The following is a 57,671-nucleotide window of genomic DNA, read 5'->3' as shown; positions in this document are numbered from 1 at the left end:
TATTAGGAACGTTGATTCGATCCAAGGCCTCGGAAGTGAATTCCTGGAATTCCTTAAGGGCGTCCATAATACTTTTACCTTCCAATTCTGTGGCTCTTTCAAACCTAGGATTAAAACGAATTGTATCTTCCAGATTCATAATCACACCTCCTACTTCCTTTGCTTCTTTGGTGACCTTGTTTAAAAATTCGTTGAATTTTTGAAACATCTCGTAGGCTTCTGCGATGAAAATTCTGGTTTGTTTGTTCTTCATTCTGCTCAACTGTTCTCTAAATTCCTGTTTTTCCGCTGCGTGAAATTCTTCTATGGTTTCGGTGAGAACCTTAACATTCCTCCGAATGTTTTCCATATACTTGACAACTCCGTCTTTTTCATTCGTATGAGAAAAATCAAAACGAACATGAGTTTCGTTTAATACAGGCAGATATTCCCGGTCCATCACGTTGATCCAAGTTCCAATCTGATTGACTTCAGGATCGTTTGAGTTCGGAGAAATTTTCATGATCGGATATTTAGCAAGTACTCTACCGGCTTCATTTGGATTTTCCTTATAACGTTTGATTTGTTCCGCAGTCACGTCCAGATTATCTGGAATCCCCTCCGGAGAAATATCCTTCATCTTCGTTTTATATTTTTCTAGATCTCTAGAAACACGATAACGTTGTTCGTCGTTTTTCGATTCCCTCGAGATTTTTTCCAGTTGATGAATCATCTTCTGGTATTTCTGTAATTCAAGAATTTGTTCGTGACTGATTGCCATTGAGTTTTACATAGTCTCGCACAAATTGAAAACTTTTGTCAAGGAGTTCTAAAGAAGAAATCGAATGGAACCAACTTTGCAAATCCCTCCCTATAGAGTGATCATTAAAAGTTTACGTTTGCTCATTCTAAAAATAAGCGGGAATTATAGAAACATCTGGAGAATGGAAAGTGGCTTCGGAACTACTATCTAAGATTTTGATTTATTGATTGGTTCTACCACTATATACCTCAATGATACATTGGTTACTAAAAGCCATTTCAAAAATACTTTCTCTTTGTTTAAAATGCCAATTTCGATTATACTTAAATATTTTTGAGATAGCTTGTAATAATAACATAACACTTTTATAAAATTCCGAATTTAAAAAATCGAACTTTAGATAAAATGATTCGAAAACCGAAAACATACTTGTTGAAAAATTCTATAATAGAGTTTAATAAAACTGCTTCAATTATTCATTTCAATACAACGGAAACAAATGAAGAATTCATTTTTCAACAACTCTAATAACGCTTTCATAAAGTCCCGGATTTAAAAATCGGAAATTGGATAAAATGATTCAGCCAAAGTCATTACAAAGTTTAGCAACCGCCACATTGGCAATTTTTTTCTAATGGAGAAGTATCATCGATTTTATATTTTTTTAACATACGATTTAGTTTTTCTTCATATCCAGTCCAAGGTCCGCATTCTTCTTCTCCCACTACCAAATCGTTCGCTTTACAATGTACTTTATAATATAAGTATTTTGTATATTCTGTATAGAAATATTTTTCATACACCGTTTTCTGAGATACAATTAGAATTTTCGTTGGGTCCAAGTTACTCATCTCTTCCAATCGATCCCATTGATATATTGTTTTTAAGTATTTAAGAACCTCGTTTTTTTTTGCTCCCCTTCGAATCAGGTTTAGATTTGCGTTCAATGGTGTATATATATAACTTACGGAAGGATCATAATAAACATAGTCTGTTGTATTTTCTTTTTTATAATTATTTGCCCTTTTCTCTTCTTTAAATTGAAGAGCTACTTTCAATCGATCCAAATATCCGATTTGAATTTCATTTAGTTTATGAAGTTTTTTTTCCATCGATCGGATTTGTCTCAAAACCTGGGGGGTTGGTAAATTCGCGATCTGTTTTTCGGTTAAGATTTTTATATTTAAATCGTCTGCATTTAAAAAAGAAATCGATATAAAACAAAATAGTAGAACCATTTTTTTCATTAGATTTGTTGGAAATTTCATATTTAACATGGCTGATCTCTATAAATTTAAGTACCGTTAATTCTATCACAAAACACTGATCCCATGTAAAATATTTTTTAGGTACTTTATTATATAGTTATAAGTAGTAAAAATAGCAATATCCCGTTCACTTTAATTATAAAGAAATAAAAAAATTAATTTTTCAAAAGTTCTATTATAGATGACTGTTTTTTTGTAAAAATATATTCATTATTTTTAAAGTTTGTACGTCATTACGTTTCTCCTGGTTCCAGCCTTTTTGAAAGGGCATCAGATTCTAAGTTTTTAAATAACCGCTACGTAGTATTTCTTTCGTGCGTACGAGTAGTGTTTTTTTACTTTGAGACAGACCTTTAACTTACGTGAATTAACGCGAACGGGATCGATGCGAGGTTAATAAATTGAGACTAAAGAAGATTATTATATAACGTTTCCTGTATACAATTTATTAACCAGAGCGGAGAGCCCGGTCCGGCTGCTTATGGCAGCCGGATTCGCCCAAATTTTTCTTACGTCGAATTCAAGTTAAACGTCTTTTCGGGATTTTGTTTTTTTTCTAATTTTTTTTCTATTAACCGTTCCGTTGTGAATATTCAAAGAACCGCTTCAAGTATGGATATTCTCATATTGCATGAAGATCAGAAAATTGAGTCTGCTCTCGTAGAAAGTTCGGTGGGAACGGATTCTCTTTTGGTTCCAAGTGATTACTGGAATCGTTTGAATCCCCAAGAAAGAAAAGACCTTCGCAAGAAACTTCCCATTTTATTGAGAAAGTATTCTAAGCGTATCGCTGCAATGGAACGCCTTCATCATAAGGCAGGGAAAATCAAATACAATCGGGGAGTTGTAAAGATGAAGAAGTTTAGCATTCGTGTAAATACTGGGGTTTGGGCTAACTTGAGTGTGTTGGCTGCCGCTCATGGTGTTTCGAGATGTTATCTTTTTAATTACATGCTTTGGTTGGAGGACCTGAGTGGAGAAGAGGATTTTTTTGTGAAACGTTTGAACCAAGGAGTTCCTAGCTTTCATTGGACTTACAAAATGATTTGGAAGATAAACAGGAAACAAAATCTAATTTCGAGAGAATTACAGTTCGAACCCAACCCAATGACAAACCAATACCCATACTATCTTAACAAAAGTTAGCCGTTAGAACTATTTATTTTTCAAGCCTCAAAAAATAAATCCTAACAAACTAGCAAACCAAGAATCTGTTCCAAAACTTGGAGAGATTCTTGCGTCTTGAAATTCATGATAAGTAAATTCAATTTTTCTTATATCTTTCTAAAACCAAACGAAGATAATCCGCGTCAGGAAATTTAATCAAAAGGCTTTCTAAAAGTTTAATCCCTTCCTGAGTTCTACCGATTTCAACTAAAGCCGAACCTTGTAAGTAAAGCATCTCGGGAGAAAAACGAAAACGACCACAACGTTCCAATGACTTTAAAAACTCTTCGAATTTTTTTTCAAAAAAATAAACCACCGATTTAGCTCTTCTAGTCAGATAAGAATCTGGAAGTTTTTTTTCCACTCCACCGATCTCCTTTTGAACATTAGAAGATTCGGTGGAATTGAGTAGAATTAGAAGTTCAAAAGGACTCAAAGTATAAACGAGATGATTTTTTTGCAATAACGCATAACGTTTTTCCAATGATTCGTCCTGACTTTGCAAAATTTTATCCTGCAAAGAACCCAATAAAACAGACCTCCCGTTTTTTTGTTTTTCTCCTTCAAGCCAAGCCTTTCTATATTCCTGAGGATAAATTCTTCTAAGAACGAAATAAGTTTCCAAATAACCGTGTCGAGTAGAATACGTTTTAAAAAAAGATTCTTTTTCCTCGGAACTCAAAGATTCGATCAAAGTAAGAATCCTTCTTTCAATCGGAAACACGGTTCTAAACCCGGTTGTTTCGTGTTTAAAAAGTATCCAAGCAAGTCCAAGTAGTCCTGGCTCTTCGCCCGTTACAACCAGATCGTAAATCATTTCCCTATCTTCTAAACTAAGACTTCCCGATTTCCAAAGAACTCCGTACTTTTGAAAAAGAGAGGAACTTTCTTCCTTTAGGAAATTTGAATATTCAATTTTTCCCATAAGAGCTAAAAAACGTTTTGCTTCCACGATAAAAGGAAGATCCTGATCGTAAACTTGTGTCAGTTCCAAATATTCTTCTAAATTCTGCTCATGTAAAAGAAAAGATTGTAATACCTGAAACACTTCTGGGTCTGCCTGGTGTTCCTCAAGTGCTCTTTCCAAAAGTTCTTCAAAGAATATCTTAAGAAGATTTTTCTCTCTTTCCGAAAGACCTTCCTCTTCAAAAGGAGAGGTCGCATCGGTTTGAAAACGAAACTCACCAAATAAGTCGATTCTCAAACTGGAAAATGGAGAATGTACTTTGTTGAGTGCTCCTGAAAAATATTCTAAAATTTTAGATTTGAGTCGGATGATTTCCGGATTTCGTGGAACGGGTCCTTCCGGTTTTCTTTTTTTGATTAAAATCGTAGGAGTTTTTTCCACGTAAGATGAAAGCGTAATTTCAGGCCAAAGATCGTTCGTTTTTTCTTTTTCCAGGATTTGCATGAGAATTTCCTTTTTGCGATTGAATCCTTAGGCCGAAAAGGTAACTAAAGAATACGAATGAAAAAATTCGCCCTGACCAGCCTACTCGTCTTTATTTTCGGCAATATTTACGCAAACGATGATCTCAAATATCTGATCAAATCTTATAGTCTTCAAAAAATACATCGTATTTTTCGGGAACGACATCCCAGCACAGAATCCGAAGTTTATGCGTTAGTTAGATACCACGAAGAACATCCAGACGGACATCAAGATAAAAAATTCTACTATCTAGTTTCTATTCTCAAAGGTAAATTAGTTCTTTCTCCCGGAAGACAGGATCTTTTGGAAATTCTAAATTCTCCCTTACCGTCTAATTCGATTATTACGAAACTTTCCCTCTGGAAGCTTTATGAAGAAACCTCCCGCAGAAAACTTCTAAACAAAATAGAACTGATCGATCTTTTAAAAAAAATGCCGAGAGAAAACGATCCTCTCAGTCAAAACGCAATTTCAGAAATTTTTAAGATCTACTACGAAGCCGGAATGATCCGAGAATGTTTAGACTTTGCTAAAAGTTTTTCCGATCGGGAAAAATCCGAAAATTTTTCCCCTATGATTTGGTACCGTTATGCGAAATCTCTCTACAAATCAGGAAACATCGAAAACGCAGAATCCATTTTTTATTCCATCTTGGAAGACCCTTCCGTTCTTTCTTCGGTTAAAAAATTCATCTTGGAAGATCTTCAAATCTGGAAAGGGAATTCTTTTTATTCCTCTCTTACTCCGGAAAGGGCAGCCTTGTTTCTTCCTTTTCTAAATTCTTCTGAAAAAAAATATCTGATCGGATCCAAAAATCTTGAAAAAGTTTCTTTTTCTAAAGGAGAAGCATTTCGTAATACTGCAAGAGTGATCCTTTCCTATGAACCAGAATTACTTTTAGATTTTTTTAGAAGAAATTCAAATCTCGCAAAATACAATCCGGACTTTACCGCGGTTATGTCGAGAGAACTTACCAACCAGAACTTTTCAGGCAAGGCTCTAGATTTATTAAACGAATCCGGAGTTGAAAAAAACGACGAGGTTCTTTATAGTTACGCCAGGGCTTTTAAAAAACAAGGAAACAAAGATCTATATTTTAGAAATCTAATAGACTCTTTAGAAAAAAGTCCCACAAATTTAATCCGACAAGACGAATTGATCGATCTTCTGACTGGTAATCACGAAAATTTTTTAGGTGACGCTTATTGGAAAGACGCTCTTAGAAAAATTCCAGATCTTCCAGTCAAAGGAAGGCTCGTGTATTGGTATCTTCGTTTTCTGAAAAAAAACGGCAGGACAGAAGAACTTAATTCTTGGCTTAAATCCTATTATAAATTCATTCCTGGTTCTTATTATACAAGAGTCATTCGAGAAGAATTCCAAGAGGAAATTTCAGCACTCCCACTTCCTTCTAATCCTACTTCAAACAAGGAAAGTCTATTTGAATATCTTTCTTTAACTGCGGGGATTCCAGAACTGTCTGGAAAAATTTTAGGAAAGGATTTAGACTTTGCCGTTCAGTCCGTAGCATTTCAGTTAGACGGTAAAATCGATTCTGCTCATTCTAAAATTAGAGGAAATAAAATTTTACAATCTGCAAAAGAATATTTAGAAGTAGGAGAAATGAGTTATGCACTTTCCCTAGTTCAAAAATACAAACTACAACAAGGAATTGGTGACAACGAAAAGGATGAAATTTTAGCCGCACTTGGAGAACAAACCGGAACTCCTTATCTTACTGTCTTTCATACTCGATCTCTGATGAAAAAAGAAAAAATCAGCGACGATGTAATTCTACTTCCTTCTAAGCTTGCAGCCAGAATTTATCCCAGACCACATAGAGGTCTTGTAACTTCCATTTCCCAAAACATTGGAATCGAGGAAGACATTATCTACGCGATCATGCGACAAGAATCTTTTTTTAAAGAGAATGCGGTTTCGGTTTCGAACGCAAGAGGTTTGATGCAGATCATGGGTCCTACCGGTAAAGAAATAGCCAAAGGAATGAATCTAAATTCTTATTCACTTTTTGATCCGGAAGTTTCTATCGAAATGGGTGCAAGATTTTTACGCTATCTAGTTGCTTCTCATGGAAATCTTCAATGGGCTTCGATCGCCTATAACGGAGGTCCTGGAAATCTTCGTAAATGGAAACGAAATCATTATCGTGGAGACTTCAATCATTTCTTAGAAGAACTTCCTCTCAAAGAACCTCGTGATTATTGTAGAATCGTTAGTTCCAATTATTACAACTATCAGAATTTACGAAAGTATAAGAGACTTTAAATTTTTTAGATTGTCTCTCTGATAGAAAGAATAGGATAGGAATCTGAAACCACTGAAGCGCAATTTTTGAACGCCGCCGCAAAAACGACAAACATTTATTAGGAGAAATCACATGACAGAGGTAGCAATTCTGAAAATCGACGGGAAAGAATACGAACTCCCGATCGTAATAGGCACTGAAAAAGAAAAAGCAATCGATATTTCTAAACTTCGTCAACAGACCGGATACGTAACCTTAGACAATGGGTATTTAAACACCGGAGCCTGCACAAGCGCGGTAACTTTTTTAGACGGAGAACTAGGAATTTTAAGATATAGAGGAATTCCAATCGAACAACTGGCCGAAAATTCCACATTCACCGAAGTCGCCTATTTACTGATATACGGAAAACTTCCTTCAGACTCAGAATTGAAAAAGTGGAACGACGAACTTACAATGCATACCTTGATCCACGAAGATCTGAAACGTCTTTACAATGGATTTCCAAAAGATGGTCACCCAATGGCGATCATGTCTTCTATGATTGGATCTCTTTCCACTTACTATCAGGATTCTTACGATCCAGAAAACGCGGAACATAGACATATTTCTATGATCCGTCTTCTTGCTAAGTTTCCTACAATCGCCGCGTTTGCTTATAAAAAATCCATTGGACAACCTACAATTCATCCTTTGAACAGTTTAGACTATTGCGCTAACTTTATGAACATGATGTTCTCCGTTCCGAGCGAGGATTATAAAATCGATCCGGAAATCGTAAAAGCGTTGAACTTATTATTAATTCTTCATGCGGATCACGAACAAAACTGTTCTACGTCTACGGTGCGTTTGGTGGGATCTTCACTCGCAAACTTATACGGCGCTATCTCCGCTGGAATTTGTGCACTTTGGGGACCTAGACACGGAGGAGCCAATCAAGAAGTATTAGAAATGTTGCAAGAGATTCAGGCAAGCGGATTACCCGTAAAGAAAATCGTAGAAAAAGCAAAAGATAAAAACGACTCTTTCCGTCTGTCCGGTTTTGGTCACAGGGTTTATAAAAATTTTGATCCACGCGCAAAGATTATTAAAAAGGCATGTGACTCCGTATTAAAAAGGTTAGGTGTTCAAGATTCTTTATTAGATATTGCTAAAGAACTGGAAGAGACCGCTCTGCATGATCCATATTTTGTGGAAAGAAAACTCTATCCAAACGTAGACTTTTATTCTGGAATTATCTATCGAGCATTGGGAATTCCGGTAAACATGTTCACTGTAATGTTTGCGATGGGACGCCTTCCGGGTTGGATCGCTCAATGGAAAGAAATGATAGAATCTCCGGATATGAAAATCGGTCGTCCAAGACAGATATACACCGGATCTACTGAAACTTCTTACAAAGACACTAAGAAAAAAGCCTGAACTCTAACTTTGCAAACTTCCGGTTCCGAAGATATCAACTGAACCGGAAGAGTGAAATTTCCATCCGACGCGGACATCCCTGGATTTTCAGCGGCAATCTTTCTTCCGCAACGTCTTCCTTTGTCAATGGACAGTGGTTGAATTTAGTATCAACAACTAACACCCCTTTGGCGATTGGAATTTATTCTACGACAGGCCTCGTGGCAATTCGGGTCATTCAATTTTTACCTTCTTTTTCAAAAGAAAAAATCAGAGAAAATTTGATCTCCGCCTTACAAAAAAGAAACGAACTTAGAAAAATCACAAACGCATATAGAATTTTACACGGAGAAAACGATTTTTTTCCGGGAGTTACAATTGACCGATTGAATACTACTTGGGTGGTTCAAATTTATTCCTCTTCTTTACTTGTATATGGAAGATGGTTAGTTTGGAATTTATACGATATATGCAAAAATCCTAAATTAGGAGAACCACAACCAAAACGAATTTTATTTGACCCTCCCGAAAAAACTGGCGAAGACAAAATTGGTTTCAAAAAAAAAGATTCGGCAACCCATTCTCAAACTTTGATTCCTTCCAAATTGGACAAATCCGATATTAACCAAAATTCAATTTCTCAAAAGCTAAATTTTAAAAAAGTATCGTCTTTGGAAACATTAGAAAAAAAAATTTTAGACAATTTTAATTTAGAAAGCGATCCTTCAACTTTTTTACAAAACACTAACCTATCAAATAACAATTCCAAAAAAAAATTAAAATATACTAAGCAAAACTCTAACTTATCGAATTCAGACCCTCTCAAAACATCACAAGGTAATACATTCCATAATTCTATTTTACAAAAACAGAATTTAGAATTTGACCGAGAAAGGCTGTGGAGAGGTAAAAAACAACAATCAACTAGAAACAAAATTAATTTTACAAAAGAAAAAACAAAACATTCCGTACACAAAGAAACTTCTTACGTAGAAAAATATAAAATCAGAGAAACGATACAACTGTATAACATAAATTTTCCGATCGAACTTCCAGGTCAAAAAGGAGGAATTTTTTTAGATCTCAGAAACCTGCGCAGATTTCTTCTCGAAAAAAAAGAATTGAGCAAAGATAAAAATTGTATTCATTTGTTTTCTCATACCGGACTCACTTCAATTTGTTTAGAAATTGCCGGAGCAGCTTCCGTTCTTTCTGTGGACGGTTCCAAAGAAGCCTTGGATTCTTTTCAAAGAGTTTTGAGTTTAAACAAAAATAAAGGGAATTGTAAACATAGATTTATACGGAAAAATATTTTTAAAGAATTAGAAGAAATTCTACAAAACAAAACGTTCGGAATGATCGTAATTGATCCTCCCAATCTCACTCCAGATGCAAAATCTAAAACAAACGCCCTCAAGTCCTATTCCTATCTTTTTGCAAATAGTCTTTCTTCTTTGGAAGAATCTGGAACGATCATACTTTGTTCTTGTTCAGGAAGAATTAGATCGGAAGAATTAGAATCACTGGCAAAGAAAATTCTTCAATTAAAAGGATGGAAGTTCGAACGTTTTACGAGTTTAAAACCGGAAGTGGATCATCCGATCAGAAAAAATTTTCCGGAAGGAAATTACTTTAAAGTACACATCTATGAAAACTGCAAAAAAAATTGAACCATCAAAAACAATTTCGCAAAAAAAACCGGCTTCAGTAGAAAAATTTTCAAAAACAAATCAAGAAGTAATTGAATCCGGTTCTTACAAATTAATCGACTCGGGAGATTTCCGAAAATTAGAACAAATCGGGCCTTATACGATCATCCGTCCTTCTCCCGTTTCTGCTTGGCCACCTACAAAACCAAACCTATGGAAAAACGTTCATGGAGAATACGTCCGTTCAGATAAAGGAGGAGGCTCCTGGCACTGGCACAAAAAAACGGAAGAAGAATTTTATATTCATATTTTAGAATATTCTATTAAAATAAAGTTTACTCCGTTCGGTCATCTTGGAATTTTTGCCGAACAGCTAGAAAACTGGAAAAAAATCCGCAAACTTGCTTCTCAACTTAAAAAAGAAGATGAGGTTCTAAATCTATTCGCATATTCTGGAATTTCCACCTTGGCTGTGTTAAACGGAGGAGCGTCCGTCTGTCACCTGGATTCTTCCAAAGGAATGGTGGACTGGGCGCGAGATAATGCAAACGCCTCCGATCTTGCACAAAAAAAAGTTCGTTGGATGGTAGAAGACGTATTGAAATTTTTGAAACGCGAAATCAAACGAGGTAAAGACTATCGAGGTTTTATTTTAGATCCCCCTACGTTTGGAAGAGGTGCAAGCGGAGAAGTATTTAAGATAGAAAAAGATCTTCCAGAACTAATGGATCTTCTAATGGAACTCTCCGGAAACAAACCAGACTTTATAGTACTTACTTGTCACTCTACTGGATTTAGTCCTCTGGCTCTGCAAAGAATTTTAGACGGTAGAATCGGTAACAAAGGAAATTTTTATTTAGGAGAACTTTCCATTCCGGAAATAAGCGGAAGACTTTACCCAGCGGGTTCTAATTGTATTTATGTATCGGAGAGACTTTCGCTTTGAATGATATTCCATTTTTAGAAATTACCAGTTTTTCAAACGAAAAGCTGAAAGCGATTTCTAATCTCAAAGAAAAAAAACACAGAGAAACTTCGGGGCTTTTTTTTATAGAAGGGTATCGTGAAATTTTGAGGGCGCAAAAATCTGGAAAGATAAAATTTCAGAACGTACTCTTTTCCCCAGAATGTTTTTTAGGAGAAAATGAATTCTCACTCATTCGTTTGATCGAAGCAAAAAACATCAAAGTTCCTAAAAAAGTTTTTGAAAAAATTTCTTATAGAGATCGACCGGACGGATTGATCGCAACCGCTCTTTTTTTTGAAACAGGATTAGACACCTTTCAAAACAAATCTAATACATTCAAAAATTTGAAACCGATTTTAGTAATCGAAGGTGTGGAAAAACCTGGGAACCTAGGAACGATCCTACGAACCGCAGAAGGAGCTGGATTTCATACCGTACTTGTGGCCGATCCTAAGTTGGATCTTTTCAATCCGAATGTAATCCGTGCTTCTACAGGAGCTCTTTTTACTTTAGAAGTTTATCTGGGAGAAACAAAACTAATCTATGAAATTTTAAAAAAGAATCAATATAAAACGTTAGCCGTAACACCAGAAGCCACAAAATATTATTATAACGCAGATCTAAAAGGGAAAATAGCGCTCGTTTTCGGATCGGAACAATACGGCCTTTCTACTTATGCAAGAGATAATTCCGACGAATACGTTTCACTTCCTATGTTCGGAGAAGCAGACTCCCTCAATTTGGCCATGTCCGCAGGAATCGTTATGTATGAAGTGATTCGACAGGTTTCCGTTTTATGAAAATTACTTATTACGTTAGCGGTCACGGATTCGGCCATATCAGCCGGTCTATGGAAATTATTCTTCATTTACTTAAAAGTTTTCCTGATTTAAATATCGATCTTGTAACCGTCAGAGAAAAATTTCTAGATACTCTTGCCCTTTCGGAAGAAGATTCTAAAAATCTAAAACGTCTAAATATACGCAAAAAAGACTTGGACGTCGGCATGGTCCAAAAAGATTCTCTTTCCATAGACATCGCCGCCACGGAAGCCGCTATCGAAGAATTTAATTTACAAAAGTCATATATTCAAATTTCTGAAATTGAGTCCTGTTTGGATTTTGGAACAAAACTGATTATTTCAGACTCGGCGTCTCTCCCTTTTATGATTGCGACCAAACTCAAGGTTCCTTCCTTATTTATTGGAAACTTTACTTGGGATTTTATCTACTCCGGTTACTCTAACGAATCAACAATTTTCAAACAAGCTACCAAGACAATCTACGAAGAATATTATCACGCTACGTTTGGCCTACTTCTTCCTTTTAATTGCCCCGCAAACTCTTTAGCGGAACAAAAACAAATCGGGCTTGTGGGACGAAAACCGTTCTTAACCAAAAATGAGGCAAAAGAATTTTTCAAACTTCCAAAAGATAAAATTCATCTTTTATTCTCGTTTGGAGCTTATGGAGTAGAAACACACAGATTTAATTGGGAAAAATTTGATCCCGAAAAATATACTATCGTACTTTCGGGGACAGACTTTAATTTATCAAAAATTCCTAATAAACAAAAAACTGGGATTATACAACTTTCTAATCTTCATTATCCTGATCTTTTGACTGCCTGTGATTTTGTAATTACTAAACCAGGTTATGGAATTTTAAGCGAAGCAGTATATGCAAAAACTCCAGTTCTTTATACGGATCGAGGAAATTTTCCCGAAGTTCAGTATCTTCACAAAAGTTTAAACGAAGAAATACCTTCTTCGTATATCTCCAATGAAGATTTATTTTCATTTCGATTGGATGAAACATTAAAAAAAGAGAATATATGGAAAAGAAAACCTTCTACTTTTTTTGAAAGAGACGGGAAGGAAGACGTAAAACACGCAGTCGCAGTTTTTCTAAAATTGATTTAGAAACGAATTTTAATTTCTTATTTATCGTAGTAACTACGAAAAAGAATAAAAGTAAATTTTTGTAGCAATACTATACGAGCATATTTCAAAAGTTAGAATTCCTTCAAAAATCAACAATTACGTGTTAGGCGCAACTTTTGAAAATTGATACATCTTAGGTAAAATCGATCGCTTATTTTTGGTACTATTTTTATACGCTCGAGTAGTAAAAACAGAATTGGTTCATAAATCTACAATTTCACCCATCGTCCAAACTTGTAGAGCTGGTAACTTATCTTTTTTTTCGGAATGCAACTTTTTAAGATAAAGTGGGGCTTCTGAAGGAAGGTCATCTCCAAGCGCAAACGTCCCCCAATGAATCGGAAGAATTAAAGAAGAACGAAGGATAGAACCAGCTTCCAAAGCTTCCTTGGGGCCAATATGAGCCGGTTCCATAAACCATCTAGGTTTAAACGCTCCGATGGGAAGCAAGGTCGCCGAAAAACCCTGATTAAAACGTTTTCCGATTTCCGAAAAATGTTTTGAAAAACCAGTATCACCGCCAAAGTATATTCTAATATTCTCAAATTCGAATGCATAACTTCCCCAATGATACTGATTCATATCAGTAAGTCCCATTCTGCTCCAGTGTTTTGCGGGAAGAAAATGAATTTTGGCTCCTGCGTATTCAGTAATCGTCCACCACTCTTGTATTACCGCATTTTCAAACCCTTCGTCCTTTGCAAATTCACCCATTCCAGAAGGAAAATGAACTGTAACTTCCGGAAATAATTTTTGTATTTTTTGAATCGAATCTATATCCAGATGATCTCTGTGAGCGTGACTAATTGCCACAACATCCACTCCGGGCAAATTTTCAGGTTCGATCGGAAGTTTAGTAAGTCGCTTAACAAAAGGAGGAACTCCCGTAAATATCGGATCTGTAAGAATGTGCATTCTTTTTCCGTGGAAATTGGAAGCAATCCATACGGTCGCATGTCCAAGCCAAACAATCCTCACCTTTCCCTCTGGGGCGAGTAAATCCTCTTTTTTTATAGGAATCACATCCGGAATTTTTTCCAGATCTCCTTCTACCATGGGTGGATCCGTAGGTCCTAAAATTTTCCAACGTAGAACTGAAAAAAAACTTTTATTCAGTCTTACATCTTCTTCAATATTGTGGTATTTTCCGCCTTGAAAGTGAGAGGAACGAATTCTTTCCGGATCGATCGGAAAACATCTTTCAAAAAGAAATAATATAGTTAAGAAAAATAAAATATGTTTCATAATATTTGATTTGTACCGGTTCGCTATTTTGAATAATCAATCGATTTATTTTTGGTAAATTCAACATCGTACCAAACTGCGCTTAAATTCAATTCTTTGACCAATAAATTGATCGTTCATTCTAAGAACTTCCTTCTTTTCGTCATCCCAATTTTTATTGCAAAAACACTACCCGCATTTTGTAGAATTCGTCACGCTTTATAAAAAAACGCTTTGCTTAAGTTCAACTCTATTCTCTCCGCATTGAACTACATTCAATTTAAACTTTAAGACAAATCATAAAGTAAAATCTTGAACCTACCATAAATCGTTCAACTTCAATTTTCTCGAAAAAACCTTTTATAAAATTCAAAAATAAAAATTTAAAGTCGCTGCAGCTCATTGATCCAGAAATTTTGCTGCTTAAAACGTAAAATTTTTACGACGAAAAAGAAAATAAATTACAGAATTTTAGATAAAAAAAATTTTCCCAATTTTATATTTTTATAAAAAAATTTCAATATATTATACTTTAATAATTTAATTTTAAATTTTACAAGATCAATCTAAAACATAGACCAAAATTTATCCAGTTTGGATCTTTTTGAAATCACCCCTAAAAGAAAAAACTACACGATCAAAAAAAATGAGGCGGCGGCAAACATTTGTAAGATAGAGTTTTTGAAAAATGAATTCTCCATCAATTTCTGTTTTACGGAAACGATAGATTAAAACAGTTTTATTGAACCTGAATTTTGGAATTTTTCAACAACTCTAATTTAGATCAAGATTCGATTTATTTTATAAATGTAAATCCATCAGAAACTATAAATTTTATTCAGTAAATGTTTTTCATTTTAATTGTTTCAAATGATATTATATTCAATAGAATTTATCACAAAATTATATTTTTAGATTTACTCTAAAAGAACCTTCTACAGACTTTCCTTTCATTATAGTAAGTTATTTGAATCTATTTTATTTCTTAATTTTTATCTACTTCATAAAAGTTACGAGGCAATATAATTGTATCCGTTCTACTTTTAGATTAAAAAATAGATTCGATTAGTTTATAATTTTAACACAAAAGGAGAAAATAACTTGAGCGATAATATTTCCAAAGGTGTGGATGAAATTTTTTGTAGTTCCTGCGGGGCGGTTATAAAAAAGGCCGCTGAAATTTGTCCTAAATGTGGAGTCCGTCAAAAAGGAAGTCCATCTGACAACTGGCTAGTTACGTTTCTATTGTGTTTATTTTTAGGAGTTTTAGGTGTCCACAGGTTTTATACAGGTAAAATCGGCACCGGAATCCTTATGTTAATCACGGGTGGCGGTTGTGGAATTTGGACTTTAATCGATTTAATCATGATCCTACTTGGAAATTATAAAGATTCCCAAGGAAATCCAATTACAAGGAACTAGTAAAATTGTCAGAAAATAAATTTGCCTTATGTTATTATCAAATTCTTAAATTAGAATGGCATAAGGTGATTTTATGCTAAAATTTCAAAAAAAGATTAAGTTCCTATTATTGTCCTTTGGAACTTTTGTATTTTATAATATTCCTCCGGAATATATGAGTGGTCGTTATACAGTTTGTCTTTTTAGGCTCATATTGAAACGAGAATGTTTTGGCTGTGGCACTGTCAGAGGTTTTTGGTGTCTTTTGCACCTACGATTTGAAGAAGCGTTTCAATTCAATCAGATGATCTTTATTACATTTCCTTTATCCGTTTTTTGTATTCTATATTGGGTATTTGAAATGGATTTTCGCAAATTAAAACAATTTTCTTGACTTAAAGTAAAATAGGCCATTAAATAAATTATTCATTTATAATATTTAAAATTATAAATGAACAAGAAACTCAATCCTATATTAGAGTCGTTGAAAATTAATTCTCGTTTGATTGAAGCAGCTTTATCGATCTAAACTATGGAATTTTTCAACAACTATATTTCTATATACTTTCATTGATTGTTTCAAATGAGAATACCGTTCAAGAAAATAAAAAGCAAAACCCAAAAATAGTTTCTCTAATCTTGGGGTTGTCTTAGATTTGGAAATAATATTTCGATTTTATTTTTTTGAGAAATCAAAGCGGGCATACCCTCTAATCCTAGAAAGTGAAGATTTTGCAATTTTCTAATTTTTTTAGGAAGAGTTGTGAGTTGATTATTACTTAAATTTAAATATTCTAACTTTTGTAATTTCCCAATTTTCTTGGGAAGAATCGTAAGTTGATTGTTATCTAAAGATAACTCTTTTAACTTTTGTAATTGTCCAATTTCCTGAGGAAGAATTGTAAGTTGATTATTATCTAAAAATAAATATTCTAACTTTTGCAATTGCCCGATTCCCTTGGGAAGAATCGTAAGTTGATTACCATTCAAATGTAGATCTTTTAGATTTTGTAGTTGTTGGACTTCTTTGGGAAAAGTTGTAAATCGATTATGATTTAAATGTAAATATTCCAATTCTTGCAGATGTAAACTTTGTCCGAATAGAATCGCGAGTTGATTATCACTCAAATATAAAGCTTTTAGTTTTTGCAAACGCCCGATTGCTTTAGGAAAAACCACAAACCGATTATTACTTAAACTTAAATTTTCTAATTTTTGCAATTTTCTAATTTCTTTGGGAAGAGTTGCAAGTTGATTGTCATCTAAAGATAAATGCTCTAACTCTTGTAACTGTCCGATTGTTTTAGGAAGAATCGCAAATTGATTATCACTTAAGAACAACAATTTTAACTTTTGTAATTTCCCAATTTTCTTGGGAAGAGTTGTAAGTTGATTGTTATCTAAAGATAACTCTTCTAACTCTTGTAATTGTATAACTTCTTCGGGAAGAATCGTAAGTTGATTATCACAAATATATAAATTTTTTAGCTTTTTTAGTTTTCCAATTTCTTTAGGTAAAGTTGTGAGTTGATTCTTCTCTAAATATAACTCTTTTAAATTTTGCAATTGCCCGATTTCCTGAGAAAGAGTCACAAGCCGATTACTACTTAAATTTATTTTTTGCAAATTTTGTAATCTTCCAATTTCTTTGGGAAGAGTTGTGAGTTGATTCTTCTCTAAAGATAACTCTTTTAACTTTTGCAATTGCCCGATTTCCTGAGGAAGAGTCACAAGCCGATTGTTACTTAAATTTAAATATTCTAACTTTTGTAATCTTCCAATTTCTTTGGGAAGAGTTGTGAGGTTCTCGCCGTCCAAACGTAAACTTTCTAAATTTTGCAGTTGCTCAATTTCTTTTGGCAAAGTTGTGAGTTGACTATCATAAAGTTCCAAAGCCAGAACATCCAATGGATTTTGGAGTGCCTTGGTTAAATTGTAATAAGTTCCATTGTTATCACGAGAATTTTCAGCCTCAAGTTTTACTAAAAAACAAAAGAAAATTAAGAACAAAATTCTCTTTTTTTGCAAGCTATTGAATATTAAATGAAAACACATTCTTAAAACACCACTTGAACACATCGTTTGTTTTTTGTCATTTGACATAAATAAGTCATTTAGCTCAAAAGCCTCTCGTTTTTATAAAAGAAACGAAAGACGATATACCGCATAACGTTTCTTTCATGCAATTGATTGACCAGAGCCAAGGACCCAAACGGCCGGATTCGCTCAAATTTTATTACGACAAACTTTAGTTAAATTAAAATTCAAAGTATACCATTTTGTAGGTTCATTTTCAATTGCCTAAAAAAGTTAGTTTCTTCACTCTTTTTGAATCTCAAATGTACCAAACACCTCGCAGAAACATTCCAGAAAAAACAAACCGAACGATCGCGTTATTGTTAAGCGTATTTTTTATTTCCATATACTTTTGGAATTTCATTTCGATTCTTATAGAATCTTTTCCTATATTCTATATTTTTAATACAAATATATCGATTTCATTCTGGTTTGTAAAATCGATTTTGATTCCGACTCTATTACTTTTATTTTCTACGATTTTTTCTTACACACATTGGGCATTGATTCACGAATGTGTTCATGGAAATTTTTCGAACTCTCGAAATGAAAACCGTTTTTGGGGAAGATTCCTTTGTGTTCTTTTTGGAACCACTTATCAAATTGTGAAAACGGCTCATCTGGTTCATCATAAATTCAATCGCTCCGAAGGAGAAAGAATTGAATTCATTGAAAAAAACGCTGGCCCTATTTTGTTCCAAAAATTTTTATATTACGTCAGACTTTTTGTGGGAACGTACTTTTTAGAAGTATCAGGAAGTTTTCTTTTAAGTTTACCTCTTTCTTTTACCTCGCCCATTGCCAAAAAATATTTTTCTAAGTTTCCGGTATATAAGACTTTCTTTAAACAAATTCAAAAACCTGAAATCGTTCGAGAATTAAGAATCGACTCTTTACTCATTTTCATTTTATTTGGATGTGCTTTTTATCTTTGTGGTCCAAATGCAATTTTTTTAATTTTAGTTCTAATTCTGAGAGGATGGATCGTTTCTTTTTTAGACCATTCTTATCATTATGGAAAAGAATTAGACGATGTGAATTCCGCATACAACCTATACTTGCCTAAATTTTTCTCTTATCTTTTTCTGAACTTCAACTATCATAGAGTACATCATCGTTTTCCGGGTTGTTCTTGGAACCGTCTTCCAATTCAATTTTTAAATTCAAAAGATCAAATGGATCTTTCTTTATGGATACAATCCATTCGACAACTTTCAGGACTTTTAATCCTTCCAGAAAAATCAGATCCTCATAAATCAATTTGATTGTCAAAAGAGAGTTTTTTTACATTCTGTCGTTTAATGTACTATAATCATAAGAATGTATTGGATACGGAACAATTCTCAAAATCAGATCTTGATTTTCTGATCGGGAAAATTAAAGATATGGAACGTCTTGTAGAACAAAACAAGGCATTTGGAATTCTAACCGGCAAACTTTTAGCCTCTCTTTTTTTTGAAGCATCTACAAGAACCAGACTTTCTTTCGAAGCGGCTATGGAACGTCTTGGTGGAAGAGTGATTTCTACAGTTGGGTTTCAATTTTCTTCTATTTCCAAAGGAGAAACGTTGTATGACACCATGAAGATGGTAGAAGCCTACGCGGATATTGCAGTCATTAGACATCCCGTTGAAGGCTCTTCCAGAATCGCAGCGGGAGCGGTAAAAATCCCAGTCATCAACGCTGGGGACGGAGCAGGACAACATCCCACCCAAGCAATTTTAGATCTTTATACAATTATCTCCGAAAAAGGAACGTTAGACGGTTTGACGGTTGCATTTATAGGTGATTTAAAATACGGAAGAACAATACATTCTCTTATCAATTTACTCAGACACTATAAGGTTCGTTTATTTCTGATTTCTCCTCCCGAACTAGCCTTGCCGGAGTCCTATAAAAAAGTACTACAAGGTTACCCTCTTACTTTAGAAGAAACGACGGACATCAAAGCGGTTTGGGATTGTGACGTAGCTTACGTGACTAGAATTCAAGAAGAAAGATTTCCAGATCATAAAGAATACGAAAGACTGAAAGATCTTTTTAAGATTAACAAAGAGTTGATCCTTGCTTCTAAAAAAGAAACTACGGTTCTTCATCCTCTTCCTAGAGTAAACGAACTCTCCACGGACGTAGATGATCTACCAAACGCGGCTTATTTTAGACAAGCAAGATACGGAGTTGTAAGTCGTATGACTCTTCTTTGCCTTTCTTTAGGACAGGATTTCTAATCTACTTGGAACGGAAACTCTGGACATATCAAGAAGCTCGTAAAATCCTACCTATAGTCAAAGAAATTACGGAAAAATATTATTCTTATGTATCGGAATTAGCCGTTCAAATTCGAGATACAATTCTTCCCGAAAACGAAATGGAAAACAAAGAGGAAGAAATTCGAAAATTGATTTTAGAATGGTCTTCTAAAATCCAAGAATTTGGAATCGAAGTCAAAGGGCTCTGGTTAATAGATTTCGACAATGGAAACGGATATTATTGTTGGCACTTAGGAGAGGAGGATCTTCTTTACGAACACAGTTACGAAGAAGGTTTTGCCGGAAGAAAACGAATCGACAAGGATCAAAAAGATGGCGAATATCAATGAAAATTATTTAAAACTAAAAGCGGGATATTTATTTCCAGAAATTTCAAAACGAGTTAAGACTTACTCCGAAAAAAATTCTTCGGCAAAAATTATTCGTTTGGGTATAGGAGATGTTACTCTTCCGATCGTTCCTTCGGTGGTGAATGCTATGGTAGAAGCATCAAAAGAAATGGGGAGTTCGGAAGGTTTTCATGGTTATGGTCCTGAACAAGGATATTCATTTTTACTAAAGTCAATTGCGGATCATGACTACGGTTCTTTAGGAATCAAAATAGACGAAAGTGAAATATTTGTCTCCGATGGTTCTAAATGCGATTGTGGTAATATTCAAGAAATATTTTCTACGGATTCTAAGATCGCAGTTGCAGACCCTGTTTATCCGGTTTACGTAGACACAAACGTAATGGCGGGTAGAACCGGCGAAATCGGTTCAGACGGCAGATATTCTAATTTGATCTATATGCCCGCCACAAAAGAAAATGGTTTTCAACCGGAAATTCCGAAAGAAAAAGCAGACATCGTTTATCTTTGTTATCCGAACAATCCGACCGGAACCGTAACCACAAAAGAATCCTTAAAAGCTTGGGTTGAATATGCTAAAAAAAATAACTCTATCATTCTTTATGATTCCGCATACGAAGCTTTTATAAGCGAACCCGGGGTCCCTCGTTCTATCTATGAAATAGAAGGCGCTAAAGAAGTTGCAATTGAATTCCGTTCTTTTTCTAAAACCGCAGGTTTTACAGGTTTAAGATGTGCTTATATAGTAATTCCTAAAGAACTCAAAGGAAGAACTCGTTCGGGTGAAGAAGTCAGCGTAAACTCTCTTTGGAGTAGAAGACATACTACTAAGTTTAACGGAGTTTCTTATGTAACTCAAAAAGGGGCGGAAGCTTGTTATTCCCCTCAAGGAAAAAAAGAAATTCAAACTTCTATCGCTTATTATATGGCAAACGCTTCTAAGATTCGTGACGGTTTAAAAAAAGCTGGTTATGAAGTTTTCGGTGGAGTTAACGCTCCTTACATCTGGCTAAAAACTTCGGACAATCTTTCTTCTTGGGATTTTTTCGACAGACTTTTAAATAAAGCTCAAGTGGTAGGAACTCCAGGTTCCGGTTTTGGTCCCGCGGGCGAGGGTTATTTTCGTCTCAGCGCTTTTGGTAAAAAAGAAGACGTAGAGGAAGCGATCACAAGGATTACATCTCTTTAAAAGTGAAAGTCCCACGTCAAACATACATTCTCATTTTGATTTGCCCAACCCAGAGTGAATTTCTTTACGGTGAGTCCAATCATCGAATGTCTAATGTTCGGAAATAAGATTCCAGTCCGCACCATCGTTTAACGTGAGTTCGACATAAGAAAATCTTGGTGAATCCGGCTTGCCACAGGCAGCCGGACCGGGCTCTGGTCAATAAATTGCATACAGAAAATTTTATATAATAATATTCTTTAGTTTTAATATAGAACGCGATCCATAGAGAGCGTTCTGCTGAGTTTAACGCGATCCATAGAGAGCGTTCTGCTGAGCGACTCATAGGGAGCGATGTATTGGTTTCCAGAAGCGAGACGCTGAGTTTGAAAGAGCCATAACCTTACCCACAAACATTTAGATCTCAATATAAATCTGTCGGAATTACGACAACTCTTCTGTAAAACTTACCCCACCCTAATTTTGGGTGGTGGGGTGGGAGGTGGAAAGGTTCGAGAGACTTTCCTCTATCAGAAAAACATACTTTTTGCAAGTAAAAAGACTCATTCTTGTCGGAACACTTGAAAAATGTGCGTTGATTCTAAAATCCTCTTCAATTGTGAGACGCTGAGTTTGAAAGAGCATTCTGCTGAGTTTCCTGGCATCGATCCTTTTCTCGTTAGTTTACGAGTCACTCAAGTTCTTTAGCAAGTCAAGGACAATTACATCATAAGAAAGTTAAACCATTCGAATCTTTAAAAAATAAATTTTCCATCGGGTTTTCTGTTTTATGGAAACAATCGCAGTTTTTTAATCTGAACTATGAAATTTTTCAATAACTCTATTCTAAATTTTTAAAAAAACTCATAAGATCATTATCATCTGTCCATGTAGAAATAAAAAGTTTAGTTTTTTATGCTATACTTAAGTATATTTTGAAAATTCAACACAAAAATTAGGATCTATTTTTATTTCAAAATTCTGTTTCAGAGTAAAATTTCCGGCTCTTTTATATAATTTTGAGTAAGATTCCATCTTTTCGAGCTTTATAAATTATCTTAAAATAAAATCGCGAAAGAATAAAAATTGTTTCAATAATTTTTTGATAAAAAATAAAATCGATTATGAACCACTATATAATATTTTGCTACAAATTCAAGTTTAGAGGCAGAATTTTTGATATTCTATCATATTGCTTAAATATAAGATCCAATAATTTATCGTCCAATTCCAAAGAAAATAACTATCTTAATTCATAAGAAAAGAAGACTAAAAAAAGTGATTTGGAAAATTAGAATTCGAAAAAATCAAATAGAACCACCTCAAAGGTTATTAAAAGTAAAAAATTTGTTAACTGATTTATAAATACGTGAAGTAAGAATGATTAGCGTTTTCAAACAACCCAAGAACAATAATAAAAATTTACACCAAATCATAAATGGACGGTCTATTAGAAAGATTTAAAAAAAGAAACGATTGCGATTGGAAAATAAAAATATTCGAAAGTATTTAATAGTTTTCCATAAAAAAACGGATTATTTACTGTTAAAAATAATTTTATGAAATAAACTGGATTTCATTTTAAGGCGAAAATCATGTCACTTCTTGAATCTGAAAAAATACCATTGGGAAACTTACTTCCAACTTTCCGCTTGGCCGATCCAAACGGAAAAACTTATTCTTCCGATCAAATGTCCGGTTCTACTGGATTGTTATTGATAGTTACTTGTAATCATTGTCCTTATGCACAAGCAATTTGGCCGAGGTTGATTCGTTTTGCAGGAGAAATACTTTCTCTCGGAGTTCGAACCGTTGCAATCAATCCAAATATACATCCCGATTATCCGGATGATTCACCCGAGATGATGCTTGTAAAAATTAAAGAATGGGAAATTTCCTTTCCTTACTTAGTAGATGAAAGTCAAGAAGTTGCAAAAAAGCTAAAAGCGATGTGTACTCCAGATATTTATCTCTATGATGGAGAACAGAGATTGTATTATCATGGAAGAATGGATGACAACTGGAAAAATGAAAAACAAGTTTCTAGAAAAGAATTAGAATATGCGGTTCATCAACTCGTAAAAGGAAATCCCGCTCCTATCAATCAGATGCCCTCGATGGGATGTTCTATAAAATGGAAGGAGTAGTCACTTGCCAGCAATAACACCCGATCATACTCCTATCAATGCAGAATCTTTTCAGGAAATAGAAATTATCAGTAACCACTATAGGGAAATTGAAACGAAGTCATTGGATCACTTTAGGGATGAGTTTAGAAAAAACGAAAATTCCTTAGATAAGGTTTCAACGGTCGCTTTGATTTCTTTTCTAAAAAAAAGTGGAAACATATATCAAGATTGGAGAATATTAAAAAAGAATCTTACGGATAAATACGCGGAATTACAGAATAGTCGGAATTCGGAATATGAATTGATTTATCATAAATTAGTTACAAATAAAAGTAGCAAAATAAAACCGAGCACTTTGATCGGAGATCTATTTCAGACCGTGGTGGAAGACGTTTTAAATGCCTTATATATTTGGACCGATTCGGAAAAAAAAGAACAATCTAAACTTATTGAAAATATTAGAGACCAATCTTCAAAAGACAAGGATGAGGATCTCAAAAAATTATATCGGGATATGATACAAAAAAAACTGAAAGAAAGAGATCGGAGTTTTACACTATTTCAAGATTTATTAAAAGAATCCGCATTCAATTGGAATCAATCCTATCGAAAAAAATTTCATCAGAGTTTAGCCGCAACGGTAAAAAAACTGAAATCGTCTAAGGCAAGTAAGGCGGAAATTCTAAACAATAAAAAGATGGCTAAAAAAGCAATTTTAGGCTTCTACGAAGAGGACAAGGTCCAAAAATATTCAATTTTTATGATAGATTATTTCTTAGACCAACTTCTTGAAAAAGAAACTATCGTGGAAAACAAAATCCTACTTCCTAAAGAACCGGAAATCATTCAAAATAAAGAAAATGTGGATTTTATTCAAAAAAATTCCGAAATTCAAAAAGCCGTAACCGAACCGGAATTAAAAAATGAAAAACCAAATCTCACAAAAAAAGAATGTCCAATTACGGATCTTCCGGATCATCTAATCAAAGAATGTTATGCAGATTATTTGATCGTGGATCTTTCCACAAAAGAAAAACGTCTCGAACTACATCGAATCCGCTTAGGAAAAGAAAATCAAAATACAAGGGCTGAAGCGATTGAATTTTTCAATCATTGCGCCAACAAAGATGTTTCTGCGGTAATTCTAGCCGAATCCGTTTTGAAAAGACACAACATCACTCAAGAAGAAGAGGAAAAATTGAACGAGATGATTCGCAAACAAAATGCGTGTAAATAATATATTAGAGTTGTTAAAAAATTGATTCTACATCAGTTTCTCTTTGATGGAAACGGTCAATTGAACCAGTCTCGTTAATCTTGAGCTATGAAATTTTATGTGAGTTTTTACACTTACTTTTATTTTTTTCGCTTTAAAACAAACATTCAAAAACTGAATTCCTTACACCGAACTCACGTTAATTTAAAGGTTTAGAAAACTCCTATAAAGAATCTGTCTTAAAAAAGAAAAAGCAAAAATGGTATCAGTAAATTTAAATATTCTAAAATATTAAAACTTACAGAATTTTAGGCATGGAATGGATTTCCTGAAGAGAATGGATCGTAAAACCTTTGTTTTTCATTTCCACCATTCCTTTAATAAGCGCCTTAGCTGCATTAGACGTAGTTAAACACGGCACCTTAAAACGGATCGCCGCCTGACGAATCGTAAAACTATCGTCTCTAGTAACTCTCGAAAGAGGAGTATTTATAATGAGATGAATTTTATTTTCTCGAATATAATCAAGCGCAGTTGGAAACACTCCATCGTACACCTTGTTTATCTTAGAAGAAAGAATTCCATTTTCTGAAAGAAATTTATGAGTTCCTGAAGTGGCAATCAAATTGAAACCTAACTCTGAAAGATCTTTAATATAGGAAAGAAGTTCTGCTTTAGTTTTATCGTTGATACTTACAAAAACGGTTCCTTGAGAAGGAAGTTCGTCTCCCGCCATGTACTGAGATTTTAAAAACGCTTCTCCTGCGGTGGAAGCGATCCCCATCACTTCCCCAGTTGAACGCATCTCCGGACCTAAGATTGTATCCACTCCCGGAAATTTATTAAACGGAAGAACTACTTCCTTAACAGAAACCTGAGAAAATGTCATTTCCTTCGGAAGAGGAAGACTTTTTAAAGATTCCCCCATCATAATTCGAGTCGCATATTTTACAATCGGGTGACCTAACGCCTTAGACACAAAAGGAACCGTTCTAGAAGCCCTGGGGTTTACTTCTATAATATAAAGTATTTCGTTTTTAACTGCGTATTGAATATTGATAAGGCCCTTAACTTGAAGTTCAAGTGAAAGGTTCACCGTGGCCTTACGGATTTCATCCATCATATTTTTGGAAAGTGTTTGTGGAGGAAGAACACAAGCAGAGTCGCCACTATGAATTCCAGCCTCTTCAATATGTTCCATAATTCCAGTAACAAAAACGTCCTTGCCATCACAAAGAGCGTCCACGTCCACTTCAACCGCATCTTCTAAAAAGGAATCGATCAAAAGAGGTCTGTCCTTAGAAATCTCCTCTGCTTTTTCCATATAACGATCTAGTTCTTTCTCTTCGTTGATGATAAGCATAGCCCTACCACCTAAAACATAACTAGGACGAACTAAAACCGGATACCCAATCTTATGAGCGATCTCCCGCGCTTCTTCCATAGAAGTAGCAATTCCACTTTCCGGAGAATTTAGTTTCAATTTTTCTAATACTTCTATAAAACGTTTTCGATCTTCCGCACGATCGATAGAATCTGGACTTGTTCCTAAGATTTTAACTCCCTTTTTTTCCAGATCCTTTGCAAGTTTAAGGGGGGTCTGACCTCCGAACTGAATGATCACTCCTTCCGGTTTCTCATTTTGATAAATTCGATAAACGTCTTCCAGAGTCAAAGGCTCAAAATAAAGGCGATCCGAAGTATCATAATCGGTAGAAACCGTTTCCGGATTGGAGTTAATCATAATCGATTCAATGCCTAAATCTTGGAGTGCGTACGAAGCCTGACAACAGCAATAATCAAACTCGATCCCTTGACCGATCCGGTTCGGACCTCCACCCAAAATCATTACAGATCTAGCGTTAGTCACATCGGATTCATCTTCGTCGTCGTAAGAAGAATAAAAATAAGGAGTATATGCCTCAAATTCTCCTGCGCAAGTATCTATCCTTTTATATACAGGAAGAATTTTTTTAGAACCTAGTTCGGTTTCGATCTCATCTTCCGTTTTTTTGAGAAGATTTTGAATTTCCGTTTTTTTCAGATCAACTCTCAGATTTCCATCGAGTAAATTCAAAATCTGTTTTTTATTTTTAAGAAACGAGAGCTGACGATTTGAAAATCCTGCTTGTTTCATTTTAGTAAGGAGCAAATTTCCTTTTTCCAAATATTCCCTTTCCAATTTGAGAAGGTCTTCCATCTGCCACAGAAACCATCGATCGATTTTACATAAATCGTGGATTTGGTCCACGGTGTAACCTTCGTCAAATGCAAGTTTTACGTAAAATATACGTTTGTCGTTTGGACGTTTTAAATGAGAATCAATCCATTCCTTTCTTTGGTCATTGTTTAGACTTCTAGAATATAATAATTCTTGAAAGTATCCGTCAGAACCAAAACCGTAACGATCAATTTCTAAAGAACGAAGCGCTTTTTGAAAACTTTCTTTAAAAGTCCTTCCGATTGCCATCGCTTCTCCGACCGCTTTCATTTGGACTCCAAGCGTATCGTCTGTTCCGGGAAATTTTTCAAAAGCAAAACGAGGTACCTTAGTTACCACATAGTCTATTGAAGGTTCAAAAGAAGCAGGAGTAACACGGGTAATATCGTTTTTAATTTCGTCTAACGTATATCCAATAGAAAGTAGCGCGGCAATTTTAGCGATCGGAAAACCAGTCGCCTTAGAAGCAAGAGCAGAAGAACGAGAAACTCGAGGATTCATTTCGATCACGATCACGTCTCCGCTTACAGGATTTACCGCAAACTGTATATTAGATCCTCCTGTTTCCACTCCGATTTCGCGAATGATAGAAATAGACATGTCTCTTAGGTTTTGATATTCTTTATCAGAAAGTGTCTGTTGCGGAGCGACCGTAATAGAATCTCCCGTATGAACTCCCATCGGATCTATGTTTTCTATCGAACAAATGATCACAACGTTATCTGCAAGGTCCCGCATAACTTCGAGTTCAAATTCTTTCCAACCCAAAACAGATTCTTCTAAAAGAACCTGACTGATCGGAGAAGCCTTCAGTCCTTTGGAAACCACTTCTTCAAAAGTTTCTTCGGTATAAGCGATACCTCCACCAGTTCCTCCAAGTGTAAACGCCGGACGAACAATCAGAGGAAGTCCTAATTTAGTTTTAATTTCAACCGCGTCTTTGAGATTGTTTGCAAGTCCGGAAGCAGGAACACGAATTCCTATCTTTTCCATCGCCTTTTTAAAAAGTTCTCTGTCCTCTGCTTTTTTGATTGCGTCTACTTTGGCGCCGATCAGTTCTACATTATATTTTTCTAAAATACCCGCGGAGTTACAAGCAAGTGCAAGGTTAAGAGCAGTTTGACCTCCTACTGTGGGAAGAATTGCGTCCGGTTTTTCTTTTTCCAAAATTTTTTGAACGACCGGAACCGTCATCGGTTCCACGTAAGTAGCATCCGCAAGATCCGGATCTGTCATGATCGTAGCCGGATTTGAATTCAATAAAATAACGCGAATCCCTTTTTCTTTCAGAGCCTTAGCGGCTTGAGTTCCAGAATAATCGAATTCACATGCCTGCCCAATTACGATCGGGCCGGAACCCAGGATGAGGACGGAACGTATATCTTCTCTTCTAGGCATATTAAAATACAGGTTTTTAGTTAAGCCCTATCCTTCAAGCATCAATTGACGGCTTTGAGTACAAATTCGAGTCGTCCAATGAAGTGTAAATCCAATCTATCAATTCTATATTTTATAAAGGAAACAAATACTCTCCTGCCCTCTTAAATTTCCCAGAAGAGATCAAAAACGAAATCAAAGAATTTTTTAAAGAAGAACACTCAGAGTTAGAAAGTGGTTTTATGTTCCAAGGATCATTGATCCTATCGTAACAACGCCAAATCACTCCGTTTTCGGAAGGAATATAAATCAATTTACGAGTAGAATTCTGAAACATCCTGTGTTTAGAAACGATGATACTTTCTTTTGCGTAAGAATCTCCAATCGAAATAAAAGGAAATTCTCCCGATTCAATTGAATGTAGATGAAGAATGTTAGGATAAAAAATTCTTTCCTTTTGAAAGAAATGATTTCCTAAATCGCTGAACCAAATTCCTGTTTCTCCATATACGTTTCTAGAATCTTTCCAGGTTGTAGAGTTCAAAGCAAAAGAAAGATCTCTTCCAGATCGGTTTTCAAGTTCTTTCAAAAATTTATTTCTTAAGGAAGTATTTTGGATTTTTTTCGAGACAAATGTCAAAAGAGTAGGAAACAAATCTAAAGAACTGCTGATTCCGGAAAATCGAATTCCGGCTCCCCGATTTTTTGGAAATTTAATTAAAAGAGGAATATGAGTTACCCCCTCTCCTCTTAAATGTTCCCCGTGTCCGTGATTATGATCCTCTTCAAACAAAGATTCTCCGTGATCACTCGTTAAGATAATCAATGTGGAATCATAAATTCCTTTTTTCTTCAACCTTTCAACAATTGTACCGACCGCTTGATCAAAGGAATTGATCGAAGCTTGAAATAGCCCTCGTATTTGTTCCTTATCTTCTAAAGAAGGTTCAGAGGAATCACCTGGATCTACAAACTTAAAGTATTTAAATTTTCCATAATATTCTGAATTTGTAAATTTTTTATAATGTGGGTATGGCGGGCTAAAAGGAAAATGTGTTACCGAGGAAAAAAATACTGTAAAAAAAGGACTTTCGTTTTTTTCAAAACCGCTCCAAAGATCTGAAAGTATTTTAGAATCGTCTCCTAAACTAGGAAGTCCTCGAATAGCCGGAAAATATTCCCCTGCCCCCGGTATAGAACCGGTCACAATCGGAAGCAGAAAAATCTGAGTTTCTAAAATTCTCTGAGAAGTAAGAGTTCCAGCGTGAAAGATAGGCGCTTGGATAGATTGAAAACCCCAATCCGCTCTTGGAAAAATATCTCCCGCAAACGAAGAAACCACATTCGTTTTATATCCAAGTTGTGATAAAAGTTTCGGGAGCGTTTTAAAAGTAAGACCTTGGCGGTCCTTTTGATCCGGAAACATATCCTGAATTCCGTGTATAAAACTGGGTTGCCCTGTTAATAAATCGGCCCAGGCCGGGAAGGTTCTAGGAATTGTAGTATGATGATCCTCGAATATTATAGAATCATTAGATAGAGAATTTATATTAGGAGTCAGCTCTTTTTTACCTTGCGAGTATCCCATTTTATCGTAACGCAAACTATCCGCGCTCAAAATTAAAATGTTGGGAAGATTTGAAAAAACCGGTGAAATTTCCGTTTCAGTTTTAGATTTTGCGTTTAAAAAAGAAACGATCGCAAATAAAACGGAAATGAATCCAACCAAAATCGAAACTTTGATATTCTTAAATAAAAACACGGCGAGACAAGCAAAAGAAACAATAAAAATCCCGACTCCATTTTCCGAAAAATAAAAATAAATTAAAAAAAGAAGAAATATAAAAAATAAAATCGCTCGAAATCGATTTTGTTTTTCAAATATTTTTTTTATCTCTGTGGCTGAGAAAATAATCTGATTTTCAAATATTTGAATAACAAGATAAACGAATGTAGCTATAAAAATTCCAAGTAAACTTCCCAAAGCATGGAAATAAATCAGAAATAAATATATAAAAATAAAAAATATAAGTTTTACATATTCTTTATTTTTAATTAAAGAAATAAAATGAAAAACTATACAAACGCATAAAATCGCAAGTGCAATCAACTGAGGAATCCAAGGAGGAATCCAATCGGTCAGGAAAAACAAAAAGAAACGTAATAATCCGAATCGATAAAAGAAAAATTCTCCGTATAATTGTGGATAAACGATAACAGAATGGCACCAAAGAAAAAAGATAAAAATTCCAAAAACCAAAAGTTCTTTAGAAAATAAAAATCTACTTTTTTTTCTTTCACTTTCCGGAACTTGATCCGGCAAAATATGCAGCTTAGTTTTTAAAATTTTATTTTTGTAACTTGATACTTTTGATTGAATCGTGGTTTCTTTTTTAGTAAATTGACCTTCTGCCTCTTGTTGAAATACAGACGTTTGTTTTTTTTGGTCTTTGTTCTGCCTACCAAACGCAGTTGAAATAAATAAACCCAAAACTCCAAACAAAACACCGCTCGCAACCAAAGTTTGTATATAATCTTTTAAGAATAGAGGTAGAAAGGAAAAAAATAGATACTTAAATTCGGAAAGATCTACTCCCATAACTTGAAACGATGTGTTTAAAATCAAAGTTACAATCGAAATTACCATTCCGATCGTAAAATACTTTAAATAGATTATAACATTATTATTTTTGAATATATTTTGAAACATTTTTAAGTTGTTTAATTTTTTATACGAGTTCTTTCGAATTTTATTTTAACGTAAATTCGTTGTAACTAGTGAGAGAACTCAACAAAACGCTTTTTCAAACTAAAGAGGGATTGTATCCTATATACAATTTATTGACCGGAATTGAGAATATAGTCGACTGTCTATGACAAGCCTGATTCGCACCGATTTTTTTACGTTGAACTCACGTTTTTTACGATTCTTTTTAATTCCAACTCGTGGAAAACAAAAGTTTTACTGCAAAATCCAAGTTTTATAGTAGTTCCCACAGATTTTGTCACATTATGAATCCTTAATCTCACTTTTTATAACCTCGGTTCGTATGAGTTCCCACGTTTATTCAAAATTTAACTGCTAAAACTCGGATTTGTGATAGCTTCCACATTTTATTTTTTACGGAAAAATTAGGCTTTGTAGAACAAAATCTTACATCGAGCTTAAGTTAAGTTTTACCTAAAATTGATCACACCGCGATCTTTAGAAACTACTTTCATTTCCCAAAACGTGGGAACTACTGCAAAAATTTAGTAATAAAAATCATTGTTAAAAACTATCAATAATCAAAACGACATAACCTGCGGGAACTACCGCCATTTCATTGATTTAAGATTTTGAAACAAATTTAACAAAATCAGTTTGTTTTAGTTTATTTTTTATTTCTCGGAAAACTTTATGAGAATGTATGAAATCCCAACGTGTGTTTGGCGTAACCAATGCGAAAGTAATTATTATGTTACGACATAAAACGATCCGTAAAGAGAGCATCTGCTGAGCTTCAATAGTCGCTCTGGAGAGGGCATTCAGAGAATCGTTGCATTGAGTTTTTTATTTCCAAGAATTTTCCCTACGAATTTGTGCTAAAATACCAATCAATTTACAAGGTCAATAAAAATTAAATTCTATATGAAATCGCAGTTTTACGATCATCATAAAATCAAAAACAAAAAGATTAAATTTCTACTCATAACAGAACACCCGGTATTTGCACCAAAACAGGACTTTGTATAGAGTTGTTGAAAAATTAATTTTTCAACAGTTTTCGTTTCATGGAAACGATTGATTGAGGCAGTTTTGTTGATCTGAACTATGGAATTTTTCAACAACTCTAATAAAAATTTATATTATTTAATTTAACGTGAATCAACGCGAAAGGGATCGATGCGAAAAACTCAATGCACGTTCCCTATGAGTCGCTCGACAAATCGCGTTAAACTCAGCAGAACGCTCTCTATGGATCGCGTTCTATATTAAAACTAAAGAATATTACTATATAACGTTTCCTATATACAATTTATTGACCAGAATTGAGAACCTGGTTCGGCTGTCTACAGTAAGCCAGATTCCCCTAATTTTCTTACGTCGGACTCATGTTATTTCTATAAATATCAACAGCTAAATACCTAACTACAATTAGGTTATTAAAAATAAGACGCTCCAAAGCCTTAAAACTAAAAGCTAATTACTTATGAAGTCGAATAAAAAAGTTTGAATTTAGAATCTGTCCCAAAACCTTAGGATGAATCATTTTTGTAAAACTCAAACTCTGAATATCTCCACAGTCGGGGTTTGAATTCCATGTCGCCTTACGTTACAAATAGAATTAATAGCAACGTGCTGGGTTTTGCAACTTCGTCACGTTAAGTCATCTCTTAAACTCAGTCTTACTTCTATAAGCGCTCAAATAGAAGTTTAGATAATAAAGGACTAGAAGTCATTGAAAGTCCGACATAAGCCGCAGCGATCGCGTCCCAAGAATCGTCGTGTCCTTTTAACAAATCGACATTTAAAAGAAGTTTTAAAGCCTGACGAATCTGTTTTTTATCCGCAGTTCCACTTCCAGTCGTTCCTTTTTTGATCTGAGAAACGGTAGGTTCTAAAACTTGAATATTCATTTCTGCTAAAGTAACTAAAAGAACTCCTCTCGATTCGAATACACGAGACGCAGTTTTTTTATTTTTGGCAAAAAACATTTCTTCCACGGAAGCAATAGAAGGATTAAATTCTTCCAAAATTTCTCTAAGTCCTTTCCGTAATATCAAAAGATTATCAGGACTAGGAGTTCGGGAAGGAACTTCTACGGTTCCATAATTTAAAATTTTGATTTTAGAAGCTTTTTTTTCTAAAACCGCATAACCAGCTCTATGCGAACCTGGATCGATGCCGATAATTCTCAAAGAATTATTATTCGGATGCATGAAAATAATATCCAAAATTAACGATCGATTTTACAAAGATGCAGAAGTTTTTAACAATTGCGTCTGACGCAAGATCATTGGCTTTTTTGAAAGAGATCTCAGATTCTATATCTTGAAACGAACTTACCATAGTATTGTTTTTATGCATCCAAGTAATAATATTTACTTTAAACATAAAAGAACTGTTATAAAATAAATTTTTAATTTACTAATGCTCATAAAATATTACACTGTTTGTAGATCAAACCGCAACCCTTGTTTTTGAGTTTAAACAACAGGTATTTTCAGAAACTTTCTACATTTCTTAACCCTACCAAAAACAAACAACCCACCTAAGAGACATTCTGTGGGAACTACTGCATTTTCATAAAAACTTACAGTACAACTTCTAAATTAGATTTTTTAATCAGAATTTTTTTCAGTTTATTTCCGGAAAAAATACCGAGGCGTCATCTTTAAAATTGAAAAACCGTCCCGTTCAAATCTAAAGTCGTAAACGAGATAAAAAGTGTAATTGAAAAATTCAATAGTTCAGATCAATAAAACTACTTTAATTCCCATTTCAATAAAAACAAACAGAAATGGAGAATTCATTTTTCAATATCTCTAAAATTCAAAAGTCATTCATTCAAATTCTTTTTCAAGAGAACTTGCCAATTCAAAATTAGAAGTTACAGAAGTCACGTCATCGTGTCCATCCAATTGATCGATCAATTTCATTACCTTTTCTGCAACTTCCTTATCTGCAATTTCGGAACTTACCAAAGGGATATAACGTATTTCTGATTCTTCGGATTTAAGTCCTTTTTCGTTTAAAGCGTGTAAGACGGTCTCATAATCGTCCGGAGTAGTAATTACACGATAGACGTCACCTTCATTAATCACATCTTCCGCACCTCCGCCAACGGCAACATCAACGAGTTCGTCTTCGCTGATTTGAGAAGATTCTAAAACGATTACCCCTTTTTTTTCGAAAAGACGACTAACGGACCCAGAAGTAGCGAGAGACCCTCCTAATTTTGTAAGAATACTTTTGATCTCAGGTGTAGTTCTGGATTTTTTATCTGTCACCGCAGAAACCATGATCGCAATTCCGCCCGGACCAAAACACTCGTAAAGGCATTCCTCGTAAGTAACCCCTTCTAGTTCTCCGGTTCCTTTTCGAACGGCCCTTTCTATGTTATCCTTGGGCATATTTACGGATTTTGCTTTTAAGATTGCAAGTCTAAGTCTTGGATTTCCTTCCGGATCTCCTCCTCCCATTTTTGCAGCTACAGTAATTTCTTTTCCCACTCTTGTAAAAATGGCTCCGCGTTTAGAATCGATCGCATCTTTTTTACGTTTGATCGTAGCCCATTTCGAATGTCCGGACATGTTTGTTATCCCCTATGCACTCTTTGAATCAAGTAAGTTGATTCTGGATGATACTTTCCAAAAATCAACCAAAAGACATCCTGTCCATCCTTTTCAGAGAAAGCTGATCTGAATATCCTTCACTGATAACATTTAAATCAGAAAGAATTTTAAATTCCTTTTCAGTCGTAAAAAGAGTTATAATAGATTTCATGTGTTGTAAGACAACGACAGGTTCGATTGTCCGTTTTGATTGCTGATATATTAAAACTTGCGCTTATGTAAGTCACCACTCTTAAAGTTGTAATCTAAGCCAAATTCGTTCATAAAGTTCGTGTTTACGTTCATACCTAAATCTTAATCTTAGTTAAAGGGCAATTTCTTTCCGCTTTCGCTTCGATAAACCGTGCTCTAACTCAGTATTTCCACTACATCCTTCTGTCGAAGCTATTAAAAAATGATGGCCAAAATTCCCCAAAACGACTTCGAAAGACTACGTTTTTTTGTTATGTTGAGCATTGAAAACTTGGTTTTATATTCTGAATTAAGTTAATAGATAATGATTTTCATTTTTCTAATTTTTATAAGATTTCAATAGAGTTGAAAAATTAATTCTCCATCCATTTCTGTTTCATAAAAACCGTCGATAAAGCAATTTTGTTAAGCTGAGCTATGAAATTTGTCAACAATTCTAATATAAAAACGATTTTTATGTTAAATGGAACATAAAATAATTGGACAAAGATTATCATTAGAGTAATCCAACTCTACTATTTAGTTCTAAATTTTGATAATAACATTAGAATATTCTATTTTATAAATATTATTTCGTAACTCAACGCAAAAATATAATTATCGATTTGTATAAGTCGATTTCCAATTTTAACTAAATCTTTTGAAACTCTCAACACAAAGCAAACAAATCCGAAGAAAACACAAACAAGTTTATAACTTTGGATAAACTTTTTACTAAAAGCAGAAAGCCCGGCCTCTGCTACCTTCTCCAACTCTATAAGAACGTTAGTCACTGTCGTACTACACGCACTTGATTTTATTTTCGCAAATCTCGTCAGCATATATGCAACTGCCTGTGTATTTATTACTTTTTTGTTCGACTCTAATTTGAATCCATCCATTTTTTCTTTCTTCGGTTCCAAAAACTCACTCTAATACATTCTATTTTTTTAATCTATTTCTCGTTTCCAATTTTAGTTTTCAAAAGAAATAAATTATTTTTTCTTCGTAGGTTTTGTCACAGTAGAAACTTCCCTCACTGGAGTTCCTTCCACCTCGATACAACCCATGATTATATACTGATACGATTTTGCCTTTACTTCTACGTCTTGCAGGCCCGTAGCACCTGGAGCAGATTGTAAAGCATCCCGTACAGCTTGGGCAATACTATTTACATACCAACGAGTCGGTAAAAAAATACAATCACTCCCGCTTACGCGAGTACCGCTACCAACCACTTCTAAATCGGTAGGTATTTCCACAGAATATCTTTTAAACTGACCCCAGTTGAATGAACAATTTACGCTTAACAATAGAAACAAAAACAAAGTTATCGATTTTAACATACTTCTCATCTTATTTCAAACTCCTTGTTTGCACACAATTCAAACGTGTAAATTCCAACCCTACATTCGTTAAATCAGATTTCCCTTTGTTAGCCAAATTACGATTCATATCGTTCAAGATATTCGTCACAACAAAGGCGCATTTTTCGCCAAGTATTTCCTGCGAAAGTTCACCCTTGTCATGTGGTGCAGGCGACATATATCCTACTTTACCGATCGTAAAGCAACTCGTCATGAATATTAAAATCACGACTACACTTACTATCTTACTCATCTTTTTTCCTCTTCGTTTTTTTGATTGATATCTTTCGAATGTATTTTCCAGCTTCAGCTTTATTACTAGAGTCATTCACTTACGTAAAATTATAAATACTGTGATTATTGCAAACATATAAAATCACGATTAGTACTACAATTTGCCTTACTAACTAAATACGATTACTATTTCCTTTTAAAAATCTCATTTAAAACAAACCTCAGATTATAGAGACTCGCACAAAAATTAAATCGAGGAATAATATTCAAAATTGGCTGATGTTTCCGAAAATCAAAGCCAATTAGATTGAGTTACAACCAAAAACATTTGTTCCATCCAGAATACAGAAAGGGGAAAGCCTTCCCCTGAGCGGAGCCAAAGTCTCCGCTCACCCCTTCTCCGGGGAAATTTTTTGTAAAAAAACCCGGACCCAATCTCACGATCTATAGAAAGTAAACGAACAGCAAACTTAGAAATTCACTTGGTTGTTAATAACTTTAAAATATTCTGATTTTCGAAATGTTTTCATCGTTATAATTCGATGGCGTATTTCCCTCTAAGTCAATCGTTGAAAAATGAATCGCCATTTAGTTTCTGTTTCAGAGAAACGGTCGATTGAAGCAGTTTTATTGATTGTTACTATGTAATTTTTCAACAACTCTACTATCTATTTTTCCACACATTATATTTTCTGAAATTAATTCAACAGGCTATCTGAAAATGGATCGTCAACATGCCATATTTTACCCCTTTTTGCTGAAAGCTTGATTCAATATGTAATCTGGCACTTTGAGCAAAAGACCTTTCTTCTTCCCAACTTACAACGAACTTACACTAAATAAGATGAAGATATGTAAAACCTACTCTCTTTGGTCCAAAGCTCAATTCTAAGTAGAGTTAATAGATTCGCCTATGATTCATTCGCTTCTTTTTTCATATAAAATCATGAATTTGCCGTAACCAGACATTTTATAATTATATGCTAATTTTCTTATACGATCCATCGTAAAGTTTTAATTTATATCGAAAGCTGTTTAGGATGTGATAAGATTTTCATTTTCCAAATTTAGGTTTGATAAACGTTATCGTGTCCTGTTTTTTGTTCCAAGCTTACCACTTTTTTTCAGGTAACCTTGATTGCTCCATTTTCCAAAACGATCGAATACAAAAATCCTCCTAATAATTTAGTTTTTCATTCGGCCCGAGAAGCAATTATTGTTCGAACGAAACTCGAAAATATTTGCTCAGTAACAAAATTCCAATGAGCAATAGCAGAAAGTGAAATTGTTGAAACAATGCGGTCGTAAAGTTTTTCTTTGGTTCTCCAAAAAAGAGAAATAGAATATAATTACTTTTATAGATTTCAAGAAGCGAAACAAATACTTTTTGATCAGGTAGATGTTTATTACAATAAACAGAGATCTTCATTGATTTTGTGAGATTTGGTCATCTGAGAATATCGTTTTCTAAATTACTGAATAATTTCTTTTACAAGTTTATTAGAGTTGTTGAAAAATTAATTCTCAATCAGTTTCTGTTTCATGGAAACGGTAAATTAAAGCAGTTTTTTGATCTGAATTATGGAATTTTTCAACAACTCTATTCTTTTTTCAGAGATTGATTCTTCAGGAAGTAGTTTTTTCGAATTTTAGTAACATAATGAATTACAGTCCTTAAAGTATTACAGGAAAATTTTCCAATAAACTTAAAAAGAAGATTATTTTTATAAAAATATAATGGACGTAAAATCGGCAATTGGTTTATTTTAACTAATTTGTGATCCTATATAATAAAATGATCACAAATTAGAAATATCTTAGAATGATCGAAGAATTTTTCAAGCAAAGATAAAGTATTTTTGAGATAACTTAATATCAAATTGAAAAATATTAGATAGGCTGAATATGGAAATATGCAAAGATTGGAATATTGAGGACTTTTTAAAAACAAACGAACAAACAAAAATTCCGTTTTTAATTAGGAAGCATTTAAATGAATGTCAAAAATGTCAAGTAGATATCCTCGAATACTCCGAGTTACATCCTATACCAGAATATCTTTTTGGAAAAAATTTTTCCAAACAAAAACTTCTATGGTTCGGAGCGGAGTTGGCTAATCCAACTGATTTTCCAACCACAAAAGAAAAGAAGAAAAAAGCTTCTTCTAAAATGTATGTCTTCAATGAAGAATCTTCAGTCTTAGGTTTAACTCAACAAAATCATTCTAAATTTCTTTTATTTTGTCGTCGTTATAAAAAATTCATTTTTACATTTGGTTATCTTGCATTGTTAGCGCCAATGCTACAACTTGTATTTCAGATTTTTTAGAAGGCGTGTATGGTTCAGTTTTTTTTGAGAAATAAACTTTCGATTTTAGTAATTTCGCTTACGGTTCTACTGTTAGGGGGAAGCTACTTTTCCCTTTTTAAAGACACTTGTAACGGAGATTGTAAAAACGGATTTGGTTCTAAGATTTATTGGGATGGAAAAAAATACGTAGGCCAATGGAAAAATAACAAAGAGAACGGGTACGGAGTTCTGGTTGCTAAAGATCAGAAAATTCTTTATAGCGGTAAATGGCAGGAAGGAAAACAAGTTTCAAAAGAGTCAGAGATACCAAAAAAAAGATAACCAGTTTGAATGATTATATTCTGATTTTCTTAAAGTAAATCCATATAAATAGCTTTCGAAAGAATTCAAATCAATCTTAAGTCCAATGGATTTAAAAATTCTATAGATTTCTTACTCAGAACTACATAATAAAATACTAGTTTACATTTTACTCATGTGAATTCATAGAAAAAATCTGGACTGATAAAAAACTCAATGTCGTGGCACAACATAATAGACAATTAGATACTCAATTTATAGAGATTCGTAATCATTCTTTCTTTCAAAATTTGTTGTTTCCAAAGTCCCACAACTATATTAACGAAACCAAATTTGAATTACAAGATTGATCGCAAGTAGATTTATAAACAATAAACTTGGGGATAACCAAGTTAAAATAGCTCTTCCGTTATTTTGATTATACTGTCCCGTAAAAGCATAAAAACACAATCTACCTTCCCAAATCCAAGATACTAGTAAAATTATAAAACAAATCAAAAAGAATAATTTTAATGTTTCAAAGTTTCCAATCGTGTAATTTGATAAGACTAAATCATACATAACCGAAATTATAAAACTAGATAATAGAAGCGGAAGAGAGGTTGCAAGAGTTGTAATGAAAAGTTCTTTGAATCGGGTTTTATGTTCTCCAATAAAATAAAGAATTGGAAGCCGGATTAACGAAAGTAAGATTGGAATTAAAATCCAAATCGAAACGTAGATTATTTTGGAAAGTAAGATAAAAACGATTCCTTGATTTTGTCCGTAATTTTTTCGATTTTCTTCCACCTTTGCCGAAGCTTCTTGAGCCACCGTAACTTTAACCGAAGAAAAAAACGATTCCTGTAAAACCCTCGTGCACGTGAGTAATATTGTAAGGCTAATCAATACAATAAAAAAATTCTTAACCGGGTAGTTCGATTGAATTTGATTGGATTGTAACGAATAAATCTTAAAATAATATTCCGGCTTAAACAATGTATTCTTTAAAAAACTCAATACAGTCATCTTGTGTTTCTCCTAAGTTCGATAAGTTTTAAGTTTGTCCAGTCTATGCTTTGCCGATACACGTCCGTAATTGTATTTGTGATCGCGGTAGTATATAAGTAAAACGTGATAAATACGATTGGAGTAAAAAAACAAATTCCAATCAGCCCAAGAATCAATGTAATGGAAACGGTTTTTAGCATCGCCGCACCGGTTCCAAAACTGAAAATGGATGGTAAATAAAATAGAATGATTAAAAACCAAAGTTGAAAAAATTTCGATAGTAAGGTTCTTATTTTTTCTTTTAAGTCGTACGGCATTAAACCAATTTCAAATTTTTCTCCCTGATTTTTCCAAGGAGAAAGTTCTTTCCGAAGTATAAAAGTTTCTAATATTCCGAACGCACTGATGATAATCATGCCGATATAAACTGGAATGGTCAAAGGTAAATCGATCCAATAAATGATTATGATAACAAAAAACAACGGCAAAGGTAATACAGATAATAATAAAAAAGGTCCTTTTAAGGATTCCAAATAAGATGCAAGAATCATAAATAGAATCAATCCAGCGAAACTCAAAATGAAGTTCATTTTTTTTTGATGTTCTAATACCTTTTGCAGGCTATCGCTGAATTCTATTCTGTATTGTTTAGGAAGTTCGACTTCTTTTAGTTTTTCGAGCTTGGGTAGAATTTCGGTTAAACTCATATCTGCAATTCTAAGACTAAACGATAAAACCCTTCTTTTATTTTTTCTATAAATCCTGACGGGTGTAGTGTCTCTGGTTAGGGATGCAATTTCCAACAAAGGCACTGATTTACCTTTTTCAGTATCAATTTTATATTCCTTCAGATCTGTAAATTGATCCCGGTAATTCGAATCATATCGAATTCTAATGTCTACTTCTCTTTCTTCTTCTATAAATTTTGTAGCGACTCCACCTTGAATTCCGTAACGTAGCAATCGACCTATATCTTGGGAACGGATTCCCAAGGATTCACTTTTTTCCTTGTCTATAACTACCCGGACCTCTTCTCTAGGCGGTTTATATCTCAATAAAACGTGTCTAACGTTAGGAAGCAATTCTTGTGCTACGGAAGAAACTTGTCTTGTAATTTGATCAATCTTATTTAGATCGTCTCCGATTACGTCGATCGTTACTTCCTTTAATAAAGCTTCGTCGTTGCTTCCTGAAAAATATATAAAAGCGGGTTTAATGTCTCCTACGATTTCTTCTAATTCTTTTCCGATTTCATCTACATTCGATACGCTTTCATTAAACTTCACTACGATTGTAGACTTACCGTTTTCCACTTTTGAATTGACTTCTTTAATATTATATAATTCTGATAGACTTTTTTCGATCCGTTCCGTAATTGCGTTAATTCTTGAAAAACTAGTTCCAGAGGGGAACTCTACGTTCCCTATCAGCTGTTTTTCCTCTACTTTGTTGATAAACTCGTGTTTGGAAATAAAATAAAAATAAATACCGATTAGGATAAATAAAATATAAACGGACAAAAATACTTTTGGTCTTTTTCTAGAATAATCAATAACCGACAAAGTTTTATCGATTATATCCTCTTTCATTCTATGAATGTAATATGATAGAATGTCCAATTTATGGATGAAAGTTTTTAAGATTTTTGGAACGTTAAAAATTTTAATGTCGATTTGAAATTTGGTTCTAAGACTCGGTAATATCGTAATTGAAATCAAATAGCTGATAAAAAAATTTACAGATAAAACAAAACCTAAGCCGCCGTAAATACTTTTCAGTTCTTTCGTAGTAAATAAAATCGGAAGAAATACACCAGATACCAACAATATCGTGGTGAATATCTCGCCCGTAATCGAATTTGAGTTTTTTCCATAATTAGAAAATAATTGATTAACTATAAAAACGCATAGGCAACATCCACAACCTAAAATTAATCCTACGATCGTAACAAGATTATAATCGATTTTTAGGAAATACATAAAAATCGATCCGATAAAAAACTGACAAACCAACAAGAACGCAAATAAACAAGAAGATTTAAATTCTTGGAATATTAAGGAAGCTGCAATAATAAAAAGTATAAACCCAATTAACGAGGCAAAAAAGAAGTTTCTGATAGCCTGTATGACCGTTTCCGCTTGGTCATATAAAATTTCAAAGTTCAAATTTGTATTTTCTGCTTTTTTGAGTTCTTTTCTAAGTTCTTCAGAAACCGCCAAAAGGTTAGCCGTTCCCGCTCGATAAACGTATATGCTGACCGTATTTTGTCCGTTCACTCTCGCCGCAGAATTTTCCTCTCTGTAAGAAAAGCTCACTTTTGCCACGTCGCCCACTCGGATTAGTTTTCCAGATTCATCTTTTCGCAAAGATAAGGATTCTATTTCCTTTAAACTCCGTATTCTACCTTTAACATATACCGGAATTTGAATGGACCCTTCCGTAACCTCTCCGGGATTCTCGTTATGATTCGCCTCCTGTAACACGGATAAAAGTAAGTTCATATCCACGCCGAATCCGATCATTTTCTGCGCATCGCATGAAATTAAAATTTCCCTCGGTTTTCCTCCGGCTACTACGACTTCGCTAACACCGGGAATTCCTTCTATGATCTTTTTGATTTCACGATCGGATATTTCTCGTATCTCCATAATGTTCAATGAAGAACTTTTAGGAACGATGATGAATACCGGTTTTTGAGTCGGATCGTATTGAAGTACGACCGGTTTTTGCGTTTCTCTAGGAAATCTATAAGAGACTTGTTCTACCTTATCTCTTATTTCCAATGATTTAATTTCCAAATCAGCATTCTGATCAAATTGAATATGTACTTTTGATTTTCCTTCCTCGGAGACGGAAAATAGATGTTGAATTCCGCCTAACGTAGATACGGATTCTTCAATCGGCTTTGTGATGATTTCTTCGATTTTTTCAGGACCGACGCCGAAATACTCCGTTTCCACTGTAAGACCAGGATAAGGCGCTTCTGGAAACAGGGATATGGGTATAAAACGAAATGCAATAACCCCTAAAAGTATCAGACTCAGAAAAATCATTACCGTTCCCGTTCTATGTTTTTCCACCCAAAGAACCAGAGCGAATGGTTTTCCTCCACGCTCAGGAACAGTCGTATATTCCTTTAGATCGCTTTTTTTCTTGCTCTTTGCCATTTTAGAATATAATAAAATGCGATCGGAATCAGAAAAAGAGAAAGTACAACGGAAGCGGCTAGTCCACTGATTACGGTTACCGCCATAGGTGATTGGAATTCAGTTCCTTCTCCCAATTCTAATGCGACCGGAAGTAAACCTAAAAGAGTGGTCCCATTGTTCATAATAATCGGACGGAGTACAATTTGTCCGCTTCCGATAATTGCCTCCTTAAGCGAAACTTGGTCGTGTTCTAAAATTTCTACGTATTCGTAGAATAAAGCGGCGTTATCCACGACAATTCCCACCAGGAGTATAATTCCGGTAAAGGAACTGATATTAAAACTATTACCCGTTATTAATAACGCCGGTATGATTCCAATTAGAATCAAAGGAATTGTACATAACATAATTAATGGAATTAAAAGCGATTCGAACTGTCCCGCAAGCAGCATGTAAATTAAAACGACAGCTAATACGAAAGCGAATAACAATTCCCGCATTGAAGAGTCTATATTTTCCTTTTCTCCTCCGAAATGAATTTTATATCCGACGGGTAATTTTAATCGTTCTATATACTCTTCGACTTCTGAAATTACGGCGGATTGTTTTACGTTTTCAACGTTAGCCGTAATTCTATTCACTCGACTTTGACCTATTCTAAGAATCGAAGCGTATCCTTTTCCTTCCCGAATTTCCGCCGCTTGATCAAGAAAGACCGCTTCCCCCGACGGTGTACGAATTATAATTCTGGAAATATTTTCTTTGTATTTTCGATCGGATTGTCTATAACGAAGTCTAACGTCAAATTCCTCGTCGTTGATTCTCAACCTTGTTGCTATCGTTCCTTTAAGTGCCGTTTTTAAAATTCCGGCAAGATATTGGTGTGATAATCCATAGACGGACATTTTGTCTTCGTCAAATCGAATCTGGAACTCTCGGTTCTCAGATTCTAAACTACTTTTGGAATCTGTAATACCTTGGATTTTAGAAATTTCATTTCTTACGTTTTCGCCTATAAAAGCCAAAGTGGCCAGATCATTTCCTTCTATCTCCAAAGTGACCGCTTTAGAATCAGGAGAAAGTATTTTTGAAAGCATATCTTCTTCCGGATAGAAATGAATTCCTATATTCTGAGAGTATTGAATTTTCTCCCTAAATCTACGAATGAAGTCCTTTGTCTTTTCCGATCGATCCGTAGAAAGTACAACTCTTACTTGAGCCTGATGAGTTCCGACTTCCCCTCCGGAACGGGATAAAATTTGTTCTTCATCGTAACCGATATTTGAAATGACGTGTTTTACTTCCTTTTCTTTGATTAATTTCGTTTCTAATTCTTGGACAAGTTCGGACGTAGAAGAAAGTGAAGAACCTTTTACATTAAGTATTTCTATTTTAAATTCTCCAGTATCTACTTTGGGTATGAACTCTTTATCTACATATGAAATTAAAATTAGAACTACTACAAAACAGATCGCGATTCCCATAAAAAAACGTTTCGGTTTTCCAAGCCAGTTTGTTAATCCTTTTACAAAACGAACGTCTATTTCGTTTTCCCAAGTCGCTACCTTTTTAAAGAAAGACCACTGATCAAATTTTCGAGACCATACCTTATTTCCTCGAAGTGCCGACAACATCGGTATAAGTGTAAGAGATACGGCTAAACTGACTAACAACGAAAAGGTGATTGTTAATGCCATTTCTCCGAATACAACTCCGATGATTCCTTTTAAAAAAACGATTGGTAAAAATATAATCACCGTGGTCAAAACTGCGGAAGTGATCGATCCTGCCACTTCATTGGCTCCTGTTAAGGAAGCCTCTTTTACGGGAAGTCCGTTCCTAACGTGTCTTTCGATCGCAGCCAATACTACGTTACCCGAGTCGAACAACATCCCGATTCCCAAGGACAAACCTCCCAACGTCATAACGTTGAGAGTAAGATCTTTGAGATACATCAGTAAAAACGTAGTAATAACCGATATGGGAAGCACCGTCAAAAGTATAAGCGGACTTTCCATATTACGAAGTATGAATATAAGAGAAAGAAAGGCAAGCAAACCTCCGGAAATCAATTCTCCGGTGATATTGTCTATGGATTGTTTTACGAATCTGGATTCTTCGTACACAATATCCGCCTTGATTACATTTTTATGTTGTTCCTTGAGTCGTTCCAATTCGGAGCGGACGGATTCGGATACAGTTACGGTGTTTTTTCCGGATTCCTTATAGATCGATACGGTTACACATTCTTCCCCATTATATCTTGCGAGCCCTTTCCTTTCCTTATACCCTTCATGAATCTGGGCGATATTTCCCAAACGAACCGGAATGTTCTTATCGTTTTTAGATACGTTGGTCTTTTCAATTTCACGAAAATCCCGATATTCACCCATCGTTCGTATCAATACGTCTTTAGAACCTTCTTCAATGTGACCCGCAGGATAATTTATATTAGAACTTTCTACTGCACCTTGTATGTCTTTAATGGATATTTGATGGGCATACATAGAAGAAGGATCTACTTCGATGAGAATTTCTTTTTTAAACCCTCCTGAAATTTGCGCGAGCGCGACCCCGTCCACACGATCCAAATAACTTTTGATTTCTCTTTTAATAAATCCCCTTAGTTCGTGTGTTCTGGATTTATCTACGGGGAAAAAAACGATCTCTTGAATTGCGGATTGGCTCGGATCGAATTTTGTGACGATTGGTTTGCCCGCATCTTCGGGAAGGATCCCTCGAATTAGATCTATTTTTTCCCTCACTTCCATTGCAGAGTAATCGATTTTGTTTCCCCAACCAAATTGTAGAGTAACAAAAGAAACTCCTTCCATCGATTCGGAAGAAATTTTTTCGATTCCTTTCACTGTACCGACAGATTCGGTTAAAGGTTTTGTAATTAAATTTTCAACCTCTTCAGGGGCAGCATTTTGAAAATTTGTAATCACCGTTAGGCGGGGAAATTCCATATCCGGAAGCAAATTCACCTCCAGATCTTTTAGAGAGATTAAGCCAAGCAAAATCAAAAGTAGATAGAACATAGCCGTCGTGACCGGTCTATCGATTGCTATCCGCTGAAGGTATTTCACTTTTATTTAAGACTGTTTTCCATCTCTGGACGAACTTTCATACCGTCCTTGAGTTGGGTAAGTTTTTCCACGGCTATGATACTTCCAGGATTTAAACCTTCGAGTATTTCAATCTTATCTTCGTATTGATTTCCAGTTTTTACTTTGGATCTTAATGCGATCCCATCATTGAGTACATAAATCCATGCTGCGTCGTTATCTTTAGCGAATAAGGATTCCGATGGAACCAAAAGGGACACTTTTGTCTCTCCCGTAAAAATGGAACCCCTTATAAACATTCCTGGATTTAATGATCGGTCCTCGTTTTTGATTAAAGCTTTTACTTCTATAGTGTGAGTTTTAGGATCTACGATTGGGTTGATAACTCCTACTTTTCCGTAAAACTTCTTTTCGGGATATACGTCTGCTGTAAATTCAAGATCCATACCTTTACGGATCGATGTCATATCAGATTCTCGAATATTCAATTTTGCGAATACTTTATGAATATTTACAAGAACTAAAATCGCCTGATCTGGACTATTTACCGCTCCCGGATTTACGTATTCCCCAACGTGTTTGTTCACGTAGGCTACAATTCCGTCAATCGGAGATCGGATCGTAGCGGCACGAATTAACTCCTCCGTGGACGTTAGAGCTGCCTGTGCGGCTTCTACTTGAGAATGTGCGACATTTACTTCCGCCTTGTCGATACGGGTATTAATATCAACGAATAGTTTTAATTTTTCCTTGGGATCTTCGGGAACTTTCATATTTTTCGAAGTAATATCTTCGTTCCTAAAACCTACCATTCCCATTTCCAAATCCTTTACGCTCATACGATATTTGGCCTCCGCCGTGATAAGTGAAGTTTGAGCGTGTTCTATTTCTTCCTTGCTGATACCACCTTCTCTGTAGAGAGTTTCCTTACCGGCAAAGGTCATTTTCATTTTAGCTAATTCAGCTTTGGCTTCTTTGGTTTGTGTCCTTCTTTTTTCTATATCCAGCATTCTGACTTCAATGTTCTCTTTGGCTTTTGCGAATTTTTCCTCGCTAAGGCTGAGTGAAGAAAACGCGCTTTGTAAAGCGGACTGATTTTTTTTTCTTTCTAACTCCAACTGAAGAGTGTCAACTTGAAGCAACACCTCCCCTTTTTTAACTTTTTCCCCTTCTTTAGCTTTAATTTCTACGATGATACCTGCGGTTTTAGAAACTATATCTACCTTATCCAAAAAATCGACGGTTCCTAAAGAGTGAATTGATGGATTTATCTTTTCCGGATGAACCATAATCGCTTTTACAATTACCGAGTCCATAACGTAATCTTTGTCTTTTTTTTTGAATAAACTAAGGATAAATTCAAATTTGCCTTCTTTTCTTTTATCTCTAATGGAAGACCTTAGATCCGATTGTATAAAAACTTTATAAAGTACGAATAAACAAAAGATCAATAATGCCATTTTAGCCGTTTTCGACATTAAGACGTTCCTAAAAATCTGTAACTTGGAAGCAGACATATAGTTTAACGTGCCCTATTTATTTCGGACTCGATCATTTTGAACATATCGGAATTTTCTTCGGATATGGATTTAGCCTTTTCAAAATAACGATCCGCCATTTCTTTTCTTTGTGCTTTTTGATATATCTTTCCCAAACGCAGATATAAAAGAGATAGTTTAGCAGACTCCGCTTGTGCTTGATCATACAAGGAAAGAGCCTCCTGAATTTTCCCTTCAGATTCCATCAATGTCCCCAATGTGTATTGTACTTCCCATCGATTAGGGATATTGTCTATAACGGATTCGAGACGTTCTTTCACTTCCACCCGATCCTCTCCGCGTAAACTTTGCATTTTTGAAAGCCAGTATTCTGCGTTCGAATTACATTTTTCACTACTCGCAGCGTTTTTGAACATCTCCTCCGCCTTTTCAAAATCTTTTTTATAATAATAAATCTTGCCCAACATGATCATGGTATTCGTCGAATCGGAATCCATTTCTAAAACCTGCGAAAAAAGCGCAAATGCTCCGTTCAGATCTCGTTTTGCGTAAGCAATATTCGCGTCTCTTTTTAAAGACTTTAACTCTTCGGATTCTTTTTTACAGGAATACGTTGAAGCGATAATGAATACCAAAATAGGAATAAGAAATTTTTTACGAGAATATCTATGTATCATAGTTTTAATAAGGCACCAATCTTATTGGAAATATTTTGGCAGACTTCTCTTAACAGATTGGCATCGTTTAAGGTACGTCCGTTGACCACATAAGTGACTCCACCTTTTAATACTCCGTTCGAATCATAAATTTTAAGAAAGACCAGAGAATTGAAATCTTCCTCCAATAAATTTCCAGAATCGTTATTACCAATGGCTCCTTGAACAAAATAATGGATCCCCGTTCGTTCCGATAAAGATTTGATCTCGTCGCTGGAAAGATAATCACCAAATTGTACCTCTTTAGATACATTAGAAAATCCTACTACTGTTCCCTTATCCAAAACATGCCGCAGATTTTCCGGAAGTAAATCTTTTACATTTGCACTTCCTTCCGCAGCTTGGGTTTCGGTCGCTATCGGGATAGTTTCTTTTTTTTCATTCGAGTCAACGGATTCGGAATTCGAAATTAATTTCCTTAAGGATTTCTCTTCTGGCATTTCCTTTATAGAATAACCTTCCGCCATCAATTGGAGTTGAAGCATATCCTTAAAGTTTTCCATAAGATAAGGAGAGAATCTAGCGTCCCTACTGACAATTTTTCCTAAAGCCAAAGAAGTATTTTCTTCAGACTTCATTACATATACCTGATAACTTCCGGAAGAACGGAATAACTTGGAAATTGCCGAGCAGTTATATAAAATCGTCGAAAATAAAAGTAATACGATCGATTGGAAAATTTTATTCATAAATATACTCTTTTAATTACTTTCGAAGAAAAAATTGAACTGCGAAGATAAAGCAGTCCCGTTTGTATTCGTGGCAGACTGATCTATTTGAATCAAATAGAGGGGATAATTTGCTCCGCCGATTCCCGTATTAAATAACATATCAAAACCGCACACTAAATTGACGTCCGTCATCGAAATGGTCAAAACTCTATCGCTGTCGCTCCATACCCACTTACCTTTGTAAATAGAAGAAGCGCTATTCGGGACCTGAGATACAGCGCTTATACTGACTGCGTTTAATGCACTTACGGTATTCATCGGTTGATTAAAAACGATTACAATGTTGTCCGAAGTAGAATCTGCAGGACAAACCTGCAACCCTGGAGTGAAGGAATAGGAGGAAGCAGGAAGAAAAGGAGTTCCCGCCTGCCACCAACATCCTGTTGTAACCGCCATACTGTTACAGTTGGCTTGGTTTCCTCTTCCGATCGCGATTACTTGCGGTGAATTATTCTCAGTTCTGAATATTAGAGAAAATGAATTTTGTAGAGAATTTCCCGCTAAATCTTTCGCCGAAGTAGAAATTGTTAAAGTATAATTTTGCCTACTGGTTAACGCAATCAAAGGAGTCAAAGTCATGTCGCTCCCTGCAAAAGTGATCGCAAAATTCGCAGAAGGAGAGACAGATAACGCGTTTTGTGTAGAAACTGGATCCATTACTTCGTTAAAATGAATTACAATCGGAACACCCGTGCACACGTTATTCGTAAGAGTACCGTTTTGAGCGTTTAACACGTCGTTAGGTGGGGCTACACAATTATCCCCGTCCCCATCCACTTCAAAATCGATTCCGGTTACCACCGGTTGGTTCGAATCCAAAGCCCCCACTACAAAAGTAGCATTTACAGAATTCCTAAGTCCTTTGCTCGAAGTATTTGTTATCGAGGTCGCAAGAGAAATATTATATCTCCTTCCGTATTGAAAAGCTACGTCCGGAGTAAAGATCATCTGATTTGCAGTCGGAAAAGAAAATTGTCCCGTTACTGAAGGAGAAATCGTAAAACCGGATCGGAGAGAAGACGAATTCATCGGTTCGGAAAAGGTAACCACGATCGGGTTGATCGCTGGATTTCCAGTACAAGCGTTGTTGACTGTCGCAGCTAAAATGTTAGAAACGATTCCCAGACCCGCTTGGCAATTTGCAGTTGTGCCAGAAAACACGTCTATGGAGTTTACAGCAGGAAAACCTCCAAGTGGTGACGTGAGAAAATAAAGAACATAAGCGCTTTGAATTTGAATTCCACCTGAGTCGGTGGCGTTTTGACCGATCGAAATCACGTACTGAGTGTTCGGATTGAGAGATTGAGTTGCGATAAATCGAAGTGTAGTCGGAGACGTCCAAGAGATAAGTCCTGAAATGTTTGGACTAATCGAGAACGCTTGAGACGTCAAATTCTGATCCATGTTTTTACTGAATATAACTTCGAATGACGCTCCTTGCCCCGTTCCTACGTTATCTGTGCAAACGTTCGTCACAAAGGAAGGTGTTAAGGAATCGTCCATCCCGCCATCACAACCTCCCGGACCGGTCGCAACGTCGGATAACACGTTGAGTACGGTAGGCGGAGTATTGTTTACCGGACCTCCGTTTCCAGTCGTAAAAAAGCTAATAAATTCAGAAACCATCGCGTTACCCGCAAGGTCCTTAGCCGCAGTACTGATTGTAAGTTTATACTGTGCGAACAAATTCAAATTCTGAGACGGAGTAAACAACAACTCGGTAGGAGAAGGCCAAGTAATTAATCCCGTCACGGATGGAGTTAACGAAAATGCGTTTGTAGTTGCCGCTTGATCCATCGGCTCGTTAAATCGAACTCTAAATCTGGTTCCGTTCGTCTGACTACAAACGTTAGTGGTAAGATTCGGGATCGGAGTAAGTCCTAAATTCCCACAGACTGGAGCCAAGTCGCTTAACAACGGCCCCGTTGTAAAATCCATTCTGGGCGGAAGAAGATCGATTCCGAACGTAAAAGAAAACGAATAAGAAGATCCTAATGTATTTCCATCTAAATCCATTGCGGAACCTGGAATTGAAATTGTATAAGTTGTGTTCTGCCAATCTTGGCTCGGAGTAAATACTAAAAGACTGCCGTTTCCGCAAGGACCAGTAGAGCCGCATAACGCGTTACCACTCGTAAGCCAAGTTTTAGTTCCTATGATATTTGGAGAAATACTTATCGCGTTTTCAACCGTGGACTGGACTACGGATTCGCTAAAATGTATGAGTATAGGAGTATTTGCAGAAGCAGTAGAAAGGCCCGAACAAGCTCCGGTTTTATCCCGGATTCCGTTGATCGGATCTAACACAGAGGCAAGTGTGCCGGGTGCGCAACCTGCTCCCGTGTTTAGGAAACCATCCTGAAAAATCACTCTTGGAATTTGAAAATCCTGACCCACCGTAAACGAGAAAGAATAATTTTGGCCTACCGGATTTCCCGCTATGTCCGTTGCATTTCCAGAAACAGTAACGGTGTAAGTAACCGAATGCTGCCAAGGTATTACAGGCGTAAACGTTAGTCGGCTTGTCGTACCACAAGGACCGGTAGATCCACAACTTCCGTTCGGACTTGTGGACCAAGTTTTGATTCCGTTGATATTCGGAGATATGTTAATATTCGAATCGGTTGTGGCTAAATTCATCGCTTCCGAAAAATCAATCATAATCGGAGAGGATTGAAAACCAGGGACAATACCGGTACATAAACCTACTGCATTAAAAAGTCCTGCCGGAAATAAAGTAGAAGCAAGAGTACCAGGAGAACAACCGCCCACGTTTTGAATAAATCCGTCCTGCATTAGGACTTGAGGTTTGACGATTTCCGTTCCTACTGTAAAACTTACGGAGACATTTTTACCCAATGGATTTTCGGACGTATCTTGTGCGGTTTGTGAAACAGTTAAAACATAGGTAAGACCAGTCGTAAGAGCTTCTCTAGGAGTAAAAGTAAGAACTGTATTATTATTACTCCAAACAAAAGACCCTACCATTTGTGGAACGGAGAGAAAGTTAGATTCTACGGTTCCCCTATCCATCGGTTTTGTAAATGTCAACACAAGCGGAGTGTTGACACAAACGTCGGTAGTACTATAAAAGTTATTTTGAAAATTTACAAAATCCATAATCGGATCGGTGTTCAGACAACCTATTGTGTTTTTTCTTCCACCGATCGAAATCACGTCGGGAGGAAGTACGTCGGTACTTACGGAAAAACTAATACTGTACGGTTTTTCTAAATCGCGACCGTCTTGATCTTCACATCGATTGGAAAGATTTACTAAATAAGTAATTCCACCTTGCCATCTTTTATTTGGTGTAAAGGTCAAAGAACTTCCATTAACTTCAAAAAGTCCTGTAACTCCCGGTTGAACCGAAAAAGCGCCGATACAACTTTGTTCGTCGATCGGTTTATTAAACGTCATTACGATTTTCTGATCCCTTAAAACGCCAGTTTGTCCCGGAGACGGAATGGAATACAATACTTTAGGCGAAGCTGGACTATTGTCCAAAGGAATCCAATTCTTGAATTTATTTTCAAGTTTACTGCAATTCATAGAGAGAAAACAAATCGAATATAAGAATATTATTAAAATAAAATATTTAAATTGTTTATGCTTTTTCATAGTTTTACTTCTTCAGAGGATCATATGTTTCCAAGTCTGCCTCAGAGTCGGTTTCAGGTGAATTGAAATATTCCTCAATATCTTTAACTTTAAAATTTTCGCTTACTTTCGATTTAGGAATGGGTCTGTTTTCTAAAATCAGGGGTAAAATTGTATTTCCGTGATTCGGTTTATAATTGAACAACTTCAAAGAATCGGGCGGCATACCCGAAACCCATTCCAATTCGTAAACGGAAGTACAATATTTTCCGATTGCATCTACAAGTTTTTCTTGAGCGCCAACAAGCTCGGTTTCGGCAAAAAGTATGTCTGATCGTTTTGCTTCTCCGACTTGAATTTTAGTATTCATTAAACGCATACTTTCATAACGAAAATAAACCATTCCACTACCGATCGTAATTAGATCATAAGATTCCTTAACGAAATCACTGGCCTTTTCAACTTCGATTGCAATAGATTGTTCTAGGCGTTTTTTTTCAGCAATAGAATCTCCTAGTTTAATCTTGCTCTCCATTACCTTTCTTGAATAACTCATATTATCTAAAACTTGCAGATTGTTGGACGTTGCGGCATTAAAGTTAGGATTTACAGTACCGGCAAAACCGGAACTAGCTTGGTTATTATAACGCATACCTAAATTTTCTGTCGTCGTATTCGTGGATCCACCCAAAGGGAAAACAACTTTAACATTTACATTCCATGTATCATTTTGTAAGGGATAGGTTACGCCGGTTCTTCCGTAAGAACCACCTACCGAAATCTGAGGAATCCATGCGTTTTCGGCTAGTTCGCGTTCTTTGGATAATTTTCTATTGTTAATTTTAATTCTGACTATTTCCGATCGTTGGTTTTGAGCGTTGTCGATCAACACTTCTCTTTTAAAATTGGGATAGGAAAGATAGAAGTCTGTGAGTAAATTCCCCTCAATGATAAGATCAAATTGACGGTCCAAACTCATGACCAACTTCAAATCGTTTTTAGCTTTGAGATACTCGTTGACGGATTTCACCAATGCGAATTCGATTTCTTGTAGGCGGGAGGCTACGCTTAAAACTTGAATTTGTGTGGTAAAACCGAGTTTTGCCTCTAGTTTTGCAAGTCTCAGTTGTTCTTTAGCGCGCTCCACCGATTTCTTATTCAAAGCCACCTTAGCAAGAGCGACTAACGTATTAATGAACGTCTTTTCAACTTCTAACTTAACTTTAGAAGAAGTAATTTTAAAATCTTCCCTACTTAGTATTTCCTCTAGTTGAGCAATATCAAGATCGAGTTTTTTCTTGCCACCGTCATAAACGATTTGGTCCAAATTGACCAAAATCGCATTGTAAACGTAATCGTTTGAATGTTCGATAATGTATTTCTGTCTTGTCATATTAACACCTAAGGTAGGTAGCAAATCTCTCCATCGTTCTGAAATAAGTTCCTTGATTGCGGTGTTTTTATTTTTGAGAGATAATAACAAATAATAATTCGTTAAGGCAATCTGAGTCGCAGTTTCCAAATTGACTCTTAAAGCCTTTTTATCGGAAGCATAGACATCAACACACATAAAAAAAAATAGAACAATAATACGCGCAAAGAAGATCGCAAAATTACCAACGATTCTTTTTTTCGGACAAAAATGATCTTGTTTAGTTATATTGATTTTTAATGCGAAAAGAAAATTAGAAAACTTACATAGAAGAACTTTTACGACACTTCTAATGAAATAATTTTGTCTTCTAACTATTGCAAAAGTTATTATGGTCATGTGTTTGCCACAAATCCCAAATTTGTGATTATTTATTATTAAAATATCACAAATTCTTTTGCCTAATTACTATCAGCCCAAATTTTCAGTCAATACTAATTTAATTTAGGTATAAATTTATTAAATTTGGTTTTATCTAAAAACAGCGGAGAAATGATTTCAAGATGATTCAATTTTAGGTACAAAAACTAATTTTTGAAAAAGAACTAAGCGATTGGGCGTATAAAAATAATTTTTCAATAGCTGTTTGATTTGAAACTGAAAAATGAAGTAGTTATAGAAAAGCTTGCTTTCATTGTTTTCAATTTCCTTTTTAGCTAAGAGCTGTCCCAAAACCTGTCGAGTAAGGACAGCTGAGTTCATAAAATGTGGGAACTACTGCAAAGATTTAACGACACTATGCTCGCAAATTGCCAAATGCGACTTAATTTGTAGGAACTACTGCATTTTATTAAAAATTTCTAAATCATAACCGCGTAAAATTCTTTTAGATTTTGGGACAGGTTCTAAAAGCCGGTCTCAAAATTGTTTGTAGAGAGAAAGGGTAATAATATCAATGTGAAATGGACAAATATTATTCAGAGATACCGGATGCACTTTGGAAACAAATAGCCCCATTAATCCCGAAAGAAAAGGTAAATCCGAAAGGAGGTCGCAATCGAGTACCAACACGAGTAGTAATGGCAGGTATCATCTATCGAATGAAAACAGGCTGTCAGTGGCGTGCCATTCCGAATGAGTTTGGATCAGGCCAAACTTGTCACAGAAGATTTCAAGAATGGGAACGAGCAGGAGCATTCAAAAAGATTTATAAATCTATTTTAAAATATTATGATGTAAAGAATCAAATAGCATGGGACTGGGCTTCGATGGATTCGGCAATGGTTAAAGCTCCCAAAGGGGGAGCTTAACTGGGAAAAACCCTACAGACCGTGCCAAATTAGGGGTTAAACGGCATATTCTTACAGATGGAAATGGAATTCCTTTGGCAATTACATTGACTGGAGCTAACGTTCATGACAAACACGGTGTAAAAGATACGTTGAATTCAATCCTAATATTTTCCGGAAAAAGAAGAAAGAAGCCAAAACATATTTGTTTAGATAAAGGTTATGATTTCAAAGATATAGAAGTTTTAATCAAAAGAAGAAACATTCAATCTCATATTCGGAAAAAAGGTGAAAAGCCTCTCATCGGTAAATATAAAGGAAAACCTAGACGTTGGGTCGTTGAAAGAACTAACAGTTGGCACAATCGATTCAGGGCTATCCTAATTCGTTGGGAAAGAAAATCTGAAAATTATCTTGCATCTCTTTATCTCGCAAGCTCTATCATTGCTTTTAACTTTTTTGATAGGTAGTTTTGAGACCGGCTCTTAGTTAAAATCTATTTTTCCACGATTTCAAATTCTACTTTTGATAGAATCATTGTTAGAGTTGTTGAAAAACTTCATAACGGCGATCAATAGAATTGCTTCAATAACCGTTTCTATAAAATAGAAACAAGATGGAGATTCATTTTCCAGCGACTCTAGTATTTTTGGTAATTTTCTTTTACAGTTATTTTTTAGATCAATTTGATTGAATACATCTTTGAAAATCCATTCACGCCATAAATTTCAAAAATCTTAAACTTGATTTGAGTGTTTATTTATCCTTTCTTAAGTTCTTCGATTTTAGACTTTGCATCCTTTTTTGGTTTTTCGTATTCTGTAGGCGCGACTTCAATAAACTTTTGATAACTGTCGATCGCTTGTTTTTTATTTCCCATTCGAGCATAAACAATACCTAAATTGAAATATACTTCTGCAAAGGTTTTATCTATCGCTACAACCTTTAGATAATTTTGAACCGCTTTTTCATTGTTTTGTTGATTTTGATAAGCGACACCTAAATTGTAAAAAGCTCTCGCATAATTCGGATCTCTTTCTGCGGATTTTGCAAAAAAAACGATCGCTTGGTCTAATTTACCTTCATTTAAATAAGTTACTCCTACGTTATTTACATATTCTGGAGATTGAGGATTTAATTTAATCGCTTTTTCAAAAAAGGACCGAGCCTGAACCAAATTTCCTTTGTTTAATAAAGTCACACCTTGTCGGTTAAATTCAAATGCTTTCGATTGTTGTTCCATTTTCGGTAAAGAATCTCCAAAATAATTTGTGGTAATCCCAAAAATAATCACAAAAAGTATAACTAATAATTTGAAATTCATAATGTTTTTTAAACTTCCCTTTAAACCAACATTTCAAATGAAAGTCTATTTTTCTAATCCATTTTTTAAAAAGTGATTTCATTTTTCCAATTTTTATAAAATTTTGCCCTTTAAAATCTCAATGTAAAACGATTTTTTGCCTTAAATGGGACACAAAATAATTGGACAAATATTATCATCAAAGCGATTCTACTATTTAGTTCTAAATTTTTATAACAATAATATTAGAATATTCTATTTTATAAATATTATTTTAAAACTTTACATAATAATCTAATTAGAGTTATTGAAAAATTCTATAGTTCGAGGCAAGAAATTCTGAGCGAACCCGGCATCGATCCTTTCGTCAAAGATATATTTTATTTTCATTATATATTAGTTTTTGCGAGGTTAATATCGTTCAGTGTGAATACACTAAGACGTTCTTTGTTCAGTAGAATATGTTGGACAAAGTGAAATAATCACCATATTCAAAAATAAAACTGTAATAAAATTAAAAAGTGAGGTGCGTGATCTATCCTAGTAAATGCGTATTTAAAAGTTAAATAAATTGGAACAGAAGAAATTGAAATATAATAAACAATTTCCGATTTTCCGGTGAAGAGTAAGAGAAAGAAGGAAGCAATGAGCAGAAAACAAACCCCAAGAAAATGTAATCTAGCTCCCAAGGTCATGCTGTAACTATTTCCAATCGAAAATTCAAGAATCGATATTAAATTAGAAAAATATCAAAATCACGATAAATTATAAATCGAAAAAATAACAAAGACGAAATTGAAAAAAGAATAAGGACGCACATCCTTTGCCATTGCTTTTCAATTAAGAGCCGGTCTCAAAACTACCTATCAAAAAAGTTAAAAGCAATGATAGAGCTTGCGAGATAAAGAGATGCAAGATAATTTTCAGATTTTCTTTCCCAACGAATTAGGATAGCCCTGAATCGATT

At 35.0% G+C, this 57,671-nt stretch carries 39 protein-coding genes and 4 pseudogenes (1 of these 43 running past the window's edge); 19 read left to right on the top strand and 24 right to left on the bottom strand.

Translation table 11 applies throughout. The features are described from left to right. Together LEP1GSC059_RS06950 and LEP1GSC059_RS06945 are read right to left on the bottom strand one after the other, a co-directional pair. Positions 1–760 carry the 5' portion of a hypothetical protein gene (locus LEP1GSC059_RS06950; protein WP_002180450.1) on the bottom strand. 8 nt of this gene lie to the left of the window's left edge, so only the first 760 of its 768 coding nucleotides appear in the window; it begins with the start codon at positions 758–760; its stop codon lies beyond the left edge, outside the window. A gap of 584 nt (positions 761–1,344) precedes the next feature. Further along, positions 1,345–1,989, bottom strand: a complete 645-nt coding sequence (locus LEP1GSC059_RS06945; protein WP_201028167.1) for a hypothetical protein — start codon at positions 1,987–1,989, stop codon at positions 1,345–1,347. A gap of 633 nt (positions 1,990–2,622) precedes the next feature. Here LEP1GSC059_RS06945 and LEP1GSC059_RS06940 point away from each other — a divergent pair. Further along, complete coding sequence (locus LEP1GSC059_RS06940; RefSeq protein ID WP_017215538.1) at positions 2,623–3,156, top strand: DUF1564 domain-containing protein; 534 nt, start codon at positions 2,623–2,625, stop codon at positions 3,154–3,156. 118 nt (positions 3,157–3,274) lie between these two features. Here LEP1GSC059_RS06940 and LEP1GSC059_RS06935 read toward each other — a convergent pair whose 3' ends face one another. Then, positions 3,275–4,588: a hypothetical protein gene (locus tag LEP1GSC059_RS06935; RefSeq protein ID WP_020980512.1), complete on the bottom strand. Its 1,314-nt coding sequence runs from the start codon at positions 4,586–4,588 to the stop codon at positions 3,275–3,277. 57 nt (positions 4,589–4,645) lie between these two features. Here LEP1GSC059_RS06935 and LEP1GSC059_RS06930 point away from each other — a divergent pair, with 57 nt between their 5' ends. The 6 genes from LEP1GSC059_RS06930 (at position 4,646) to LEP1GSC059_RS06905 (ending at position 12,813) form a co-directional block, all read left to right on the top strand. Then, positions 4,646–6,895: a lytic transglycosylase domain-containing protein gene (locus LEP1GSC059_RS06930; RefSeq protein ID WP_017215537.1), complete on the top strand. Its 2,250-nt coding sequence runs from the start codon at positions 4,646–4,648 to the stop codon at positions 6,893–6,895. Positions 6,896–7,007: 112 nt separating this feature from the next. Then, entirely contained in the window at positions 7,008–8,297 is a 1,290-nt protein-coding gene (locus tag LEP1GSC059_RS06925; RefSeq protein WP_002180560.1) for a citrate synthase, read from the top strand. 38 nt (positions 8,298–8,335) lie between these two features. Then, a complete protein-coding gene (locus LEP1GSC059_RS24845; protein WP_061231602.1) occupies positions 8,336–9,946 on the top strand; it encodes a class I SAM-dependent rRNA methyltransferase in 1,611 nt (536 codons plus the stop codon). Next, positions 9,924–10,871, top strand: a complete 948-nt coding sequence (locus tag LEP1GSC059_RS06915) for a class I SAM-dependent methyltransferase (RefSeq protein ID WP_020980522.1) — start codon at positions 9,924–9,926, stop codon at positions 10,869–10,871. The genes LEP1GSC059_RS24845 and LEP1GSC059_RS06915 overlap by 23 nt, the downstream gene beginning before the upstream one ends. After that, on the top strand, positions 10,838–11,692 hold the full coding sequence (locus LEP1GSC059_RS06910) for a TrmH family RNA methyltransferase (protein ID WP_201028166.1): 855 nt from the start codon (positions 10,838–10,840) through the stop codon (positions 11,690–11,692). Before LEP1GSC059_RS06915 ends, LEP1GSC059_RS06910 begins: the two co-directional genes overlap by 34 nt. Then, positions 11,689–12,813: an arabinose kinase gene (locus LEP1GSC059_RS06905; RefSeq protein ID WP_017215531.1), complete on the top strand. Its 1,125-nt coding sequence runs from the start codon at positions 11,689–11,691 to the stop codon at positions 12,811–12,813. The genes LEP1GSC059_RS06910 and LEP1GSC059_RS06905 overlap by 4 nt, the downstream gene beginning before the upstream one ends. Before the next feature lie 222 nt (positions 12,814–13,035). On the opposite strand, the gene LEP1GSC059_RS06900 is transcribed toward LEP1GSC059_RS06905, so the two are convergent. Further along, positions 13,036–14,079: an MBL fold metallo-hydrolase gene (locus tag LEP1GSC059_RS06900; RefSeq protein ID WP_002180517.1), complete on the bottom strand. Its 1,044-nt coding sequence runs from the start codon at positions 14,077–14,079 to the stop codon at positions 13,036–13,038. A 1,080-nt stretch (positions 14,080–15,159) separates the two neighbouring features. Between LEP1GSC059_RS06900 and LEP1GSC059_RS06895 the strand changes: the two genes are divergently transcribed. Then, positions 15,160–15,480 (top strand): TM2 domain-containing protein, encoded by a 321-nt coding sequence (locus LEP1GSC059_RS06895; RefSeq protein ID WP_002180532.1) that lies wholly within the window; start codon positions 15,160–15,162, stop codon positions 15,478–15,480. Between the two features lie 73 nt (positions 15,481–15,553). Next, positions 15,554–15,853 carry a DUF2752 domain-containing protein gene (locus tag LEP1GSC059_RS06890; RefSeq protein ID WP_020980518.1) on the top strand — a complete coding sequence of 100 codons (300 nt, stop codon included), beginning with the start codon at positions 15,554–15,556 and terminating at the stop codon, positions 15,851–15,853. Between the two features lie 239 nt (positions 15,854–16,092). Here LEP1GSC059_RS06890 and LEP1GSC059_RS06885 read toward each other — a convergent pair whose 3' ends face one another. Next, a complete protein-coding gene (locus LEP1GSC059_RS06885; RefSeq protein ID WP_020980519.1) occupies positions 16,093–17,514 on the bottom strand; it encodes a leucine-rich repeat domain-containing protein in 1,422 nt (473 codons plus the stop codon). Positions 17,515–17,798: 284 nt separating this feature from the next. On the opposite strand from LEP1GSC059_RS06885, the gene LEP1GSC059_RS06880 reads away from it, so the two are divergent. Genes LEP1GSC059_RS06880 through LEP1GSC059_RS06865 form a run of 4 tightly spaced genes read left to right on the top strand, consistent with a single transcriptional unit; the run spans position 17,799 to position 21,344 of the window. Continuing rightward, positions 17,799–18,800, top strand: coding sequence for a fatty acid desaturase family protein (locus LEP1GSC059_RS06880; RefSeq protein WP_036057255.1), 1,002 nt, complete (start codon positions 17,799–17,801; stop codon positions 18,798–18,800). Positions 18,801–18,836: 36 nt separating this feature from the next. Beyond that, positions 18,837–19,763: an aspartate carbamoyltransferase gene (gene pyrB / locus LEP1GSC059_RS06875; RefSeq protein WP_017215526.1), complete on the top strand. Its 927-nt coding sequence runs from the start codon at positions 18,837–18,839 to the stop codon at positions 19,761–19,763. Positions 19,764–19,768: 5 nt separating this feature from the next. Continuing rightward, on the top strand, positions 19,769–20,134 hold the full coding sequence (locus LEP1GSC059_RS06870) for a DUF2203 domain-containing protein (protein WP_002180501.1): 366 nt from the start codon (positions 19,769–19,771) through the stop codon (positions 20,132–20,134). Beyond that, complete coding sequence (locus tag LEP1GSC059_RS06865) at positions 20,118–21,344, top strand: LL-diaminopimelate aminotransferase (RefSeq protein WP_002180523.1); 1,227 nt, start codon at positions 20,118–20,120, stop codon at positions 21,342–21,344. Before LEP1GSC059_RS06870 ends, LEP1GSC059_RS06865 begins: the two co-directional genes overlap by 17 nt. A 965-nt stretch (positions 21,345–22,309) precedes the next feature. On the opposite strand, the pseudogene LEP1GSC059_RS24840 reads toward LEP1GSC059_RS06865, so the two are convergent. Then, positions 22,310–22,506, bottom strand: a pseudogene (locus LEP1GSC059_RS24840) (hypothetical protein). Between the two features lie 412 nt (positions 22,507–22,918). Here LEP1GSC059_RS24840 and LEP1GSC059_RS06860 point away from each other — a divergent pair. Then, a complete protein-coding gene (locus tag LEP1GSC059_RS06860; protein WP_002180535.1) occupies positions 22,919–23,470 on the top strand; it encodes a thioredoxin family protein in 552 nt (183 codons plus the stop codon). Between the two features lie 4 nt (positions 23,471–23,474). Further along, on the top strand, positions 23,475–24,689 hold the full coding sequence (locus tag LEP1GSC059_RS06855; protein ID WP_020980525.1) for a hypothetical protein: 1,215 nt from the start codon (positions 23,475–23,477) through the stop codon (positions 24,687–24,689). A 277-nt stretch (positions 24,690–24,966) separates the two neighbouring features. Here the strand turns inward: LEP1GSC059_RS06855 and carB are convergent, their stop codons facing one another. From carB to LEP1GSC059_RS06815, 7 genes are all read right to left on the bottom strand, one after another. Next, complete coding sequence (gene carB / locus LEP1GSC059_RS06850) at positions 24,967–28,287, bottom strand: carbamoyl-phosphate synthase large subunit (protein WP_017215524.1); 3,321 nt, start codon at positions 28,285–28,287, stop codon at positions 24,967–24,969. Positions 28,288–28,399: 112 nt separating this feature from the next. Continuing rightward, positions 28,400–30,976 (bottom strand): sulfatase-like hydrolase/transferase, encoded by a 2,577-nt coding sequence (locus LEP1GSC059_RS06845; RefSeq protein ID WP_017215523.1) that lies wholly within the window; start codon positions 30,974–30,976, stop codon positions 28,400–28,402. Between the two features lie 1,685 nt (positions 30,977–32,661). Beyond that, complete coding sequence (locus tag LEP1GSC059_RS06840; RefSeq protein ID WP_002180458.1) at positions 32,662–33,189, bottom strand: crossover junction endodeoxyribonuclease RuvC; 528 nt, start codon at positions 33,187–33,189, stop codon at positions 32,662–32,664. Positions 33,190–33,813: 624 nt separating this feature from the next. Beyond that, positions 33,814–34,563, bottom strand: coding sequence for a YebC/PmpR family DNA-binding transcriptional regulator (locus tag LEP1GSC059_RS06830; protein ID WP_002180524.1), 750 nt, complete (start codon positions 34,561–34,563; stop codon positions 33,814–33,816). Between the two features lie 788 nt (positions 34,564–35,351). Continuing rightward, positions 35,352–35,699 (bottom strand): hypothetical protein, encoded by a 348-nt coding sequence (locus LEP1GSC059_RS23400; RefSeq protein WP_017215518.1) that lies wholly within the window; start codon positions 35,697–35,699, stop codon positions 35,352–35,354. 72 nt (positions 35,700–35,771) lie between these two features. Continuing rightward, the gene (locus LEP1GSC059_RS06820) at positions 35,772–36,131 is read right to left on the bottom strand and encodes a hypothetical protein (RefSeq protein WP_002180558.1); all 360 of its coding nucleotides are present in this window, start codon (positions 36,129–36,131) and stop codon (positions 35,772–35,774) included. Position 36,132: 1 nt separating this feature from the next. Further along, positions 36,133–36,396 (bottom strand): hypothetical protein, encoded by a 264-nt coding sequence (locus tag LEP1GSC059_RS06815; RefSeq protein WP_036027297.1) that lies wholly within the window; start codon positions 36,394–36,396, stop codon positions 36,133–36,135. Between the two features lie 1,130 nt (positions 36,397–37,526). On the opposite strand from LEP1GSC059_RS06815, the pseudogene LEP1GSC059_RS24100 reads away from it, so the two are divergent. The 3 genes and pseudogenes from LEP1GSC059_RS24100 to LEP1GSC059_RS06795 form a co-directional block, all read left to right on the top strand. Continuing rightward, positions 37,527–37,817: pseudogene (locus LEP1GSC059_RS24100) on the top strand (IS3 family transposase); the annotation flags it as partial. Between the two features lie 465 nt (positions 37,818–38,282). Then, positions 38,283–38,705, top strand: a complete 423-nt coding sequence (locus LEP1GSC059_RS06800) for a hypothetical protein (protein ID WP_017215513.1) — start codon at positions 38,283–38,285, stop codon at positions 38,703–38,705. Positions 38,706–38,714: 9 nt separating this feature from the next. After that, entirely contained in the window at positions 38,715–39,008 is a 294-nt protein-coding gene (locus LEP1GSC059_RS06795; protein WP_017215512.1) for an MORN repeat-containing protein, read from the top strand. Positions 39,009–39,305: 297 nt separating this feature from the next. On the opposite strand, the gene LEP1GSC059_RS06790 is transcribed toward LEP1GSC059_RS06795, so the two are convergent. Genes LEP1GSC059_RS06790 through LEP1GSC059_RS06755 form a run of 8 tightly spaced genes read right to left on the bottom strand, consistent with a single transcriptional unit; the run spans position 39,306 to position 54,310 of the window. Continuing rightward, positions 39,306–39,995, bottom strand: coding sequence for a hypothetical protein (locus LEP1GSC059_RS06790; RefSeq protein ID WP_017215511.1), 690 nt, complete (start codon positions 39,993–39,995; stop codon positions 39,306–39,308). Next, positions 39,992–43,144, bottom strand: a complete 3,153-nt coding sequence (locus tag LEP1GSC059_RS06785) for an efflux RND transporter permease subunit (protein WP_020980511.1) — start codon at positions 43,142–43,144, stop codon at positions 39,992–39,994. Before LEP1GSC059_RS06785 ends, LEP1GSC059_RS06790 begins: the two co-directional genes overlap by 4 nt. After that, complete coding sequence (locus LEP1GSC059_RS06780) at positions 43,114–46,215, bottom strand: efflux RND transporter permease subunit (RefSeq protein ID WP_036057250.1); 3,102 nt, start codon at positions 46,213–46,215, stop codon at positions 43,114–43,116. The genes LEP1GSC059_RS06785 and LEP1GSC059_RS06780 overlap by 31 nt, the downstream gene beginning before the upstream one ends. A 2-nt stretch (positions 46,216–46,217) precedes the next feature. Continuing rightward, positions 46,218–47,711, bottom strand: a complete 1,494-nt coding sequence (locus LEP1GSC059_RS06775; protein ID WP_036057249.1) for an efflux RND transporter periplasmic adaptor subunit — start codon at positions 47,709–47,711, stop codon at positions 46,218–46,220. A 5-nt stretch (positions 47,712–47,716) separates the two neighbouring features. Beyond that, positions 47,717–48,370 (bottom strand): tetratricopeptide repeat protein, encoded by a 654-nt coding sequence (locus LEP1GSC059_RS06770; protein ID WP_017215508.1) that lies wholly within the window; start codon positions 48,368–48,370, stop codon positions 47,717–47,719. Then, entirely contained in the window at positions 48,367–49,098 is a 732-nt protein-coding gene (locus LEP1GSC059_RS06765) for a lipoprotein (RefSeq protein WP_020980529.1), read from the bottom strand. Before LEP1GSC059_RS06765 ends, LEP1GSC059_RS06770 begins: the two co-directional genes overlap by 4 nt. A 12-nt stretch (positions 49,099–49,110) precedes the next feature. Continuing rightward, a complete protein-coding gene (locus tag LEP1GSC059_RS06760; protein WP_017215507.1) occupies positions 49,111–52,761 on the bottom strand; it encodes an Ig-like domain-containing domain in 3,651 nt (1,216 codons plus the stop codon). Positions 52,762–52,765: 4 nt separating this feature from the next. Next, complete coding sequence (locus LEP1GSC059_RS06755) at positions 52,766–54,310, bottom strand: TolC family protein (protein WP_051196099.1); 1,545 nt, start codon at positions 54,308–54,310, stop codon at positions 52,766–52,768. A 785-nt stretch (positions 54,311–55,095) separates the two neighbouring features. Here LEP1GSC059_RS06755 and LEP1GSC059_RS22885 point away from each other — a divergent pair. After that, positions 55,096–55,871 (top strand): IS5 family transposase gene (locus LEP1GSC059_RS22885; protein ID WP_238323705.1). Its coding sequence is split into 2 segments (ribosomal slippage): positions 55,096–55,420 and positions 55,420–55,871, totalling 777 coding nucleotides; the frame shifts between segments, so codons are not numbered across the junction. 290 nt (positions 55,872–56,161) lie between these two features. Here LEP1GSC059_RS22885 and LEP1GSC059_RS06740 read toward each other — a convergent pair. The 3 genes and pseudogenes from LEP1GSC059_RS06740 to LEP1GSC059_RS24090 form a co-directional block, all read right to left on the bottom strand. Next, positions 56,162–56,725, bottom strand: a complete 564-nt coding sequence (locus tag LEP1GSC059_RS06740) for a tetratricopeptide repeat protein (RefSeq protein ID WP_017215506.1) — start codon at positions 56,723–56,725, stop codon at positions 56,162–56,164. A 414-nt stretch (positions 56,726–57,139) separates the two neighbouring features. Continuing rightward, positions 57,140–57,548: pseudogene (locus LEP1GSC059_RS24095) on the bottom strand (hypothetical protein); the annotation flags it as partial. A 15-nt stretch (positions 57,549–57,563) separates the two neighbouring features. Then, positions 57,564–57,671 (bottom strand): annotated as a pseudogene (locus LEP1GSC059_RS24090) (IS5 family transposase); the annotation flags it as partial.

Origin of the sequence: Leptospira noguchii serovar Panama str. CZ214, assembly GCF_000306255.2 — a bacterium.
In the GTDB taxonomy this organism is placed as follows: domain Bacteria; phylum Spirochaetota; class Leptospiria; order Leptospirales; family Leptospiraceae; genus Leptospira; species Leptospira noguchii.
This window is presented reverse-complemented; position numbering and strand designations above follow the sequence as displayed.

Coding starts and splice junctions, on each gene's coding strand:
- LEP1GSC059_RS06945 (WP_201028167.1), bottom strand. CDS start 1,989: ATGAAAAAAATGGTTCTACTATTTTGTTTTATATCGATTTCTTTTTTA.
- LEP1GSC059_RS06940 (WP_017215538.1), top strand. CDS start 2,623: ATGGATATTCTCATATTGCATGAAGATCAGAAAATTGAGTCTGCTCTC.
- LEP1GSC059_RS06935 (WP_020980512.1), bottom strand. CDS start 4,588: ATGCAAATCCTGGAAAAAGAAAAAACGAACGATCTTTGGCCTGAAATT.
- LEP1GSC059_RS06930 (WP_017215537.1), top strand. CDS start 4,646: ATGAAAAAATTCGCCCTGACCAGCCTACTCGTCTTTATTTTCGGCAAT.
- LEP1GSC059_RS06925 (WP_002180560.1), top strand. CDS start 7,008: ATGACAGAGGTAGCAATTCTGAAAATCGACGGGAAAGAATACGAACTC.
- LEP1GSC059_RS06915 (WP_020980522.1), top strand. CDS start 9,924: ATGAAAACTGCAAAAAAAATTGAACCATCAAAAACAATTTCGCAAAAA.
- LEP1GSC059_RS06905 (WP_017215531.1), top strand. CDS start 11,689: ATGAAAATTACTTATTACGTTAGCGGTCACGGATTCGGCCATATCAGC.
- LEP1GSC059_RS06900 (WP_002180517.1), bottom strand. CDS start 14,079: ATGAAACATATTTTATTTTTCTTAACTATATTATTTCTTTTTGAAAGA.
- LEP1GSC059_RS06890 (WP_020980518.1), top strand. CDS start 15,554: ATGCTAAAATTTCAAAAAAAGATTAAGTTCCTATTATTGTCCTTTGGA.
- LEP1GSC059_RS06885 (WP_020980519.1), bottom strand. CDS start 17,514: ATGTGTTTTCATTTAATATTCAATAGCTTGCAAAAAAAGAGAATTTTG.
- LEP1GSC059_RS06880 (WP_036057255.1), top strand. CDS start 17,799: ATGTACCAAACACCTCGCAGAAACATTCCAGAAAAAACAAACCGAACG.
- pyrB (WP_017215526.1), top strand. CDS start 18,837: ATGTACTATAATCATAAGAATGTATTGGATACGGAACAATTCTCAAAA.
- LEP1GSC059_RS06865 (WP_002180523.1), top strand. CDS start 20,118: ATGGCGAATATCAATGAAAATTATTTAAAACTAAAAGCGGGATATTTA.
- LEP1GSC059_RS06860 (WP_002180535.1), top strand. CDS start 22,919: ATGTCACTTCTTGAATCTGAAAAAATACCATTGGGAAACTTACTTCCA.
- carB (WP_017215524.1), bottom strand. CDS start 28,287: ATGCCTAGAAGAGAAGATATACGTTCCGTCCTCATCCTGGGTTCCGGC.
- LEP1GSC059_RS06845 (WP_017215523.1), bottom strand. CDS start 30,976: ATGTTTCAAAATATATTCAAAAATAATAATGTTATAATCTATTTAAAG.
- LEP1GSC059_RS06840 (WP_002180458.1), bottom strand. CDS start 33,189: ATGCATCCGAATAATAATTCTTTGAGAATTATCGGCATCGATCCAGGT.
- LEP1GSC059_RS06830 (WP_002180524.1), bottom strand. CDS start 34,563: ATGTCCGGACATTCGAAATGGGCTACGATCAAACGTAAAAAAGATGCG.
- LEP1GSC059_RS06820 (WP_002180558.1), bottom strand. CDS start 36,131: ATGAGAAGTATGTTAAAATCGATAACTTTGTTTTTGTTTCTATTGTTA.
- LEP1GSC059_RS06815 (WP_036027297.1), bottom strand. CDS start 36,396: ATGAGTAAGATAGTAAGTGTAGTCGTGATTTTAATATTCATGACGAGT.
- LEP1GSC059_RS06800 (WP_017215513.1), top strand. CDS start 38,283: ATGGAAATATGCAAAGATTGGAATATTGAGGACTTTTTAAAAACAAAC.
- LEP1GSC059_RS06795 (WP_017215512.1), top strand. CDS start 38,715: ATGGTTCAGTTTTTTTTGAGAAATAAACTTTCGATTTTAGTAATTTCG.
- LEP1GSC059_RS06790 (WP_017215511.1), bottom strand. CDS start 39,995: ATGACTGTATTGAGTTTTTTAAAGAATACATTGTTTAAGCCGGAATAT.
- LEP1GSC059_RS06785 (WP_020980511.1), bottom strand. CDS start 43,144: ATGGCAAAGAGCAAGAAAAAAAGCGATCTAAAGGAATATACGACTGTT.
- LEP1GSC059_RS06775 (WP_036057249.1), bottom strand. CDS start 47,711: ATGTCTGCTTCCAAGTTACAGATTTTTAGGAACGTCTTAATGTCGAAA.
- LEP1GSC059_RS06770 (WP_017215508.1), bottom strand. CDS start 48,370: ATGATACATAGATATTCTCGTAAAAAATTTCTTATTCCTATTTTGGTA.
- LEP1GSC059_RS06765 (WP_020980529.1), bottom strand. CDS start 49,098: ATGAATAAAATTTTCCAATCGATCGTATTACTTTTATTTTCGACGATT.
- LEP1GSC059_RS06760 (WP_017215507.1), bottom strand. CDS start 52,761: ATGAAAAAGCATAAACAATTTAAATATTTTATTTTAATAATATTCTTA.
- LEP1GSC059_RS06755 (WP_051196099.1), bottom strand. CDS start 54,310: ATGTGTGTTGATGTCTATGCTTCCGATAAAAAGGCTTTAAGAGTCAAT.
- LEP1GSC059_RS06740 (WP_017215506.1), bottom strand. CDS start 56,725: ATGAATTTCAAATTATTAGTTATACTTTTTGTGATTATTTTTGGGATT.